Origin of the sequence: Pseudomonas frederiksbergensis (assembly GCF_003732275.1) — a bacterium.
Lineage (GTDB): Bacteria > Pseudomonadota > Gammaproteobacteria > Pseudomonadales > Pseudomonadaceae > Aquipseudomonas > Aquipseudomonas frederiksbergensis_H.
Genome location: NZ_MOBM01000038.1, coordinates 403701 through 461086, shown reverse-complemented (window position 1 = coordinate 461086; position 57386 = coordinate 403701). Strand labels below are relative to the sequence as shown.

The 57386-nt window shown below is 59.8% G+C and carries 53 protein-coding genes and 1 pseudogene (2 of these 54 cut by a window edge); 27 read left to right on the top strand and 27 right to left on the bottom strand.

Annotated features, from left to right (window positions below; translation table 11 throughout):
• On the top strand, positions 1 to 938 hold the 3' portion of the coding sequence (locus tag BK662_RS21370) for a serine/threonine transporter (RefSeq protein ID WP_123359717.1). 343 nt of this gene lie to the left of the window's left edge; the window shows 938 of its 1281 coding nt (coding positions 344-1281); its start codon lies beyond the left edge, outside the window; the stop codon is at positions 936 to 938.
• A gap of 217 nt (positions 939 to 1155) precedes the next feature.
• Here the strand turns inward: BK662_RS21370 and acnB are convergent, their stop codons facing one another.
• Positions 1156 to 3756, bottom strand: coding sequence for a bifunctional aconitate hydratase 2/2-methylisocitrate dehydratase (gene acnB, locus BK662_RS21365; RefSeq protein WP_032835413.1), 2601 nt, complete (start codon positions 3754 to 3756; stop codon positions 1156 to 1158).
• Positions 3757 to 4266: 510 nt separating this feature from the next.
• On the opposite strand from acnB, the gene BK662_RS21360 reads away from it, so the two are divergent.
• On the top strand, positions 4267 to 4737 hold the full coding sequence (locus BK662_RS21360) for a DUF1289 domain-containing protein (RefSeq protein ID WP_030130429.1): 471 nt from the start codon (positions 4267 to 4269) through the stop codon (positions 4735 to 4737).
• 104 nt (positions 4738 to 4841) lie between these two features.
• Here BK662_RS21360 and uspL read toward each other — a convergent pair whose 3' ends face one another.
• A complete protein-coding gene (gene uspL, locus BK662_RS21355) occupies positions 4842 to 5705 on the bottom strand; it encodes a universal stress protein UspL (RefSeq protein ID WP_123359716.1) in 864 nt (287 codons plus the stop codon).
• 161 nt (positions 5706 to 5866) lie between these two features.
• Between uspL and BK662_RS21350 the strand changes: the two genes are divergently transcribed.
• The 3 genes from BK662_RS21350 (at position 5867) to BK662_RS21340 (ending at position 8632) form a co-directional block, all read left to right on the top strand.
• Positions 5867 to 6475: a MiaE family protein gene (locus BK662_RS21350; RefSeq protein WP_123359715.1), complete on the top strand. Its 609-nt coding sequence runs from the start codon at positions 5867 to 5869 to the stop codon at positions 6473 to 6475.
• A gap of 165 nt (positions 6476 to 6640) precedes the next feature.
• Complete coding sequence (locus tag BK662_RS21345; protein WP_123359936.1) at positions 6641 to 7345, top strand: response regulator; 705 nt, start codon at positions 6641 to 6643, stop codon at positions 7343 to 7345.
• Positions 7346 to 8632, top strand: a complete 1287-nt coding sequence (locus tag BK662_RS21340) for an ATP-binding protein (RefSeq protein ID WP_123359714.1) — start codon at positions 7346 to 7348, stop codon at positions 8630 to 8632.
• A gap of 119 nt (positions 8633 to 8751) precedes the next feature.
• On the opposite strand, the gene BK662_RS21335 is transcribed toward BK662_RS21340, so the two are convergent.
• The 5 genes from BK662_RS21335 to BK662_RS21315 all read right to left on the bottom strand — a co-directional run bounded on the left by BK662_RS21335 (position 8752) and on the right by BK662_RS21315 (position 12960).
• Positions 8752 to 9540 carry a MipA/OmpV family protein gene (locus BK662_RS21335; protein WP_123359713.1) on the bottom strand — a complete coding sequence of 263 codons (789 nt, stop codon included), beginning with the start codon at positions 9538 to 9540 and terminating at the stop codon, positions 8752 to 8754.
• Between the two features lie 101 nt (positions 9541 to 9641).
• Positions 9642 to 10130, bottom strand: coding sequence for a GFA family protein (locus tag BK662_RS21330; RefSeq protein ID WP_123359712.1), 489 nt, complete (start codon positions 10128 to 10130; stop codon positions 9642 to 9644).
• 197 nt (positions 10131 to 10327) lie between these two features.
• The gene (locus tag BK662_RS21325) at positions 10328 to 10945 is read right to left on the bottom strand and encodes a DNA-3-methyladenine glycosylase family protein (RefSeq protein WP_123359711.1); all 618 of its coding nucleotides are present in this window, start codon (positions 10943 to 10945) and stop codon (positions 10328 to 10330) included.
• Between the two features lie 74 nt (positions 10946 to 11019).
• Positions 11020 to 11832: an isocitrate lyase/PEP mutase family protein gene (locus tag BK662_RS21320; RefSeq protein WP_123359710.1), complete on the bottom strand. Its 813-nt coding sequence runs from the start codon at positions 11830 to 11832 to the stop codon at positions 11020 to 11022.
• Between the two features lie 45 nt (positions 11833 to 11877).
• Complete coding sequence (locus BK662_RS21315) at positions 11878 to 12960, bottom strand: bifunctional transcriptional activator/DNA repair enzyme AdaA (RefSeq protein ID WP_123359709.1); 1083 nt, start codon at positions 12958 to 12960, stop codon at positions 11878 to 11880.
• A gap of 126 nt (positions 12961 to 13086) precedes the next feature.
• On the opposite strand from BK662_RS21315, the gene BK662_RS21310 reads away from it, so the two are divergent.
• Positions 13087 to 13500: a VOC family protein gene (locus BK662_RS21310; RefSeq protein ID WP_123359708.1), complete on the top strand. Its 414-nt coding sequence runs from the start codon at positions 13087 to 13089 to the stop codon at positions 13498 to 13500.
• 3 nt (positions 13501 to 13503) lie between these two features.
• Here the strand turns inward: BK662_RS21310 and BK662_RS21305 are convergent, their stop codons facing one another.
• From BK662_RS21305 to BK662_RS21290, 4 genes are all read right to left on the bottom strand, one after another.
• Positions 13504 to 14124, bottom strand: a complete 621-nt coding sequence (locus tag BK662_RS21305) for a LysE family translocator (protein ID WP_123359707.1) — start codon at positions 14122 to 14124, stop codon at positions 13504 to 13506.
• A 289-nt stretch (positions 14125 to 14413) separates the two neighbouring features.
• A complete protein-coding gene (locus BK662_RS21300; protein WP_123359706.1) occupies positions 14414 to 14776 on the bottom strand; it encodes a DUF6124 family protein in 363 nt (120 codons plus the stop codon).
• 501 nt (positions 14777 to 15277) lie between these two features.
• Positions 15278 to 15568: a hypothetical protein gene (locus BK662_RS21295; protein ID WP_052964247.1), complete on the bottom strand. Its 291-nt coding sequence runs from the start codon at positions 15566 to 15568 to the stop codon at positions 15278 to 15280.
• 179 nt (positions 15569 to 15747) lie between these two features.
• Complete coding sequence (locus tag BK662_RS21290; RefSeq protein ID WP_123359705.1) at positions 15748 to 16812, bottom strand: alpha/beta fold hydrolase; 1065 nt, start codon at positions 16810 to 16812, stop codon at positions 15748 to 15750.
• Between the two features lie 351 nt (positions 16813 to 17163).
• Between BK662_RS21290 and BK662_RS21285 the strand changes: the two genes are divergently transcribed.
• A complete protein-coding gene (locus BK662_RS21285; RefSeq protein WP_123359704.1) occupies positions 17164 to 17508 on the top strand; it encodes a cupin domain-containing protein in 345 nt (114 codons plus the stop codon).
• A gap of 178 nt (positions 17509 to 17686) precedes the next feature.
• On the opposite strand, the gene BK662_RS21280 is transcribed toward BK662_RS21285, so the two are convergent.
• Complete coding sequence (locus BK662_RS21280; RefSeq protein ID WP_008074349.1) at positions 17687 to 17899, bottom strand: DUF1059 domain-containing protein; 213 nt, start codon at positions 17897 to 17899, stop codon at positions 17687 to 17689.
• Positions 17900 to 18277: 378 nt separating this feature from the next.
• Between BK662_RS21280 and BK662_RS21275 the strand changes: the two genes are divergently transcribed.
• On the top strand, positions 18278 to 18865 hold the full coding sequence (locus BK662_RS21275) for a LysE family translocator (RefSeq protein WP_123359703.1): 588 nt from the start codon (positions 18278 to 18280) through the stop codon (positions 18863 to 18865).
• Positions 18866 to 18931: 66 nt separating this feature from the next.
• Here the strand turns inward: BK662_RS21275 and BK662_RS21270 are convergent, their stop codons facing one another.
• Together BK662_RS21270 and BK662_RS21265 are read right to left on the bottom strand one after the other, a co-directional pair.
• Positions 18932 to 19765, bottom strand: a complete 834-nt coding sequence (locus tag BK662_RS21270; protein ID WP_123359702.1) for an AraC family transcriptional regulator — start codon at positions 19763 to 19765, stop codon at positions 18932 to 18934.
• Positions 19766 to 19799: 34 nt separating this feature from the next.
• Complete coding sequence (locus BK662_RS21265; protein ID WP_123359701.1) at positions 19800 to 20303, bottom strand: VOC family protein; 504 nt, start codon at positions 20301 to 20303, stop codon at positions 19800 to 19802.
• 225 nt (positions 20304 to 20528) lie between these two features.
• Between BK662_RS21265 and BK662_RS21260 the strand changes: the two genes are divergently transcribed.
• The 5 genes and pseudogenes from BK662_RS21260 to BK662_RS21240 form a co-directional block, all read left to right on the top strand.
• Complete coding sequence (locus BK662_RS21260; RefSeq protein WP_123359700.1) at positions 20529 to 20984, top strand: (2Fe-2S)-binding protein; 456 nt, start codon at positions 20529 to 20531, stop codon at positions 20982 to 20984.
• A gap of 24 nt (positions 20985 to 21008) precedes the next feature.
• Positions 21009 to 23177, top strand: a complete 2169-nt coding sequence (locus BK662_RS21255; RefSeq protein ID WP_123359699.1) for a xanthine dehydrogenase family protein molybdopterin-binding subunit — start codon at positions 21009 to 21011, stop codon at positions 23175 to 23177.
• Between the two features lies 1 nt (position 23178).
• Entirely contained in the window at positions 23179 to 23757 is a 579-nt protein-coding gene (locus BK662_RS21250) for a hypothetical protein (RefSeq protein ID WP_123359698.1), read from the top strand.
• Between the two features lie 73 nt (positions 23758 to 23830).
• Entirely contained in the window at positions 23831 to 24454 is a 624-nt protein-coding gene (locus BK662_RS21245) for a GGDEF domain-containing protein (protein WP_123359697.1), read from the top strand.
• Positions 24455 to 24550: 96 nt separating this feature from the next.
• Positions 24551 to 24817 (top strand): annotated as a pseudogene (locus BK662_RS21240) (LysR substrate-binding domain-containing protein); the annotation flags it as partial.
• 179 nt (positions 24818 to 24996) lie between these two features.
• Here the strand turns inward: BK662_RS21240 and fabI are convergent.
• The 8 genes from fabI to gloB all read right to left on the bottom strand — a co-directional run bounded on the left by fabI (position 24997) and on the right by gloB (position 35801).
• A complete protein-coding gene (gene fabI, locus BK662_RS21235) occupies positions 24997 to 25791 on the bottom strand; it encodes an enoyl-ACP reductase FabI (RefSeq protein WP_007906751.1) in 795 nt (264 codons plus the stop codon).
• Between the two features lie 21 nt (positions 25792 to 25812).
• Positions 25813 to 27423 (bottom strand): ABC transporter ATP-binding protein, encoded by a 1611-nt coding sequence (locus tag BK662_RS21230; RefSeq protein WP_123359696.1) that lies wholly within the window; start codon positions 27421 to 27423, stop codon positions 25813 to 25815.
• A 1-nt stretch (position 27424) separates the two neighbouring features.
• Complete coding sequence (locus tag BK662_RS21225) at positions 27425 to 28444, bottom strand: ABC transporter permease (protein WP_123359695.1); 1020 nt, start codon at positions 28442 to 28444, stop codon at positions 27425 to 27427.
• A gap of 1 nt (position 28445) precedes the next feature.
• Complete coding sequence (locus BK662_RS21220) at positions 28446 to 29519, bottom strand: microcin C ABC transporter permease YejB (protein ID WP_008014542.1); 1074 nt, start codon at positions 29517 to 29519, stop codon at positions 28446 to 28448.
• Positions 29520 to 29523: 4 nt separating this feature from the next.
• Entirely contained in the window at positions 29524 to 31365 is a 1842-nt protein-coding gene (locus tag BK662_RS21215; protein WP_123359694.1) for an extracellular solute-binding protein, read from the bottom strand.
• Positions 31362 to 33194 carry an extracellular solute-binding protein gene (locus tag BK662_RS21210; protein WP_123359693.1) on the bottom strand — a complete coding sequence of 611 codons (1833 nt, stop codon included), beginning with the start codon at positions 33192 to 33194 and terminating at the stop codon, positions 31362 to 31364. Before BK662_RS21210 ends, BK662_RS21215 begins: the two co-directional genes overlap by 4 nt.
• A 285-nt stretch (positions 33195 to 33479) precedes the next feature.
• Positions 33480 to 34934, bottom strand: a complete 1455-nt coding sequence (locus BK662_RS21205; RefSeq protein WP_123359692.1) for a transglycosylase SLT domain-containing protein — start codon at positions 34932 to 34934, stop codon at positions 33480 to 33482.
• 99 nt (positions 34935 to 35033) lie between these two features.
• Entirely contained in the window at positions 35034 to 35801 is a 768-nt protein-coding gene (gene gloB, locus BK662_RS21200) for a hydroxyacylglutathione hydrolase (protein ID WP_123359691.1), read from the bottom strand.
• A 65-nt stretch (positions 35802 to 35866) separates the two neighbouring features.
• On the opposite strand from gloB, the gene BK662_RS21195 reads away from it, so the two are divergent.
• From BK662_RS21195 to BK662_RS21175, 5 genes are all read left to right on the top strand, one after another.
• Entirely contained in the window at positions 35867 to 36625 is a 759-nt protein-coding gene (locus BK662_RS21195) for a methyltransferase domain-containing protein (protein ID WP_052964263.1), read from the top strand.
• A 92-nt stretch (positions 36626 to 36717) separates the two neighbouring features.
• On the top strand, positions 36718 to 37170 hold the full coding sequence (gene rnhA, locus BK662_RS21190; RefSeq protein ID WP_003180633.1) for a ribonuclease HI: 453 nt from the start codon (positions 36718 to 36720) through the stop codon (positions 37168 to 37170).
• A gap of 213 nt (positions 37171 to 37383) precedes the next feature.
• Positions 37384 to 38142 (top strand): DNA polymerase III subunit epsilon, encoded by a 759-nt coding sequence (gene dnaQ / locus BK662_RS21185; RefSeq protein ID WP_052964264.1) that lies wholly within the window; start codon positions 37384 to 37386, stop codon positions 38140 to 38142.
• Positions 38143 to 38436: 294 nt separating this feature from the next.
• Positions 38437 to 40692: a lysine-specific pyridoxal 5'-phosphate-dependent carboxylase LdcA gene (locus BK662_RS21180; RefSeq protein WP_123359690.1), complete on the top strand. Its 2256-nt coding sequence runs from the start codon at positions 38437 to 38439 to the stop codon at positions 40690 to 40692.
• Between the two features lie 14 nt (positions 40693 to 40706).
• Complete coding sequence (locus BK662_RS21175) at positions 40707 to 41321, top strand: GNAT family N-acetyltransferase (RefSeq protein WP_123359689.1); 615 nt, start codon at positions 40707 to 40709, stop codon at positions 41319 to 41321.
• On the opposite strand, the gene BK662_RS21170 is transcribed toward BK662_RS21175, so the two are convergent.
• Both BK662_RS21170 and BK662_RS21165 read right to left on the bottom strand, forming a co-directional pair.
• Complete coding sequence (locus BK662_RS21170) at positions 41287 to 42180, bottom strand: LysR family transcriptional regulator (RefSeq protein WP_123359688.1); 894 nt, start codon at positions 42178 to 42180, stop codon at positions 41287 to 41289. The two genes, BK662_RS21175 and BK662_RS21170, sit on opposite strands and share 35 nt — an antisense overlap.
• Positions 42181 to 42268: 88 nt before the next feature.
• Positions 42269 to 42505: a hypothetical protein gene (locus BK662_RS21165; RefSeq protein WP_052964268.1), complete on the bottom strand. Its 237-nt coding sequence runs from the start codon at positions 42503 to 42505 to the stop codon at positions 42269 to 42271.
• A 184-nt stretch (positions 42506 to 42689) separates the two neighbouring features.
• Between BK662_RS21165 and BK662_RS21160 the strand changes: the two genes are divergently transcribed.
• Entirely contained in the window at positions 42690 to 43250 is a 561-nt protein-coding gene (locus BK662_RS21160) for an NADPH-dependent FMN reductase (protein WP_123359687.1), read from the top strand.
• Between the two features lie 203 nt (positions 43251 to 43453).
• Here the strand turns inward: BK662_RS21160 and BK662_RS21155 are convergent, their stop codons facing one another.
• Positions 43454 to 44404 (bottom strand): DUF1853 family protein, encoded by a 951-nt coding sequence (locus tag BK662_RS21155; RefSeq protein ID WP_123359686.1) that lies wholly within the window; start codon positions 44402 to 44404, stop codon positions 43454 to 43456.
• A gap of 104 nt (positions 44405 to 44508) precedes the next feature.
• Here BK662_RS21155 and BK662_RS21150 point away from each other — a divergent pair, with 104 nt between their 5' ends.
• The 8 genes from BK662_RS21150 to BK662_RS21115 all read left to right on the top strand — a co-directional run bounded on the left by BK662_RS21150 (position 44509) and on the right by BK662_RS21115 (position 55807).
• A complete protein-coding gene (locus BK662_RS21150) occupies positions 44509 to 45399 on the top strand; it encodes an NAD(+) kinase (RefSeq protein ID WP_007906781.1) in 891 nt (296 codons plus the stop codon).
• Positions 45396 to 46370: a metallophosphoesterase gene (locus BK662_RS21145; RefSeq protein ID WP_185047189.1), complete on the top strand. Its 975-nt coding sequence runs from the start codon at positions 45396 to 45398 to the stop codon at positions 46368 to 46370. Before BK662_RS21150 ends, BK662_RS21145 begins: the two co-directional genes overlap by 4 nt.
• The gene (locus tag BK662_RS21140; RefSeq protein ID WP_123359684.1) at positions 46367 to 47239 is read left to right on the top strand and encodes a rhomboid family intramembrane serine protease; all 873 of its coding nucleotides are present in this window, start codon (positions 46367 to 46369) and stop codon (positions 47237 to 47239) included. Before BK662_RS21145 ends, BK662_RS21140 begins: the two co-directional genes overlap by 4 nt.
• 30 nt (positions 47240 to 47269) lie before the next feature.
• Entirely contained in the window at positions 47270 to 47530 is a 261-nt protein-coding gene (locus BK662_RS21135) for a YeaC family protein (protein ID WP_038984092.1), read from the top strand.
• Entirely contained in the window at positions 47527 to 48357 is an 831-nt protein-coding gene (locus tag BK662_RS21130) for a DUF2797 domain-containing protein (RefSeq protein ID WP_123359683.1), read from the top strand. The genes BK662_RS21135 and BK662_RS21130 overlap by 4 nt, the downstream gene beginning before the upstream one ends.
• 10 nt (positions 48358 to 48367) lie before the next feature.
• Positions 48368 to 51025, top strand: a complete 2658-nt coding sequence (gene pepN / locus BK662_RS21125) for an aminopeptidase N (RefSeq protein ID WP_123359682.1) — start codon at positions 48368 to 48370, stop codon at positions 51023 to 51025.
• Positions 51026 to 52326: 1301 nt separating this feature from the next.
• Complete coding sequence (locus tag BK662_RS21120; protein WP_123359681.1) at positions 52327 to 53394, top strand: WD40/YVTN/BNR-like repeat-containing protein; 1068 nt, start codon at positions 52327 to 52329, stop codon at positions 53392 to 53394.
• A 28-nt stretch (positions 53395 to 53422) separates the two neighbouring features.
• Positions 53423 to 55807: an efflux RND transporter permease subunit gene (locus BK662_RS21115; RefSeq protein ID WP_008011335.1), complete on the top strand. Its 2385-nt coding sequence runs from the start codon at positions 53423 to 53425 to the stop codon at positions 55805 to 55807.
• Positions 55808 to 55982: 175 nt separating this feature from the next.
• Here the strand turns inward: BK662_RS21115 and BK662_RS21110 are convergent, their stop codons facing one another.
• Together BK662_RS21110 and BK662_RS21105 are read right to left on the bottom strand one after the other, a co-directional pair.
• Positions 55983 to 56702: a FadR/GntR family transcriptional regulator gene (locus BK662_RS21110; RefSeq protein ID WP_032835696.1), complete on the bottom strand. Its 720-nt coding sequence runs from the start codon at positions 56700 to 56702 to the stop codon at positions 55983 to 55985.
• 204 nt (positions 56703 to 56906) lie between these two features.
• Positions 56907 to 57386: the 3' portion of an IlvD/Edd family dehydratase gene (locus BK662_RS21105; protein WP_123359680.1), read on the bottom strand. The gene runs 1257 nt beyond the window's last position; the window shows 480 of its 1737 coding nt (coding positions 1258-1737); its start codon lies beyond the right edge, outside the window; it ends in the stop codon at positions 56907 to 56909.

The following is a 57386-nucleotide window of genomic DNA, read 5'->3' as shown; positions in this document are numbered from 1 at the left end:
CGATCCTGCTGATCTACAGCGTAGCCCTGACCAACACCGTGGGCAGTTTCCTCGAACATCAACTGCACATCATGCCGCCACCTCGCGCCGTGCTGTCGTTCGTGCTGATTCTTGGCCTGTTGGCAGTGGTGCGTTGCGGTGAGCAGGCGATCGTCAAGGCGATGAGCCTGATGGTGTATCCGTTCATCGTCGCGCTAATGTTCCTGGCGGTATTCCTGGTTCCGCACTGGAATGGCGGCATCCTCAGCACTGCGACCACGCTGCCTGAGTCGTCGGCGCTGCTGCACACCCTGTGGCTGGCGATTCCAGTGATGGTGTTCTCGTTCAATCACTCGCCGATCATCTCGGCGTTCGCAGTGGACCAGAAGCGTCGCTACGGCGCGCATGCCGAAGAGCGCAGCTCGCAGATCCTGTCACGCGCCCACATCTTGATGGTGGTGATGGTGCTGTTCTTCGTCTTCAGCTGCGTGCTGACCCTGTCGCCGGCGCAACTGGCGGAAGCCAAGGCGCAAAACCTGTCGATCCTGTCGTACCTGGCCAACCACTTCAGCAACCCGACCATCGCCTTCGCGGCGCCGTTGATTGCCTTCGTGGCCATTTCCAAGTCGTTCCTGGGCCACTATATCGGCGCCAGCGAAGGCTTGAAGGGCCTGATCGTCAAGAGCGGCAAACGCCCGGCACCGAAGACGCTGGACCGCATGACCGCGGCATTCATGCTGGTGGTCTGCTGGATCGTTGCCACGCTGAACCCGAGCATTCTCGGCATGATCGAAACCCTCGGTGGCCCGATCATCGCCGCGATCCTGTTCCTGATGCCGATGTACGCGATCCGCAAGGTTCCGGCCATGGCGCGCTTTCGTGGTCAAGCCTCTAACGTCTTCGTGACGGCGGTGGGCCTGGTAGCAATTTCGGCGTTGATCTACTCGCTGACCGTCTGAATTTGAGTGACCACTGACGTTTCTGCGGGCCTGTGAGTCCGCTATCGCGAGCAGGCTCGCTCCCACAGGTTCTGCACCGTTTCTGTGGGAGCGAGCCTGCTCGCGATGGGGGCGCCTCGTTCTTCAGGTGAGCCAGGCAGTGAGTCCCACATTTCTTCAGGCATAAAAAAACGCCGCTCATCTCACGATGGGCGGCGTTTTTTATGGCGTTGTAACGTTAGGCTTGAACGACCGGGATGTTGGCGTTCGCAGCAGCTTCACGGAACTCGGCGATCTGGTCGAAGGACAGGTAGCGGTAAACATCGGCCGCCATGCTGTCGATCTTGCCAGCGTATTCCATGTACTCCTCGACGGTCGGCAGGCGACCCAGGATGGACGCAACGGACGCCAGCTCGGCCGAAGCCAGGTAGACGTTCGCGCCGTCACCCAGACGGTTCGGGAAGTTACGGGTCGACGTCGACACCACAGTCGAGTTCGGCTCTACACGTGCCTGGTTGCCCATGCACAGCGAGCAGCCTGGCATTTCCATGCGTGCGCCGGCCTTGCCGTAGATGCCGTAGTAGCCTTCTTCGGTCAGCTGGTGAGCGTCCATTTTGGTCGGCGGCGACAGCCACAGACGGGTTGGCAGCTGACCCTTGACCTGTTCCAGCAACTTGCCGGCAGCGCGGAAGTGACCGATGTTGGTCATGCACGAACCGATGAACACTTCGTCGATCTTCTCGCCAGCAACGCTGGACAGCAGACGGGCGTCGTCCGGATCGTTTGGCGCGCAGAGCACAGGCTCTTTGATGTCGGCCAGGTCGATTTCGATGACTTCAGCGTATTCGGCGTCAGCGTCGGCAACCATCAACTCAGGGTTGGCGATCCAGGCTTCCATCGCTTGAGCACGACGTTCCAGGGTACGCACATCACCGTAGCCTTCACCGATCATCCAGCGCAGCAGGGTGATGTTCGATTGCAGGTATTCGGTGATCGACTCTTTCGACAGCTTGATGGTGCAACCGGCAGCCGAACGTTCGGCCGAGGCGTCGGACAGCTCGAAAGCCTGTTCGATGCTCAGGTTGTCCAGGCCTTCGATTTCCAGGATTCGGCCGGAGAAGGCGTTCTTCTTGCCTTTCTTCTCGACGGTCAGCAGGCCAGCCTGAATTGCGAAGTAAGGAATGGCGTGAACCAGGTCACGCAGGGTGACGCCCGGTTGCATCTCGCCTTTGAAACGCACCAGGATCGATTCCGGCATGTCCAGCGGCATCACGCCAGTGGCAGCGGCGAATGCGACCAGACCGGAACCGGCCGGGAACGAAATGCCCATCGGGAAACGGGTGTGCGAGTCACCACCGGTGCCGACGGTGTCCGGCAGCAGCATGCGGTTCAGCCAGCTGTGGATGATGCCGTCGCCCGGACGCAGGGAAACGCCGCCGCGGGTCATGATGAAGTCAGGCAGGGTGTGGTGGGTGGTCACGTCGATCGGCTTTGGATAAGCCGCGGTGTGGCAGAACGACTGCATCACCAGATCAGCGGAGAAGCCCAGGCACGCCAGGTCTTTCAGTTCGTCACGGGTCATTGGACCGGTGGTGTCCTGAGAACCCACGGTGGTCATCTTCGGTTCGCAGTAGGTGCCTGGACGCACACCGGCTACGCCGCACGCCTTGCCGACCATTTTCTGCGCCAGGGTGAAACCCTTGGTGCTTTCGATCGGGGCATCCGGTTTCTTGAACAGGTCGAACGCTGGCAGACCCAGTTCGGCGCGAGCCTTATCGGTCAGGCCACGGCCGATGATCAGCGGAATACGACCGCCGGCACGGACTTCGTCCAACAGCACAGGGGTCTTCATTTCGAAGGTGGTGATGACTTCGTCGGTACCGTGCTTGCAGACTTTGCCAGCGTGCGGGTACAGATCGATCACGTCGCCCATGTTGATGTTGGTTACGTCGAATTCGATTGGCAGTGCGCCGGCATCTTCCATGGTGTTGTAGAAGATCGGAGCGATCTTGCTGCCGAAGCAGAAGCCGCCAGCACGCTTGTTCGGCACGAAAGGCACGTCGTCGCCGAAGAACCACAGCACCGAGTTGGTGGCCGATTTACGCGACGAACCGGTACCGACCACGTCACCGACGTAGGCGATCGGGAAGCCGCTGTTGCGCATTTCTTCGATCTGCTTCATCGGACCGATGGAGCCTTGTACGTCCGGCACGATGCCGTCGCGAGCCATTTTCAGCATGGCCAGGGCGTGCAGCGGGATGTCCGGGCGGGACCAGGCATCAGGAGCAGGGGACAGGTCGTCGGTGTTGGTTTCGCCAGTCACCTTGAACACGCGCAGGCTGATCTTGTCGGCCAGCACAGGGCGGTTCTTGAACCACTCGCCGTCGGCCCAGGATTGCAGAACGCCTTTGGCGTGAACGTTGCCGTTCTTGGCACGTTCAGCCACGTCGTGGAAGGCGTCGAACATCAGCAGGGTGTGCTTGAGCTCTTCGGCGGCTACTGGTGCCAGTTCGGCGTCGTCCAGCAGATTGACCAGCGTCACGATGTTGTAGCCACCCTGCATGGTGCCGAGCAGTTCAACAGCGCGTTTCTTGTCGATCAGAGGGGATTTGGCTTCGCCTTTGGCGAGGGCAGAGAGGAAACCGGCCTTTACATAGGCCGCTTCGTCCACGCCTGGCGGAACGCGATTGGTGATCAGGTCAACGAGGAAGGCTTCTTCGCCAGCCGGGGGATTCTTCAGCAGCTCGACCAGGCCTGCAGTTTGTTCGGCGTTAAGCGGCTGGGGAACGATACCCAGTGCTGCACGCTCTTCGATATGTTTGCGGTAGGCTTCAAGCACAGTTATTACCCTCATCAGTGGTCCCAAATGGGTGTCCGGGACGCTCATCCCGAAATTGCCGTACTCATGCGCTGCGTGGCGTTGTGGGCCGCTTAGCCAGAATTACCGGCAATTCCTTACAGAAGCTGCTTTCAAAGTTTTACGCCTGCAGAACGGGGAGCTGATGAGGGTTGGCGTCAGGTTTTTCACCGCTGAAAAACCCTTCGCCAACACCGCTCTGAAGGAACGACTGTGCTCGTGACGCTTTGAAAACAGCTTCTAACGGACATTGGCGCCTTAAAAGGCTGGCTGATTCTACGGCAAAAAAAAATTAAAGGTAAGTCAGGGTCTATTGGACTTTGGTGGTGAGCTGCGTTGCTGGGCCAACGTGTGCGGGGCAAGGCGCGGGCATCCGTCGCGGCCGTCACCAAAGTCCAACAGACCCTGAGGCCCCAAACTTTGAGGGGTGATGAATGTTAGACAAAGGGCTAACATGCCGACCTGTTCTGCTTTCCCGTGTTTTGCCTACCTATGCCCAATCAGACCATCAAGACCCCCTGCGTCGGCCTCTGCTCCACTGTTTACGGTGATCTGGTGTGCCGTGGCTGCAAGCGTTTCCACCATGAAGTGATTCACTGGAACGGTTACAACGAGGAAGAAAAACGCGCGGTGTGGCTGCGTCTTGAGCAATTGTTGTCGCAGGTGATGGCCAGCAAGATAGAGATTTTCGATCCCGCGTTGCTGCGTCTGCAGCTGGAGCAGCGCAAGATTCGTTTTGTGCCGCATCAGTCGGAATATTGCTGGGCTTATCAGCTGATCGCCCGGGGCGCGCGGGTCATCAATAATCTGGAAGCCTACGGGATGGTGCTGCTGCCGGAGTTCCGCGACTGGAACCTCCCGGAATTGCGCGATGCCATTGATCGGGAATTTTTCCTGCTGTCTGAGGCGCATTACCAGCGCTACATTGCGCCGGGGTTTCTCAAGGATGCGTTCGGCGGTTAAGAGCATCGCGAGCAGGCTCGCTCCCACAGGGGATTTGTGAGCGCCACAGATCCAATGTGGGAGCGAGCCTGCTCGCGATGGCGTCCTGCCGGGCACCGCAGATTTCAATGCTGGGTCACGATCTCTTCCAGATGATCCATGACCGTATCCGGCTTGAGCACCAGCACATCGCTTTCCAGCGCATCCAGCACCACTTCCGCCGTATTACCGATCAACGCCCCGGACAACCCGGTCCGAGCCACGGTGCCGATCACCGTCACCGATGCCCCCAATTTATGGGCCATATACGGAATCAACACATCCGCCGGACCTTCCTCGATGTGCAGATGGTCATCATCAATGTCGAACTCGGCCTGGAACGCCTTGCACTGCTCGCGGTAACTGGCCTCGATGGTTTCTTTTAGCTGAAACGTCGGGTCGGCCGCCGACAGCATCGGCGATGGATGGGCGCTGATCACGTGCAAATGGGCTTTGGCCAGGCTGGAGATATCGTAGCCATGATCAATGATGCTGGCGTGCAAGGTGCGGTGTTCGCCGTCGATGTTGCCGACATCGATAGCCGCCAGGATCACGCCGCCGGTCCAGGGCTTGGCGGTTTTCACCAGCAGCACCGGAGTAGGGCAGTAGCGCAGCAGTTTCCAGTCCGCCGGGGTCAGCAGGGCTTTTTTCAGCGGGCTGTCAGCGAAATGCTGCTTGATCACCAGCCCGCAGCCTTCGGCTTGCTGCACATCGACGATGGTTTCGTGCAGGCTTTCGTTCCAGGCCTGTTCGGTGGTGACGCTGTAACCGTCCTCCAGCAGGGCCGCCTTGAGCACACCCAGCATGCCAGCGTGGTCATGCTTTTTGTCGCAGACCAACAGGTGCAAATGGGCCTGGGTCACGCCGGCGATCAGTTTGGCCCGTTTGAGCGCCAGGCTCTCCGAGTGCTCGGGTTCGATGACCACCAGAATGCTGCGAATGGCTTGCATGATCGGAATCTCCCTGGAAGGTAAAAACACTGCGTTGGACAACTATAGTTGCTGGTCGGCATTCGGCGACTTGATGCATATCAACGGTTGGCGGCTGGTGGTCTGTCGGCAGGCCGGTATAATCGGCGCCCTTCGTTCTGTACCTTTTATCCGTGAGCCCCATGATCCTTCCCGAAATTCACGAATTCCTTGGCTGCCGCACGCCCGCTGGCTGGGTCCAGGCCGCGCTGGCCGATCAGGAAACCCTGCTGATCGACCACAAAAACTGCGAATTCAAGGCGGCCAGCACGGCGTTGAGCCTGATTGCCAAATACCACTCCCACGTCGATCTGATCAACCTGATGTCGCGTCTGGCCCGGGAAGAGCTGGTGCATCACGAGCAGGTCATGCGCCTGATGAAAAAGCGCAAGATCGAGCTGCGTCAGCTGTCCGCCGGGCGTTACGCCTCGGGGCTGCGCAAAGTGGTGCGCAGCCACGAGCCGGTGAAGCTGGTGGATACGCTGGTGGTCGGCGCCTTCATCGAAGCCCGCAGTTGCGAGCGTTTCGAGGCGTTGGTGCCGCATCTGGATGAAGAACTGGGCAAGTTCTACTTCGGTCTGCTGAAAAGCGAGGCGCGGCATTTCCAGGGTTACCTGAAACTGGCCTATCAGTACGGTGACGCCAAGGACATCGCCCAGGTGATCGAGAAGGTTCGTGACGCCGAGCAGGCGTTGATCGAGTCGCCGGATGTGGAGTTTCGCTTTCACAGTGGTGTGCCGGTAGCGGCGTGATAAAGGCTGCGATCTTTGACCCTGTTTGTAAAAAACTCTTAAAAGAATGAAACATCGCCAAAAACCGGCCCCCGTGGCCGGTTTTTGCTGCTTGCGATAACCGTCCCGAACGCGATTGGCGCCATAATGCCGGCCACTTCATTCAAGGGTTGGCAAACGGTCGTTATGGATAACCTGGGTTTTGGCAAAGTACTGCTGGTGGAAGACGACGAAAAGCTTGCCGGGCTGATCGCGCATTTCCTGTCCCAACACGGCTTCGAGGTCCGACAGGTGCATCGCGGTGATCTCGCGTTGGCCGCTTTCCTCGACTTCACACCGAAAATCGTGGTGCTCGACCTGATGCTGCCGGGCCAGAGTGGCCTGCACGTGTGCCGCGAAATCCGCAGCGTATCCGACACGCCGATCGTCATTCTTACCGCCAAGGAAGACGACCTCGATCACATCCTCGGCCTGGAATCCGGTGCCGACGACTACGTGATCAAACCGATCAAACCACCGGTGCTGCTGGCACGTTTGCGCGCCTTGCAACGCCGTCAGATGCCAGACAGCAGCGTGTGCAGTTCGTTGGAATTTGGTCATCTGAGCATCGACCGCAGCTGCCGCGAAGTGCGATTGGCGGGTGAGGGCATTGAACTCACCACCATGGAATTCGAACTGCTATGGTTGCTGGCCAGCGCCGCCGGCAAGACTCTGTCCCGCGACGACATTCTCAACATGCGCGGTATCGCCTTCGACGGCCTAAACCGCAGCGTCGACGTCTACATCAGTAAATTGCGCGGCAAGCTCAAGGACAACCCGCGCGAGCCGGTGTGCATCAAGACAGTCTGGGGCAAGGGTTACCTGTTCAATCCGTTTGCGTGGGAGCTGTAAATGCTGCGGTTGTTTTTGGGGCTGTTTCTGGTGATGACGGTTGGCCTGGTACTGGGCCTGCAAACCGTCGAGCGCACGTTCGATGCGCTTCTCGACGGTCAGATGCAGAGCTACAACCGAGAGGCGGGGCGGGGCCAGGCCTGGTCGCTGGCCGAGCAGTTGCGCGGCCTGGACAGTTCGGCCCGGGAGCGCCAACTGGAAGCCGTGCGCCCCCATTACGGCTTGGGCCTGACTCTGGTCGAGTCCGATCAACTGTCCCTGACCGATGAGGAAAAAGCCGAGTTGGCCCAGGGCCTGCTGGTGATTCGCGACAAGTACACGCAATTCATCTCGCGCATTGACGACGGCTCGCAGCTGCTCAGCATCAAACTGCCGGCCGAGCCGAGCCTGATGTCGTTTTACATTGCCGCGGCCTATCTGATGATCGCGGTGATGATCGGTTTCGTGTTGTTATTCTGGGTGCGCCCGCACTGGCGCGACCTGGAAAAACTGCGCCTGGCCGCCGAGCGATTCGGCGATAACGACCTGTCGTCCCGCATCCAGTTGTCCAAGCGTTCGAACATTCGCGATCTGGCCGAACACTTCAACCTGATGGCAGCACGCATCGAAGGCCTGATCGCCAATCAGCGCGAGCTGACCAACGCGGTGTCCCATGAACTGCGCACGCCGATTGCGCGGTTGTCGTTTGAACTTGATCAGCTCAAGCAACAATCCGATCCGACCCAGAATCTCGAACTGATTGCCGACATGTACGCCGACCTCGGCGAGCTGGAAGAGATGGTTTCCGAGCTTCTGACGTACGCCAGCCTTGAGCGCGGCGCCACGGTGATCACGCGGGAAAATATTCAGGCCAGCAACTGGCTCGACAGCGTAGTTGGCAGCGTGGCGCTGGAGGCTGAGGCTGCCAGGGTGCAGCTGTTGATTGTCGAATGTCAGGTCGACGAAGTTCGTATCGAACCGCGTTTCATGGCCCGCGCGGTGATCAACTTGCTGCGCAATGCCATTCGCTATGCCGAGGAGCGGGTGGAAGTGTCGTTGGTGCGCACCGGTGATCATTACGAAGTGCGGGTCAACGACGACGGGCCGGGCGTGCCGCTGGACGGGCGGGAGAAAATCTTCGAGCCGTTCTCGCGCCTGGACGCCAGCCGCGACCGCCGCACCGGTGGGTTTGGCTTGGGGCTGGCGCTGGTGCGACGGGTGTCGCAATCCCATGGCGGGCAAGTGGAAGTGACGGATTCGCCGTGGGGCGGGGCGTCGTTTCGCATGACCTGGGCGCACCTGGATTAGCTGTGTTGTTCTTGCGTACGCCTTCGCGGGCAAGCCTCGCTCCTACCGCATTCGCGAACGCCGCAAATCCTGTAGGAGCGAGGCTTGCCCGCGAAGAGGCCATCTGCAACACCGCATCATCAAAAGCTGTACACCACCTGCCCAACCAACGACGTCTGCATCCGGCGCTCCACAATCGGGCTGTCCGCCGCATCATTGGCCAGGTACTGAACGGCGAGCACCGTTGAAACACTCCACTGATCATTGATCGGCAGCGACCAGGTCAAATCCGCCCCGCGACTCACCAGCCCACCGTGTGTGTCATAGGCCCGAAACTGACTGCGCGATGCCTGCGCTGCGCTGACGCCATACCAGGTGCGCACGTAGTTGCTGTCGCCGAACTGACTGTTGAGGCTGCCCACGAGCTTGCCATGATCACCGTCATAAAGCGGTGCGCTGATGCTCAGCTTCAGTCGGTTCCAGGCCGAGCCGGTGTCGTGATCGTCATCATCCTTTTCCAGTGCATGTTCGAAAGTGGCGCCGAGGATGATCGGCCCCATCTGGTAGGTTCCGTCCAGCCCCAGTACTGGCCGCGACTTGATCGAGCCCATGCCATTGAGCTCATCCGAGCCTTTGAAACCGGTCTTGCGATCCTTGCGCACATCACTGGCGCCGATGTACACGCTCAAACCGAAGTCGTCTTCGTCAAACGCCCAGCCCAGCCCCTTATCGGTGTCGAGAAACAACCCATAAGGGCTGGTGATTTTTGCCCCCAACAGCGGTGCCACTGCGCGTTCGTCACTGCCGCTGTAACGCGGCACGCTGGCGGCACCGGCTCGCAAGCTGTAGCGCCAGTCTTCGGCGTGCAATGAGTCGGAAGAGATGAGCAGGCAGCATGAAGTCAACGGCAGACACAACGAACGGAACATGGGAGCACCCGAAGGGAGGTTGGATGCGCCCATGCTAAGCGGGTGCCGGCCGGCAATCTTTGAGAGCTTTGTCGGGAAACTGTCAAAGACTGTGAACGGGCTTAGCGGCTCAAACCCAGGCGCTCATGCCATTGGGCGATGGACTCTTCGGGGTAGACGTCGAACTGCTGGTCGCCCGGATGCGCCTCGACTTCCACCCACGGCGCCTTGGAGCCGAGCATCAGGTGCGTATGTTCCGGTGGTACCGGCAACGGAGTGTCGATGGCCGAGGCAAACGGATGAATCAACTCCGGCCATTCAGGGCTGAACAGCCATAATCCCGAGCCGCAAAGAGAGCAGAAATGCCGCTCGGCGGTGCTGCGGCGGGCGCGTTTGTCACCTTCGTCCTTGAGCCGCGCATGGTAAATCGAGATGTGCTTGCGACCATGCACCTTGAGGCTGTCGGCATCGCCGCCCAGGTTGATCGCATAGCCGCCACCGCCCTGGGTCTTGCGACAGATCGAGCAATAGCAGCGCTGATAAGGGTAGGGGTGGGCGCTGGTCAGGCTGAACGACACTGCGCCGCAATGGCAGGAACCTTCGAGCTGCATGGGAACCTCCGACGGGTCTTGGGATGGCTCAAGACAGCCTAGACCGTCAGGGTTTCCGGGCAGTTGAATTTGTGCTGGATGTGCGGGCGCTATCGCGAGCAGGCTCGCTCCCACAGGGAATTTCTGTGAACACATTATGTGTGAACACTGAAGATCAAATGTGGGAGCGAGCCTGCTCGCGATGAAGATAACGCGGTCTATCGGCTAGGCACCCGCCACAAGTACCACGCCGCCACCGTCCGATAGGGGCTCCACGCCAGCCCGATTTCAATCATCTGCTTACGAGTCGGCTGTACCTCTAGCCCCTTCAGCCGCCGATAACCCTCACGCACGCCAAAGTCATCGGCCGGTAAGATGTCCGGCCGCTCCAGGCTGTAGATCAGCAGCATTTCCACCGTCCAGCGACCCACCCCGCGCAAGGTAATCAAGCGCTTGATCAACGCTTCATCGTCCATCGCCAAGGCCGTGGCGTAATCCGGCACCACGCCGTCCAGAGCCGCTTGAGCGATGCCCTGAATGGTCGTGATCTTGCTGGCGGAAAACCCGCAACCGCGCATCTGTTCGAAGTCTGTCGCCAGAATCTGCTCAGGTCTGGGGAAGGTGCTTGCCGGAAACAACGCCAGCAGCCGGCCGACAATCGCATCGCCGGCCTTGGCATGCAGTTGCTGATAGGCAATCGCCCGCACCAGCGACTCATAAGGATCGCGAGCCGCATGGGGCTGATGCAGGCAGGGGCCGATGGCGCTGATGTGGCGTTGCCAGTCGGCATCGAGGGCAGAGAGAAATTCGCTGGCCAGTTGATAGGTGTCGGGCATGGAGCGTCCTGAAGCGCGGGTGACTGCGGGAAGATTAGTCGTCCCCCCGCAGCGCCGCACTCTATTGCTTGCGGTCAAACTTTGCCGGTGGGGGCCAGCAGGGCGTTCACTTGGCCATAAGTGAAGGCCTTGAGGTCACTGCTATCGAGTTTTCCGGTCTCCAGAAAGCTTTTGGCTACCGACGCCATGGCGCCGTAGAGGAATTCGGCGATGCTCGAACCTGCGCTCAAACGGCGCACGCCGAGGGCTTGCAGTTCTTCCGGCGAAGGCAGGCCCGCGAAACCGAGCACGTTCACCGGCAGCGTCGTGCCACGGCATAGCGCTTCGATCTCATACGCCGCCGTGACGCCCGCCGCGAACAGCCCGTCGGCACCGGCGGCTTGATACAACGCGGCACGCTTGAGTGTCTCTGCGACGCGATCTTCGGCAGATACCAAGCCCCTGAGGTACACGTCGGTCCGGGCGTTGATGAACAACTTCACGTCCCGGCGATTGGCGACCTGGCGAGCGATTTCGATCTTGCGCGCCAGCAGCTCGGGCGGCGAAGCACCGTCCTCGATATTGATCCCCACGGCACCGGCAGCGATGACGGCGTCGATCACTTCTGCGACCCGACCCAGGTCATCGGAATAACCGGCCTCAATGTCCACGGTCAACGGCACCGTGATGACTCGGGCGATGGATTCAACGGTGGACACGAGACGTTCAAGCGGCAAGGTGTTGCCATCCGGGTAACCGTGAACCCAAGCCACCGCCGCGCTGCTGGTGGCGACGGCCTTGCTGCCCAGCTGTTCCACCAGTCGCGCCCCGGTGGCGTCGGCGACGTTGGTCAGAATCAGCAGGCCGCTCTGGTGCAGTTGGTGGAATTGTTTGTCGAGTATGTCCATCGAATGTCCTTCCTTATGACTGTCTGAAAAGAAACGGCGGAGTGATCAGAACGCGAGTTGTTGGGTGATTTGCACTGCGGCGTTTTCCAGCCTGAGCAGAAACGCCTTGCGCGGTTGTCCTCCACCATAGCCGGTCAACGAGCCGTCTGCACCGATCACCCGGTGACAGGGCAGGATAATCGCCAGACGGTTTTGTCCGTTAGCCAGGCCCACGGCGCGACTGGCGCCGGGTTTGCCCAGTTGCGCGGCGATCGCGCCATAAGTAGTGGTCTGGCCGTAGGGGATTTTCGTCAGTTCGGCCCACACCTGCCGGGCGAAATCGCTGCCGGGCAAGTGCAGTGGCACGTTGAATTCGGTCCGTTTGCCTGCGAAGTATTGCGCCAGTTCTTCTTCGATCTTCTGCAAATGCCCGTTATGCCCGGGGGCCACGGCGTAGCCATAACGGTTCTGCAGTTCTTCGATTTCCTTGGTCAGTGCCGGTCGATCGAGAAACTCCAGCAGTACCAACCCACGCTGTTCGGCCATGGCGATCATCGGCCCCAGCGGTGTGATCAGTCGAGTGAACAGCAGTGGCTCGCTGTGGGCGGCGCGGCCGGGCGTGATGTGGAACGACTTTTGAAACGCATCGCGAAAACCGCTCAGGGATTCGTAGCCGGAGTCGAACGCGGCGTTGTCGATGGATTCGCCCTGTTTGATGCCACCGAGAGCAATGCCCAGGCGCCGGCTGCGCAGCCAGGCGTGAAAGGTCATGCCGAAATGCTGCTTGAACCAGCGACGCAGTTTCAGCGGCTCGATGCCCTCGGCGAGCAACTGGGCATCGGTCCAGCGCAGGTCGGGGTCGGCGTCCACGGATTTGAGCAGCCGCTGCACCCAGTCCGGCGCGATGGCCGCGGCGTCCAGCGGCTTGCAACGCAGGCAGGCCCGATAGCCCGCCAACATCGCCTCATCGGCATGGGCGAAGAACTCGACGTTTTCCGGCTTCGGTTTACGCGCCGTACAGCCGGGGCGGCAGAAAATGCCAGTGGTTTTGACCGCGGTAAAGAACACCCCCTCGTAGGCGGTGTCGCGTTCGAGCATGGCGCGAACCATCTCGGCGTGGGGCGGAAGCACAGCGTTTTGTAGGTTCATGGGCTGAGCATATGCCGCGTCGCCCGGCGCCTCCACCGGAAAATCGACAGTGAATTTTTGTAGCCCTGAGCTACAGTCATCGGGTCACCGATAATCCTGTAAACGATATTTTCAGGAATCCTTCTAATGCAACCGTTCATGATCAAACACATCGATCACATCGTCCTGCGCGTCAAGGATCTCGAACGAAGCATCACTTTTTACGGCGAGGTATTCGGCGCCGAACTGGTCAAGCGCCGTGACGATTTGGGCCTGGTGCATTTACGTGCGGGCACCTCGATGATCGACCTCGTCGACATCCAGGGTGAACTCGGCCGCAAGGGCGGTGCTGCCGCAGGCAACGAACGGCGCAACGTCGATCACTTCTGCCTGCGCATTGAACCGTTCGACGAGGAAGCGCTGGTCAGTCACTTGCAGTCCTTCGGCCTGACACCCGAGAAAGCCGCAGTGCGTTTCGGCGCCGAAGGCCATGGGCTGTCGATCTATTGCTTCGACCCGGATGGCAATCAGGTTGAACTGAAAGGGCCGTCTCAAGGGTAAAGATCAGGCCCGTTTCGCCATCAACAACACCGAAGCCGCTGCCGACAACAATCCCGCGCAGCAACGGTTGAATATCCGCTTGCCCCGTGGTTCGGCGAACCAGCGGCGCATGTGCAGGCCCATGTAGGCGTAGGCGCTGATGGCGATCCATTCCAGCATCAGGAACAACGCGCCGAGCACGACGAATTGCGCGGCAATCGGTCGAGTCGGGTCGACGAACTGCGGCAGGAACGCGGTGAATAGCAAAATAGCCTTGGGATTACCCGCCGCCACCAGAAATTCCTGCCGCGCCAGAGCGACAATGCCAATTGGCGCACCGTTCACAACCTGCTCGGCCTCGGGGTGGGCGCGCCACAGTTGCCACGCCAGGTACAGCAGATAAGCGGCGCCAATGATTTTGATCGCGTAGAACAGCCATTCCGAGGTTTGCAGCACCACCGACAACCCGGCGGCGGCCAGGGCAATCATTCCGGCAAACGCCAGCAAGCGTCCGACGCCGGCCACGCAGGCGCGACGATAGCCATAACGGGTAGCGTTGCTGACCGACAGCAGATTGTTCGGGCCGGGGGCCATGTTCAGGGCGAAGCAGGCCGGGAGAAACAGGGTGAGGGTGGCGAGGTCCACGACGACGGCTCCAGTAACGTGAGCCGTATTTTTATCATGAGTGACGAGTGGGCCGGCCCATACAGCGGTGAGCGCAAATCGCCGTACACTTGTGCCGGGTTGGTCAAGGCAAATGCCAGTTGGTTAGCGCAATCCCTGTGGGAGCGGGCTTGCTCGCGAAAGCGGTGTGTCAGGCAACATTAATGTTGGCAGATACTCCCCCTTCGCGAGCAAGCCCGCTCCCACAGGTTCTGCGCCTTAACTGACTGGCATTGCCTGGTTAAGGCCGTTTTTTCAACGGACGAAGCGACTAATTCTGCGGATCGATATTGTCCAGCGCCCGGTTCACCGCCAGCTCGCCCAGCATGATGTTCTGCTGAATCCCCAGCATGGTGTTGCGATGCGGGTTTTCCAGAAGGTTTGCAAAATCACTGAGCATGACACTGGCTGATGCGAGTGATTCGCAGGCATGGGCCAGCAAGCTTTCGGTATCCATGTCGGGGGCGACGATGAACATTCTGCTGGGTTTACGGGCAGCAGCGGGTTCTTTGGGGGGCTTGAGGTAATGATCGAGCGCGCGTTCCGCCGCGTCGTGGAGCTTTTTTGAGTCGATGGATTCGTAGGGGGAAACGTCGTCGTCGGTTTCCGGTGGATTCGGTGTGATCTTGAACATTGGCTCTAACCTCTATATGAGTGAGGCTGCAACCAGTTCGCGACTAAACGAATAGGAGGCAGCTGTGCGCAGGTTAGTCGACCGATGAGCCAAGAAATCGGCGCGCCGAAGCGCCCTGCGCACAGCCACCATCAAGTGCAGGGATGGGATACCTGACTGATAGAAGCATGTGCATCTTGACATCAGCGGGCGACTAAACCCGACCACTGATAGGCAGTGGCAGGGAAACGATAGAGGCCAGGGCCAAGGCGCACAAGCCGGCGGATTCTGGCGTAGTCGTAGGCAATGACGCAAGACGCTGTAGCTTTCAGGAAGTAACGCGCAGCCACATTAAACAAGCTCCCCTAAACACCCGAAATCCCCCGTAGGAGCTGCCGAAGGCTGCGATCCTTTGATTTTGATCTTCACCCAGACCACCGAAAATCAAGATCAAAGGATCGCAGCCTTCGGCAGCTCCTACGGGGGATATACTTCGTCATTCAGGTTGGGATAAAAGACGCGCTATTTGATCTGCACAATCACCGGACCTTCCGTCACGATCGGCGGGTTTGCGTGGATATTCGAGGCATTTTTCTGAATCCAGTCGCGCGCGACTTTCAAGCTCGCATCGCTGCCGGCCTTGTCCGTGCAAACAGTCACCGCCGTACCGCCATCACCCGTATTCAGCAGTGTGTAACTTACCAGGCCAGGCACTGTCCGCAGGGTAGCTTCGACGTCGGCCTTGCGCTGTTCTAAAAGATCGAACAGCTGCTTTGCGCCAGCACCCAAGTAGGTTCTTATAACCGCATACATGGTCGTCTCCTTTGGGAGTTACCGTCTTGATGCCAATCAAGATCCGTTGATGGCTGCCACTACTAAAATTTCAGTTCGTCCCGATTTAATCAGCTTAGCCAAACGCCCGGCGGCGAGCGAAATGCAACGACCGCCGGCCACTTTAGAGGGAACGAGCCGTTGTTGTGACGGTGCCGGATTCAAAGGTGATCCGCATCAATCACAGCCTTGGCGAACGCCTGCGGATCTTCCTGCGGCAGGTTGTGGCCAATGCCGCCGTTGATCAGCCGGAACTCGTATTTACTAGTGAAGCGCTTGGCGTAATCCTCGGGGGCAGGGTGCGGCGCGCCGTTGGCATCGCCTTCAAGGGTGATGGTCGGCACGCTAATGGAAGGCGCCATAGCCAGTTTCTGCTCTAGCGCTTCATATTGGCTCTCGCCTTGAACCAGCCCCAGGCGCCAGCGGTAGTTGAATACGGTGATGTCGACATGGTCGGGGTTCTCCAGAGCCTTGGCGCTGCGGTCGAAAGTGGCGTCATCGAACGCCCATTTCGGCGAAGCCAGTTGCCAGATCAACTTGGCGAAGTCGTGGGTATTTTTCTCGTACCCGGAGCGACCGCGATCGGTGGCGAAGTAAAACTGATACCACCACTGCAATTCGGCCTTGGGTGGCAGCGGGTTCTTGCCGGCCGCCTGGTTACCGATCAGATAGCCGCTGACCGAGACCAACGCCTTGACCCGCTCTGGCCACAGCGCCGAGACGATGTCGGCCGAACGCGCGCCCCAGTCATAGCCACCGAGCACGGCCTGTTTGATCTTCAGCGCATCCATAAAGTCGATGACGTCACTTGCCAGCGCGGCCGGTTGACCATTGCGAACAGTTTTCTCGGACAGAAAATGCGTATCGCCGTAGCCACGCGCATACGGCATCAGCACTCGATAGCCCTTTGCTGCAAGCAATGGCGCGACCTCGTCATAGCTGTGAATGTCGTACGGCCAGCCGTGCAGAAGAATCACTACCGGCCCATCGGCCGGGCCTGTTTCGGCGTACGCCACGTTCAACAGTCCGGCGCTGACATGCTTCAGCGGGCCGAAAGGAGAGGGTGCCGCATGAGTGGCGCCGGCACTGATCGCGTCTGCCTGCACGGCTGCGGCTGTTTGTGCGTGGGCCGCACCGAGAACGCTGAACAGGGTGAGCGCGAGGATCGATGAGCCGACCAGACGGCGGCGAGTTGTGCCGGTTTTTTTCTGCAGTGCCATCTTCATGGTGATGTCTCCGTTGCAAGCCGTTGGCCAGGGGTTCTGGGTGATCCCCTTCAAACCTGGCTTGCATTTGAACGCGGCGACGTATCTGGCCTGTGTCGAATCGCAGGCCAGGTGAAAACCCATGTATCAAGAGGCTAGCCAGACACACTGTGATACACAGCGGAGCATTCGTATGAAACGGGTCATCCGGGTAGGCTGCTTCCCTTGTGACGACGGCGCAAGGCTCCTGCTTCGACGTTCATACCGCCGTTTGCGTGAATCAGGAGTTTCTGCCTTCTGCCCAACGAGCTTTCCCGGCTTTTAGGGTGTTTACTTCTAGTCAGGCCCTGTATGCACAGAGAGGAGAGCACCATGAGCAACGAACAGGTGGCACCTGAGACAAAAGGTGTTGCGGTGAAGTTACTTGCAACGATTGACCTTGGCCCTGAGATCGAGGGCATGGCAGGGCGCCAACTCAGAATGCGTATGGTGACCATTGAGCCTGGAGGCGTCTTCGGGCCGATTCATAATCATAAGGACAGACCCGGCACCGTCTACATATTGCAAGGAACGATCACTGACCATCGAAATGGAGTCGCCACGGACTATGGGCCGGGAGTGGGCTGGCCCGAGGACAGGAACACCACTCACTGGCTTGAGAACAGAGGAACGGTTCCGGCGGTGGAGATCTCGGTCGATATTGTCAGGCAAGAGTAAGCTCAGGCCCGACATCTGACACAGTCTGGCCCAGTGCCATCTAGTGAATCTAAATAGCTGCGGTGGGCAAGCGTAACGAGGCTCTATCGAGGGTTTTCCAGAGATTGCGCATCGTCGGATTTTGGGCAATTCCCTCTGCAGGAGCAGCCTGCGGCAGCTCCTGCAGAGGGGCTCCCTATCAAGCGGGACGCGGTGCTTCAACAGGCGGGGTGCCGTCGTGAAACATTGTCTTCAGTTGAGCACGCAGTTCCGGTGAGTCGGTGTGCTTGTGAACGCTGACCGCATGCTGTGCGGCGGCCTCGAGCAGTTCGTTTTCAGAGTCTGCGGACAGCGCGACCGAGCATTTGGAATCGCTTGGAAACTCGCGGCAGTCGATGTATTTACGCGCCATGATCTTCTCCTCCCTACGATGAAGGCAGGCCGTGGCCTGCGTGAACGATCACTCGACGCGATCCCCCGTACATCAAACACGATTGCATGTCGCTTCGAGTGTGCCGACCCTTGAAGTATAGGCCCGCCACAAGGCACATCGTGGCGGGTTTGCAATGACTTAGGGAAAGCAGGGGACAGTCCACGATTGCTCAGCTTTTACCTGAAATCGTGGCCTGTCCCTTTTATGCGCTGACGAACTCAGGCCAGGCCGCTGAGCGCACTTTCTACAGGCTTGGGCAACGGGTTGAAGCGTTTGGCAAGAGCAATTTTCTTCAATACCCCGAGCAATGCTCTGGTTACCGTGGACCTGTATTCCTTGATTTGAAGCAGGTGTGCGATGAGTCTGATTCTTTCCATGGCCGCGTTTGCGCTGGTCGCCTCTATAACGCCGGGGCCGGTGAATATTGTGGCGTTGAGCTCGGGGGCGCAGTTCGGTTTCCGCGCGAGCCAGCGGCATGTGGCCGGGGCGACCTTGGGGTTTGTTCTGCTGTTGGTGCTGATGGGGTTGGGTTTGCATGAGGTGTTACAGCGTTGGCCGGCGCTGACACGGGTGGTGCAATGGGCGGGGGTGGCGTTTCTGTTGTTCATGGCTTTCAAATTGGCCACTGATAACGGTCAGCTCGATGCCAGGGAGTCCGGTCGGGCGCCGTCGATGCTGTATGGCGCGGTGATGCAATGGCTCAACCCGAAAGCCTGGCTGGCCTGTGTGGCGGGGATGGGCGCGTTTGTCGCCGATGGCGAAGCGCGGTTGGTGTGGCAGTTTGCGGCGGTGTATCTGGTGATCTGTTACTTGTCGGTGGGTTGCTGGGTGTATGTCGGGACGTTTTTGCGCGGCTACCTGAGCAATCCTGCGGGGATACGGCTGTTCAATCGGGTCATGGCGTTGCTGCTGGCGGTGAGTGCGGCGTATTTGCTGTTGCCGTAGATCTGGAGGGTGTTTCCCTTAATGTGGGAGCTCCACCCATCAAGACTTGTGGCGAGGGAGGTTGAGTTAGCCGCGGTACTGCCCCGGTGTCGCCGCCAGATGCTGTTTGAACGCGCGTTGAAAATGCGCCTGATCGGCAAACCCGGCTTCCAGCGCCACATCGGCGATCAGCTTGCCGCTGCGCAGTCGATCCCGGGCGAACTGGATGCGCCGGTTGACCAGGAACGCATGGGGCGTCATGCCGTAATGCTGCTTGAACGCGCGGATCAGGTACGACGGCGATAGTTGCGCCACCTCGCAAATGTCTTCGAGTTTGAGCATCTGTGTGCAGTTGTCGCGGATAAAGTCGGCGGCCCGTTCCAGCTTGAAATTGGGTTCGCGCAGCGGTTGATCGACGGGGTTGAGCCGCTGTTGCACCTCGGTGAAAAACTCCAGCGCCGCGCTGTGCTTGCACAGCACCTCTTGCTGCGGGTCGACCAACACCTCGTACAAATTCTTCAGGCCGGTAAACAGCTCGACATCACGATTGTGGGTGATGGAAAACCGGCGAAACGCCAAGTCCTGGCTGAAGCCGAGCTGATGCTGCAAATCGGTCAGCCAAGGCGTCTCGACGTACAGCATCAGGTACGACCACGGCTGGTCGTCGATCGGATTGCAGGCATGCACATCGCCCGGATTCATCAGCACCACGGTGCCGGCACTGACCTGATATTCCGATTGCTCGTGGATATAGGTACTGCGCCCGGCGGTGATCGCCCCGATAGAAAAATGCGCGTGGGAATGCCGGCTGTAGCAGACCTCGCGACCGTCGGCGATGGAGCGGGCTTCGATGAAGGGCAGGGCGTCGTCACGCCAGAAGCGCGGGGCTTTGTCTGCATCTTTGGCGACGGTGTGCTTCATCTCGATTTCCTCGGCAGGCCAGCGCTCGAGTGTATTAGCTCTCGTTGTCAAAGGCTCGTTGCAGCGTGGCAATGTCGAGTTTTTTCATTTGCAGCATCGCTGCCATGGCACGCTGGGATTTGCCTGTATCGGGGTCTTTCATCATGTCCATCAACGCCACGGGCACAATTTGCCACGACACGCCGAATTTATCCTTGAGCCAGCCGCATTGCTGGGCTTCAACGGGACCGCCCGCAGAAAGGCGTCCCCAGAAGTGGTCGACTTCTTCCTGAGTGTGGCAATTGACCTGGAATGAGATCGCCTCATTGAACTTGAAAACCGGGCCGCCGTTAAGGTTGGTGAAGCTCTGCCCATCGAGTTCGAAACTGACGGTCATCACCGAACCTTCCGGCCGGCCATGGATTTCCTGACCGGCCTTGCCGTAATGGGTGATGCCGGCGATTTTGGAATGATCGAAGATCGCGCAGTAAAACTTCGCGGCATCCTCGGCCTGATCGTCGAACCACAGGCAGGGCGTGAGTTTTTGAACGCGGTGCATGGCGGTGCTCCTCTGCGGGTTAATCACTCTGGATTATCAGCGTAGTCAGCCTGCGGTGGTCCGGTTGTGCCATAGATCGACAAATCGTGAGAATTCCCCCAACCCGTTTGGAGCGAATGGAGGGCGACCGGTGGTCGATGAACATGGCTAGTGGGTCAAATTGCGCTTAGCTGTATGGATAACCCAAGGCGCGCGTAACGCCCCCTGAGTCTGAGGAAATTCGCAATGCTGACCCTTAATATCAATGGCAAAGACCAGGAACTGGATGTCCCCGCAGACATGCCGTTGCTCTGGGTACTGCGCGATGTCGCGCACCTGACGGGCACCAAATTCGGTTGCGGCATGGCCCAGTGTGGCGCTTGCACCGTACACGTCGACGGCGCGCCGCTGCGCTCCTGCATCACGCCCGCCACGGCGGTGGCCAACGGGCAGAAAATTCTCACCATCGAAGGCTTGTCCGCCGACGGCTCGCACCCGGTCCAGCAAGCCTGGGCCGAGCTCGATGTCGTCCAGTGCGGTTATTGTCAATCGGGGCAGATCATGTCGGCGGCCGCGTTGCTGGCGAAGATCCCCAAGCCCACCGACAGTGACATCGACCAGGCGCTGTCCGGCAACATTTGCCGCTGCGGCACCTACCCAAGAATCCGCGCCGCGGTCAAACGTGCCGCCGAGATCGGTTGATACCACGTCTAAGGAAGCTGACCCATGAACAGAATCAACCCTGTCTCGCGTCGCGGTTTTCTCAAGGGCAGCGCAGTGCTGGGCGGCGGTCTGGTGGTGGCATTTGTCATCCCGGGTGCCAATCGCTTTGCCCTCGGGGCCGAGAATCAAGGAAACGTCTTCGCACCCAATGCCTTTTTACGCGTTGGCAACGACAACAGCATCACCGTGCTGCTCGGCCATTCGGAAATGGGCCAGGGCATCTGGACCGGCCTGACCATGTTGATCGCCGAAGAGCTGGACGCCGACTGGTCGAAAATCCATGTCGAACATGCGCCGGCCTCGGCCGCCGATTATGGCCTGCCGGCGTTTGGCGGAATGCAGATTACCGGCGGTTCGACGTCGACCTGGATGGAGTTCAATCGCTATCGCCAGGCCGGAGCGGCGGCGCGCTTGATGCTGATCGAGGCGGCCGCCAAGCGATTCGACGTGGCACCTTCGCAGATCCGCACCGAGTCGGGCGTGGTCATTGCCGGCGACAAACGCGCCACTTACGGCGAACTGGCGGATGACGCCGCCAAGTTGCCGGTGCCGGATCCGGCCTCGATCAAGTTCAAGGAAGCCAAAGACTGGAAGGTCATCGGCAAACCCACCAAGCGCCTCGACACCCCGGAGAAAATCACCGGGCGAGCCAAGTTTGGCATAGACGTGCAATTCGACGGGCTCATGACGGCGCTGGTCGCTCGTCCACCGGTGTTCGGTGGCAGCGTCAAATCCTTCGAAGGCGCCGAGGCGCTGGCGGTGCCGGGCGTACACAAAGTGGTGCAGGTGCCCACGGGTGTCGCGGTGATTGCCGATCATTATTGGGCGGCGAAGCTGGGGCGTGATGCGCTTAAGGTCGAATGGGACCTGGGGCCGAACGCCGGGCTCGACAGCCAACAACTGCTGGAGAGCTTTCGTAAACTCGCCGCCACCCCTGGCACTTCCGCCAGTCAGGCCGGGGATGCAACGGCGACGCTGGGCAAAGCGGTGAAAACGATTGAGGCTGAATACAGCGTGCCGTACCTGGCTCATGCGCCGATGGAACCGCTCAATTGCACGGTGAAAATCTCCAAGGACAAATGCGAAATATGGACCGGCACGCAGTTTCAAACGCTGGATCAGATGATCGCGGGGAAGATCACTGGGCTCAAACCCGAACAGGTAGAGATCCACACCCAATTCCTCGGCGGCGGTTTCGGGCGACGGGCCAATCCGACCTCGGATTTTGTCAGCGAAGCCGTGTACGTCGCCAAGGCAGCGGGCGGGCCGGTGAAAACCGTCTGGGCCCGAGAGGATGACATTCGCGGCGGTTACTACCGCTCGGCGTTCTTGCATCAGGCGCGCATCGGGCTGGGTGCCGACGGCATGCCAATGGCTTGGAAGCATGTGCTGGTCGGCCAGTCAATTCTGACGGGCACGTCGTTCGCGGCGACCATGGTCAAGGATGGCGTCGACAAAACCTCCGTCGAAGGCGTGGCCGACAGCCCTTACCTTGAGGGGCTGGCCAACCATCAGGTGGATCTGCATTCACCGCAAACCGGCATCAGCGTGCTGTGGTTGCGTTCGGTGGGGCACACCCACACTGCATTCGTCATGGAGTCGTTGATCGATGAACTGGCAGACGCCGCCGGCAAGGATCCGGTGGAATATCGACGAGCCTTGCTCAAGGCGCATCCACGGCATTTGGGCGTGCTGAATCTGGCGGTGGAAAAAGCCGACTGGAAAGCACCCTTGCCGGACGGTCACGCATTGGGCGTGGCGGTGCATGAGTCCTTCGGCAGTTACGTCGCCCAGGTGGCCGAGGTATCCCAGGACAACCTGGCGATTCGCGTGCATCGGGTGGTGTGTGCGGTGGATTGCGGCATTGCGGTCAACCCGCAGGGCATCGCGGCGCAGATGGAATCGGGCATCACCTTCGGTCTCGGATTTACCTTGCACAGCAAACTGACGTTCAAGAACGGTCAGGTTGAGCAGTCCAATTATCACGACTATCAGGTCCTGCGCCTGAACGAGATGCCGGTGGTCGAGGTGCATATCGTCCCCAGCAGCGACAAGCCCGGCGGCATCGGCGAGGTCGGTGTGCCTCCGGTGGCGCCGGCAGTGGCGAACGCGGTGTTTGCCCTGACCGGGCAGCGTCTGCGGGAACTGCCGTTGCAACTGTCGGGGGTGTGAGATGAGACGACATATATTTTGGGGTGCGGTGATGTTGATTGGCCTGGGTAGCTATACCTCGGACCTGTTCGCTGACGATAAAGAGGCGGTGAAGGCGTTCGACACGGTGCAGAAAGTGTTCCAGAGCCCGCGTTGTCAGAATTGTCATATCCCCGGCGATTCGCCGTTGCAGTTCGACGCCGGTATTGCTCACGCAATGAATGTGGTTCGCGGCCTTGATGGCAAGGGAGCGGCCGGTTTGCCGTGTGCCAGTTGTCATGCCGAAAGCAATCCGCCGGCCAGTTATGGCCCTCACGCGCCGCCCGGAGCGCCGCATTGGAGCCTGCCGCCGGCCGCGCACAAGATGGCCTGGATCGGCCTGCCGGCCGACAAGTTGTGCGCGATGATCAAGGACCGTTCCAGTAATGGCGACCGTGATTTTGCGGCGCTGATCAAGCACGTCAGCGACGATAAGCTGGTGCTTTGGGGTTGGAATCCGGGTGAGGGGCGGGCGCCGGTACCGGTGCCCCACGACATCTTTGTCACCCAGTTCAAGCTCTGGGCGGATGCTGGAGGGCCGTGTCCGGTGGCAGGAAGCTGACCAGCGGCGCGTTTATAGGGAGTCATATCGGGTGTGAACGACTCTAACGTTCATACCCATCAAGGAGTGAGTGATGTTAACCCCAGGCAAACCGGTTAAACGCGGCGCTGGCGCAGACACTTTGCGTGCGCCGAACGTCCTCGACAGTGCAGTGCAGGATCGCGATGTACTGCGCGATCTGGCCCGCAAGGCCGAGCAAGCGCTGATGGGCGTGCAGATGGCGAGCATGGATGAACTGACGCTGCTCTCCAATCGTCATGGGTTTGAGGCCTTGGCTCAATTGGGGCTGGAGGCCTGTCAGCAGTTGGGCAAACCCGCGACCCTGCTGTTTTTCGACCTTGATGACTTCAAGCGCATCAATCAGCTGTACGGTCGCGCCGAGGGCGACAATGCCCTGAAAACCTTCGCCGATGTGCTACGCATCGCCTTTCGTGAAAGCGATGTGATCGGCCGGCTCGGCAGCGATGAGTTTGCTGCCTTGTTGACCGGCGCCGACGCCGTGGAAATCGCCGCGATCAGAGCGCGCCTCGAAGAAATACTCGATGAACGCAATGCCACGGCGCATCGTGGCTATGACATTCGCTTCAGTGTCGGGCAGATCGAGTTTGATTCTCGGCTGCACCAGACGGCGGAAGACTTGCTGGCCTTGGCCGATAAAGCGCTGTACGCCCGGGAATTTGATGCTCGTCATTGTTGAATGGTGGAGCTGGCGTCAACGGTCGGGCGGATCATTTGGCGAACAACTGATCGATATTCCTGAACGCCTTGAACTCCAGAGCGTTGCCGCAAGGGGCGGGAGCCATTTGTGCTGATCGTGCCGGCAGGTCTTGAGGGTGACGACCCGCTGCAGCTGCTCGCCAACCATCCGCACGTACGCTACGACCGCAATTCGTTCGGTGGGCGCCTGGTGGCTCGCTTTTTACGCGAGCAGCAGATCGATGTGCCGGTGGCTCTGGAGCTGGATGAGCTGGAAGCTATCGTCAAAATGGTCGAATGCGGGCTGGGTGTTTCGCTATTCCAGCAGTTGTTTGCGCGGTGTTTGACGAAAATCGACGACTGACCACCATCCCCTGTGGGAGCGAGCCTGCTCGCGATGACAATGTCAGACGCACTGCATGTATCGACTGACGAACCGCTATCGCGAGCAGGCTCGCTCCCACAGGGGAATTGCATCGATTTTGAAATGGCAGGCATAAAAAAACCCGCCAATCGGCGGGTTTCTTCATGGCTAACCGAAGATCACTCTTCGATGTTGCCCATGGCGGTGGTGTTGAAGCCGCCGTCTACGTACATGATTTCGCCGCTGATGCCGGACGCCAGGTCCGAGCACAGGAAGGCGCCGGCGTTGCCGACTTCGTCGATGGTGACGTTACGACGCAGCGGGGTTTGCGCTTCGTTGGCGGCCAGCATTTTGCGGAAGTTCTTGATGCCGGAAGCGGCGAGGGTGCGGATCGGGCCAGCCGATACGCAGTTCACGCGGGTGCCATCCGGGCCCAGGGAGCCGGCCAGGTAACGCACGCCCGCTTCCAGAGAAGCCTTGGCCATGCCCATTACGTTGTAGTTCGGCATGGTGCGCTCGGCGCCCAGGTACGACAGGGTCAGCAGGCTGCCATTGCGGCCTTTCATCATTTCGCGGCCAGCCTTGGCCAGGGCCACGAAGCTGTAGGCGCTGATGTCGTGAGCGATGCGGAAACCTTCACGGGTGGTGGCTTCGGTGAAGTCGCCGTCCAGTTGGTCGCCCGGGGCGAAGCCGACGGAATGCACGATGCAATCCAGGCCGTCCCACTTCTTGCTCAGTGCTTCGAAGACCTTGGCGATTTCTTCATCGCTGGCCACGTCGCACGGGAAGCACAGCTCAGGGCTCGAGCCCCAGCCTTGTGCGAATTCTTCGACACGACCCTTGAGTTTGTCGTTCTGATAAGTGAAGGCAAGCTCAGCGCCCTCGCGATGCATGGCGGCAGCGATGCCGGATGCGATGGACAGCTTGCTGGCGACACCGACGATCAGTACGCGCTTACCGGCGAGAAAACCCATGTGTTGCTCCTCTTTTCAGGTTTATTGCGCAGTGGCTGGTGCCAGAAAAGCGGCTTCCAGCAACTGCTGTGTATACGGATGTTTGGGGGCGGCAAAGATACTTTGCGCGTCTCCCTGTTCGACCACTTGGCCATGCTTGACCACCATCAGCTGGTGGCTCAGCGCTTTGACGACAGCCAGGTCATGGCTGATAAACAAATACGTCAGGTTGTACTTGGTTTGCAGTGAACGTAGCAGCTCCACCACTTGGCGTTGCACGGTGCGGTCGAGGGCCGAAGTCGGCTCGTCCAGCAGAATCAACGCCGGTTTTAGCACTAATGCCCGGGCAATGGCGATTCTTTGCCGTTGCCCACCGGAAAATTCGTGGGGGTAGCGGTGCCGGGTTTCCGGGTCCAGACCTACCTCCTTGAGTGCCGCAATAATCGCTTGTTCCTGTCCTGCCTCGGTGCCCATCTTGTGGATCCGCAGGCCTTCGCCGACGATCTGGCTCACGCACATCCGTGGGCTCAGGCTGCCGAACGGGTCCTGGAACACCACCTGCATCTCCCGCCGCAGAGGTCGAATCTGTTGCTGCGTCAGGCAGTCTAGCTGCTTGCCTTCAAAACGGATGGCGCCTTTGCTACCGATCAGCCGCAATATTGCCAGGCCGAGCGTCGACTTGCCGGAACCGCTTTCTCCCACAATCCCCAGAGTCTGGCCCTGGGGCAGGCTGAAATTGATACCGTCCACCGCTTTGATATGGTCCACGGTCTTTTTCAGAAAGCCTTTCTTGATCGGGAACCAGACTTTCAGGTCCTCGACCTGCAGCAACGGCGGGCCAATCACATTGGTCGCAGGCGTCCCGCTGGGCTCCGCTGCCAGCAGTTCCCGCGTGTACGGATGCTGCGGCGCGCGGAACAATTCTTCGCACGATGCCTGTTCGACGATGCAACCGCGCTGCATGACACATACGCGATGCGCAATTCTTCGTACAAGGTTCAAATCATGACTGATCAGTAACAACGCCATGCCCAGACGGGCCTGCAATTCCTTGAGCAGTTCGAGAATTTTCAGTTGAACGGTCACGTCCAGCGCCGTGGTCGGTTCGTCGGCGATCAGCAATTCCGGCTCATTGGCCAGGGCCATCGCGATCATTACCCGCTGGCGCTGGCCGCCGGACAATTCGTGGGGCAGGGCCTTGAGACGCTTCTCGGGCTCGGGGATGCCCACCATTTCCAACAGTTCCAGCGTGCGCTTGGTCGCGACTTTGCCGGTCAGGCCTTTGTGGATGCCCAACACCTCGTTGATCTGCTTCTCGATCGAGTGCAGCGGATTGAGCGAGGTCATCGGCTCTTGAAAGATCATCGCAATCCGGTTGCCGCGGATGTGGCGGATGGTTTTCTCTTTCAGGTCCAGCAGATTCCGGTCGGAATAAGTGATGGTGCCGGACGGATGCCGGGCCAGCGGGTAGGGCAGCAGCCGCAGGATCGAGTGGGCGGTCACCGATTTGCCGGAGCCGCTTTCACCCACCAGCGCCAGGGTTTCGCCGCGCTTGATGTCGAAGCTCACGCCCTCGACCACCCGCTGAACACGCTCGCCGACGATAAATTCGACGGCCAGATCGCGCACTTCGATCAGATTGTCCTGATTCATTTCACTTCCTCGGGTCGAAGGCATCGCGAGCGGACTCGCCGATGAACACCAGCAGACTCAACATCAGCGCCAGCACCGCAAACGCGCTCATACCGAGCCACGGCGCCTGCAGGTTGGATTTGCCCTGGGCCACCAGTTCACCCAGGGACGGCGCGCCCGGCGGCAAGCCGAAGCCGAGGAAATCCAGGGCGGTCAGGGTGCCGATGGCGCCGGTCAGGATGAACGGCATGAACGTCATGGTCGAGACCATCGCGTTGGGCAGAATGTGGCGGAACATGATCGCACCATTCTGCATGCCCAGCGCCCGCGCCGCGCGCACGTATTCCAGGTTCCGCCCGCGCAGGAACTCGGCGCGCACCACATCCACCAGGCTCATCCACGAAAACAACAGCATGATCCCCAGCAGCCACCAGAAATTAGGCTGCACGAAACTGGCCAGGATGATCAACAGGTACAGCACCGGCAACCCGGACCAGATCTCCAGAAAACGCTGCCCGGCCAAGTCGACCCAGCCACCATAAAAACCCTGCAAGGCCCCGGCGATCACGCCGATGGTCGAGCTGAGAATGGTCAGCGTCAACGCGAACAATACCGAAATCCGGAAGCCGTAAATCACCCGGGCCAGCACGTCACGGCCCTGATCGTCGGTGCCTAATAGGTTGTCGGCGGACGGCGGCGCGGGGGCCGGGACTTTCAGGTCGTAGTTGATGCTTTGGTAGCTGTAGGGAATCGGCGCCCACAAGACCCAGGCCTCCTTGGCCTTGAGCAGTTCGCGGATGTACGGGCTCTTGTAGTTGGCTTCCAGCGGGAATTCGCCGCCGAACGCGGTTTCCGGGTAGCGCTTGAGTGCCGGGAAGTACCAGGCGTTGTCGTAATGCACCACCAGCGGTTTATCGTTGGCGATCAGTTCGGCACCGAGGCTTGCGCCGAACAGAATCAGGAACAGCCACAACGACCACCAGCCACGCTTGTTGGCCTTGAACAGTTCGAAACGTCGGCGATTGAGAGGGGACAGGTTCATCTCAATGCTCCCGGCTTTCGAAGTCGATGCGCGGATCGACAAAGGTGTAAGTGAGGTCGCCGATCAGCTTCACCACCAACCCCAGCAGGGTGAAGATGAACAGCGTGCCGAAGACTATCGGGTAGTCGCGGTTGATCGCTGCTTCAAAACTCATCAGGCCGAGGCCGTCGAGGGAGAAAATCACTTCCACCAGCAACGAGCCGGTGAAGAAGATCCCGATGAATGCCGAAGGGAAACCGGCGATCACCAACAGCATGGCGTTGCGAAACACATGGCCGTACAGCACGCGATGGCGGGTCAGGCCCTTGGCCTTGGCGGTCACCACGTACTGCTTGTTGATTTCATCGAGGAAGCTGTTCTTGGTCAGCAGCGTCATGGTCGCGAAGTTGCCGATTACCAGTGCGGTCACCGGCAGTGCCAGGTGCCAGAAATAATCGAGGATCTTGCCGCCGGTGCTGAGCTCATCGAAATTGTTCGAGGTCAGGCCCCGTAGCGGGAACCAGTCGAAATAGCTGCCGCCAGCGAACACCACAATCAGCAGGATGGCGAACAGGAATGCCGGAATCGCGTAACCGACGATGATCGCCGAACTGGTCCAGACGTCGAAGTGGCTGCCGTGTCGCGTCGCCTTGGCGATCCCCAACGGAATCGACACCAGGTACATGATCAGCGTGCTCCACAGCCCGAGGGAGATCGACACCGGCATCTTTTCCTTGATCAGGTCGATGACCTTGGCGTCGCGGAAGAAGCTGTCGCCGAAATCCAGGGTGGCGTAGTTCTTGATCATGATCCACAAACGTTCCGGCGCCGATTTGTCGAAGCCGTACATGTGCTCGATTTCCTTGACCAGCGCCGGGTCCAGGCCCTGGGCGCCGCGATAGGCGGAACCGGCCACCGACACCTCGGCACCGCCGCCGGCGATACGGCTGGTGGCGCCTTCGAAGCCTTCGAGCTTGGCGATCATCTGTTCCACCGGCCCGCCGGGGGCGGCCTGGATGATCACGAAGTTGATCAGCAAAATGCCGAGCAGGGTCGGGATGATCAGCAGCAGTCGCCGAAAAATATACGCCAGCATCTGATTACTCCGTGCCCGCAGGGTCGGCTAGCAGTTTGGTTTCGACTTCTATCGGCAATGTCGCGTTGGGCTTGACCCACCAGGTATTGATGCCGATGTCATATTTGGGCGAAACCTTGGGGTGGCCGATGTGGTTCCAGTACGCCACGCGCCAGGTCTTGATGTGCCAGTTGGGGATCACGTAATAGCCCCATTGCAGCACCCGGTCCAGCGCCCGGGCATGGGCCACCAGGCTTTGGCGCGAATCGGCGTTGATCAGTTGCTCGACCAGGTGGTCCACCACCGGGTCTTTCAAGCCCATGGAGTTACGACTGCCGGGTTTGTCGGCAGCGGCGCTCATCCAGTACTCACGTTGTTCGTTACCCGGCGAGTTGGATTGAGGGAAGCTGCCGACGATCATGTCGAAGTCCCGAGAACGCACGCGGTTGATGTATTGCGAGACGTCGACCCGGCGAATCACCAGGTCGATGCCCAAGTCGCTGAGGTTGCGCTTGAACGGCAGCAGCACCCGTTCGAACTCGGTCTGGGCCAGCAGGAACTCGATGCTCACCGGTTTGCCGGTGGCGTCGACCATCTTGTCGTCGACAATCCGCCAGCCGGCCTCTTGCAGCAGTTGATAGGCCTTGCGCTGCTGGCTACGGATCATGCCGCTGGCGTCGGTCACCGGGTTCTGGAACGCCTCGCTGAACACTTGCTCGGGAAGCTTGCCGCGGAACGGGTCGAGGATCGCCAGTTGATCGGCGTCCGGCAGGCCAGTAGCGGCCATTTCCGAGTTTTCAAAGTAACTGCGGGTGCGCGCGTAGGCGCCGTTGAACAGCTGCTTGTTGGTCCATTCGAAGTCCAGCAACAGGGTCAGTGCCTGACGCACGCGCACGTCCTGGAACACCGGACGGCGCAGGTTGAATATAAAACCCTGCATACCGGTGGGGTTGCCGTTCGGGATCTGTTCCTTGATCAACCGACCTTCGGTCACCGCCGGAATGTTGTAGGCATTGGCCCAGTTTTTCGCGGCCATTTCCAGCCAGTAGTCGAACTGACCGGCCTTGAGTGCTTCCAGCGCGACGGTGTTGTCGCGATAGTAGTCGGTGGTCAGCACGTCGAAGTTGTAGAAGCCGCGATTGACCGGCAGGTCCTTGCCCCAGTAATCCTTGACCCGCTCATAGCGCACCGAGCGTCCGGCCTTCACTTCGCTGACTTTGTACGGACCGCTGCCCAGCGGCAGTTCAAGATTGCCCTTGTTGAAGTCGCGGGTCACCCACCAATGTTTGGGTAGCACCGGCAACTGGCAGAGGATCATTGGCAGTTCGCGGTTATTGTTGTGCTTGAACTTGAACAGCACTTTGAGCGGGTCTTCGGCGATCGCTTCCTCCACGTCGCTGTAATAGCCGCGGTAGAGCGGGGCACCGTCCTTGATCAGGGTCTGGAAGCTGAACACGACGTCTTCGGCACGCACGGGGTGGCCATCGTGGAAACGTGCTTCGGGGCGCAGGTAGAAGCGCACCCAGCTGTTGTCCGGGGCTTTTTCGATTTTGCCGGCGATCAAGCCATATTGAGTGAACGGCTCATCGAGACCCTGTTTGGCCAGGGTGTCATAGATCATGCTGATGTCGTCGGCCGGCACGCCTTTGTTGATGAACGGGTTGAGGCTGTCGAAGCCACCGAACCCGGCCTGGCGAAAGATTCCGCCCTTGGGCGCGTCAGGGTTTACGTAATCGAAATATTTGAAATCGGCCGGGTATTTCGGCGGCTCGTTGTACAGGGTCAGGGCATGTTGCGGGGCGGCGCAGGCCAGCCCGGCGAACAACAGACCGCTGGCCTGCAAGAGCAGGGCGCGTAGGGGTTTCATCGATCTTTCTCCGAAGATTTCAGCCACCACGCGCTCAGGCCCAGGGTGTAGGGCGGCGTGGTGACGAAGGCGAACCGGTTGCGGTAGGCCAGGCGGTGATAATTGAGGTACCAGTTGGGAATGATGTAGTGCTGCCACAGCAGCACCCGGTCGAGTGCCTTGCCGGCGGCGACTTGTGCATCACGGGTCTGGGCGGCGAGCAGTTGTTCGAGCAAATGGTCGACCACCGGGTTGGCGATACCTGCGTAATTCTTGCTGCCCTTGACCCCGACCTGGCTGGAGTGAAAGTACTGCCATTGTTCCAGTCCCGGGCTGAGGGTCTGGTTGAGGGTCATCAGGATCATGTCGAAATCGAACTGATCGAGGCGTTGTTTGTACTGGGCGCGATCGACCGTGCGCAGCCGTGCGTCGATGCCGATGCTGGCGAGGTTCTCGACGTAAGGCTGAAGGATCCGTTCCAGGTTCGGATTGACCAGCAGGATCTCGAAACGCAACGGTTGGCCGATGGTGTTCTGTAGCCGCTGACCGTTGAGCTTCCAGCCGGCCTGGGCGAGTAGCTCCAGGGCTTTGCGCATGGTTTCCCGTGGAATGCCGCGACCTTCGGTCTGCGGCAGGCTGAACGGCTCGGTGAGCAGCTTGGCGGGCAACTGATCGCGATAGGGCTTGAGCAGCAGCCACTCATGACCGACCGGTAGCCCGGTGGCGGAGAACTCGCTGTTGGGGTAATAACTCATGGCGCGCTTGTAGGCGCCGCTGAACAGCGTGCGGTTGGTCCACTCGAAGTCGAACATCAGCCCCAGCGCTTCGCGGACCTTGGTCTCGGCGAAGGTTGGTCGCCGGGTGTTCATGAACAGGCCCTGGCTCTGGGTCGGGATCTGGTGCGCGATTTGCGCCTTGATCACATCGCCACGGCGCACGGCGGGGAAGTTGTAACCGTTGGCCCAGTTCTTCGCCTGGTGCTCGATGTAGATGTCGAACTCACCGGCCTTGAACGCTTCGAAAGCCACGTCGCTGTCACGGTAGAACTCGACTTCCATGCGATCGACGTTGTACTTGCCGCGATTGACCGGCAGGTCTTTGCCCCAGTAATCCTTGACCCGTTCGAAGACGATCTGCCGCCCGGGCGTTACCGAGGTGATGCGATACGGTCCACTGCCCAATGGCGGCTCGAAGGTGGTGGCCTTGAAATCACGACCTTCCCAGTAATGCTGGGGCAATACCGGCAACTCGCCCAGGCGCAGGATCAGCAGCGGATTGCCGGCGCGTTTGAAGACGAAGCGGATGCGCTGTGGGTTGAGGATATCCACCCGCGACACTTCCTGAAGGTTGGTGCGGTATTGCGGGTGACCATCCTTGAGCAGCAATCGGTAAGAGAACGCCACGTCGTAAGCGGTGATCGGCGTGCCATCGTGGAAGCGCGCTTCGGGGCGCAGGTTGAACACCACCCAGCTGCGGTCCTCGCTGTATTCCACCGATTGGGCGATCAGGCCATAACTGGAGGTCGGCTCATCGCCGGACGGCGCGTATTGGCCGGTGCCGACCATCAATGGTTCATTGAGTTCGTTGATGCCGTACTGCAGGAAATTGGCGGTGGAAACCGGGCTCGAGCCTTTGAATGTGTAAGGGTTGAGCGTATCGAAGGTGCCAAACGCCATCACCCGCAACGTACCGCCCTTGGGCGCTTGCGGGTTGACCCAGTCGAAGTGGGTAAATCTGGCCGGGTACTTGAGCGTGCCGAACTGCGCATAACCATGGCTTTCGCTGATCGTCGCGCTTGCGGGGGAGCTCAAGGCCAGGCTGATCAGGAGCAGGAGGAGGGGACGCTTCAAGTCAGAGATCCGATCCAGGCGGCTTGGGCTTTGTGGGCCGTACAGTAACAGCTTGTATCGACAGGAAAAAGATGGGGGGGTAATGCGTGGTTAATTGTGCCGGTGAAGGTTCGGCGGATCGCAGAACCTGTGGCGAGGGAGCTTGCTCCCGCTCGGCTGCGAAGCAGTCGTAAACCGAAATACGCGGTGTGTCAGAAATCACCGGGTTTCAGGTTTTGGGGCTGCTTCGCAACCCGACGGGAGCAAGCTCCCTCGCCACAAAATCCCCTCGACAGGGCGTGTTGTTTAATTCGGCGAAGCAACCGTCAGCATCTGCCCCGGCTTCAGCGCCTGGCCAACCCGAGGGTTCCAGCGCTTGAGGTGCTGCATTTCAACGTTGAAGCGTTTGGCGACCATATACAGCGAATCGCCTTGCTTGACCTTGTACTGGGTCTGTTGCGTCTTGTTGGTTACTTTGCCGTTCGCCTTGCTGTTCGCCGCCACCACCGTGTTGACGCGCCCGGGTTTGCGCTTGGTGGTGTCCTGCATGACCAGGGTCTGGCCGACCTTGAGGTCCTTGCCCGTCAGTTTGTTCCAGCGTTGCAGGTCCTTGATGTCGACCTTGTTGGCCTTGGCGATGGTGCCCAGGTTGTCGCCACGTTTGACCCGATAGGCGCGCTTGAGGCTGGCGATTTCGCTGTCGTCTGCCCCTTCGAACACCGGCTTGAGCGATCGCTGACTGATCAGCTCGTCAGGGCGCATGGTCGACAGGCTGGCGGTCAGCAGTTGCGCCTTGGACGTTGGCACCAGCAGATGCTGGGGGCCGTCGATGGTGGTGCGCTGCTTGAAGGCCGGGTTGAGCTGGAACAGTTCGTCTTCGTCGATATTGGCCACCGCGGCAACCTTGGACAGGTCCATGCGCTGGTTGATTTCGACGACCTGGAAGTACGGTTCGTTGGCGATCGGGTTGAGGTTCACGCCATAGGCTTCGGGCGCCAATACCACTTGCGACAAGGCCAGCAGCTTAGGCACATAGGCCTGGGTTTCCGCTGGCAGCGGCAGGTTCCAGTAGTCGGTCGGCAGGCCGAGTCGTTCGTTGCGCTCGATGGCCCGGCTGACCGTACCTTCGCCGGCGTTGTAGGCCGCCAGGGCCAGCAACCAGTCGCCGTTGAACATGTCGTGCAGGCGGGTCAGGTAATCCATGGCCGCGGTGGTCGAGGCGGTGATATCGCGACGGCCATCATAAAAGCGGGTCTGACGCAGGTTGAAGTAACGCCCGGTGGAAGGAATGAATTGCCAAAGACCCACCGCGTCGGCCCGGGAATAGGCCATCGGGTTGTAGGCGCTTTCAATCACCGGCAACAGCGCCAGTTCCAGCGGCATGTTGCGTTCTTCAAGGCGTTCGACGATGTAGTGAATGTAGAGGCTGCCGCGTTCGCCGGCATTTTCGAGGAAGGACGGGTTACTGGCGAACCACAAGCGCTGTTGCTCGATGCGCGGGTTGACGCCCAGGTTGTCCTGCAACTGGAAGCCCTGGCGCATGCGCTCCCAGACGTCCTGTGGAATTTGCGGTGTTGGTTTTTCGCTGAGCCAGATGGGTTTCTGCTTGGCTCGAGCGGCAATATTCGGAGTGTGTGTCGCTTCGGTCTGCGGCACATGGCTGGAACAGCCCGCCAAAGTGGCGGACACAGCCACCGCAATGGCTTGAGCCAAGCGGGTCAATGCGTCTGAATTGATGGCTTTACGAATAGGTGACGACATTGGCTGGAAGTAAGTTCCGGGCAAAAATGTCGGGCGATTCTAGAAAGCGCACCCCCTGCGGTCAACCATTCAGAATTTTTGTATCATCAAGCAGCCTCCCTAGAACGTATCTTTCCAAGCGCGAAGAGCAGCAAAAACCGCACTCGGCGCCCGGTTATCGGGTCCGTTCCGTTCGTCCACTTTTTCTTTAACGGATGTTTCGCCGGTACGCAAAAACGGATTGGTGAGCTTTTCCAGTGCCAGCGTCGAAGGCAGCGTCATGATGCCGGCTTCGCGTTGCCGGGCGACTGTGGCCAGTCGTTCGAGGGTATCGGGGTTGCCCGGTTCGACTGCTGCGGCGAACTTCAGATTGCTCAGGGTGTACTCGTGGGTGCAGTAGACCAGCGTGTCTTCGGGCAGCGCAGCGAGGCGGCTCAGCGAGTGATGCATTTGCTCCGGCGTGCCTTCGAACAGGCGTCCGCAACCGGCGGCGAACAGGGTGTCGCCGCAAAACAAATGGCCCTGGTGATAAAAGGCGATGTGCCCCAGGGTATGGCCCGGCACCTGGATGACGTCGAAGTCCCAGCCCAGCACGCTGATGCGGTCATTGTCCTTGAGGGCCACGTCCCGCGCCGGGATGCTTTCGCTGGCCGGGCCGTAGACTGTCGCGTCTGTCGCTTTTTTCAGCCGCTCGACGCCGCCGACGTGGTCATGATGGTGATGAGTGATCAAAATATCGCTTAACACCCAACCCGGGTGCGCCGCGAGCCAGGCTTGTACTGGCGCGGCATCGCCCGGATCGACCACCGCGCAGCGCTGGGTGCTGTGGTCTTGTAACAACCAGATGTAGTTGTCGGTGAAGGCGGGCAGGGCACTGATCTGTATCATCGTCGGATTCGCCAAGCGGAAAACATTGGCGCATCTTAGAACTTCCTGGCGCGTTGGAGAATGCAATGACCGATAAAGCGTTCGCTCAGGCCGATCCTGAGTGGCTGACGTTGATCAGCGCGGCCCGTGAATGGTTGTCCGGGCCCATCGGGCAATTTCTGCTGGACGAAGAACGACGCATGCTCGAAGACGAGTTGGGGCGCTTCTTCGGCGGCTACCTGGTGCATTACGGCCCCTCGGCGCAAACGCCGCCGTCGGCGCCGCAGGTCCAGCGCAATGTGCGACTGGGTGCGCCGTTGCCGGGGGTCGAGATCGTTTGCGAAGAGCAGGCCTGGCCTTTGAGCGAGCACGCCGCCGATGTGGTGGTGTTGCAGCACGGGCTGGATTTCTGCCTGTCGCCTCACGGTTTGCTGCGCGAAGCGGCGAGCAGTGTTCGGCCTGGCGGGCATCTGCTGATCGTCGGAATCAACCCCTGGAGCAGTTGGGGCCTGCGTCATGTGTTCGCCCATGACGCCTTGCGCAAGGCCCGTTGCATTTCGCCATCGCGGGTTGGTGACTGGCTGAACCTGCTGGGCTTCGCGCTGGAGAAACGCCGCTTCGGGTGCTATCGTCCGCCGCTTGCGTCGCCTGCCTGGCAAGCCCGTCTGGCCGGTTGGGAACGCAAGGCCGGTGACTGGCAATTGTCGGGTGGTGGCTTCTATTTATTGGTCGCGCGCAAGATCGTGGTGGGCCTGCGGCCGGTGCGTCAGGAACGGCGCGAACCGATGGGCAAGCTGATTCCGTTGCCGATGGCCAAGGTCAACCGTCGTCACCTCGAACCGTAATACACTTTTTATTTTCCCGGTCGGGTTCGCCCCGGCCTCGGGCATCGTCGGTCACCGATCGGCGAGCCACCGCATTTTCTGGATAGATTGGCATGAGCGATAGCGTAGAACTCTTCACCGATGGCGCCTGTAAGGGCAACCCTGGTCCGGGCGGCTGGGGTGCATTGCTGGTGTGCAAGGGCGTTGAAAAAGAACTCTGGGGCGGCGAAGCCAACACCACCAACAACCGCATGGAGTTGATGGGCGCGATTCGCGGCCTGGAAGAGCTCAAGCGCTCCTGCGACGTGCTGCTGGTGACCGACTCCCAGTACGTGATGAAAGGCATCAACGAGTGGATGGCCAACTGGAAGAAACGCGGCTGGAAAACCGCGGCCAAGGAACCGGTGAAAAACGCCGACTTGTGGAAACTGCTCGACGAGCAGGTCAACCGCCACAACGTCACCTGGAAATGGGTGCGAGGGCACATTGGCCATCACGGCAACGAACGAGCCGACCAACTGGCCAATCGTGGCGTTGATGAAGTGCGTGGGTACAAGCAGGCTTGATTCCGGTTCTATCGATGCACCGCGTCGTGGCCAATCGCGAGCAGGCTCGCTCCCACATTTGATCTTCGTTGAGCACAAATTCTGTGAACCCCCGAATTCAATGTGGGAGCGAGCCTGCTCGCGATGGGTGCCACACGGTGTACCTGAAAGACCCCAGCGAGCGTGTTAACATCGCCGCTTTTGCACGATTGACCCGTTGAGAGCTGAGCACTGATGGCCACCAGATCCGTTGTACTCGATACCGAAACCACCGGCATGCCGGTGACCGACGGCCACCGGATTATCGAAATCGGTTGTGTCGAGTTGATCGGTCGGCGCCTGACCGGCCGGCACTTCCACGTTTACCTGCAACCGGATCGCGAGAGTGACGAAGGCGCCATCGGCGTCCACGGCATCACTAACGAATTTCTGGTGGGCAAGCCGCGTTTCACCGAAGTGGCCGATGAATTCTTCGAGTTCATCAAGGGCGCGCAGCTGATCATCCATAACGCGGCGTTCGACGTTGGCTTCATCAACAACGAATTCGCCCTGATGGGCCACCACGACCGCGCGGACATCACGCAACACTGCTCGATCCTCGACACCCTGATGATGGCCCGGGAACGTCACCCGGGGCAGCGCAACAGCCTCGACGCTTTGTGCAAACGCTATGGCGTCGACAACTCCGGCCGTGAACTGCACGGCGCCTTGCTCGACTCCGAGATTCTCGCCGACGTTTACCTGACCATGACCGGCGGCCAGACCAGCCTGTCGCTGGCCGGTAATGCGTCTGATGGCAATGGTTCCGGTGAAGGCGCGGACAACTCCGCCACAGAAATCCGTCGTCTGCCGGCCGATCGTCAGCCGATCCGGATCATCCGTGCCAGTGAAGAAGATCTGGCCCAGCACATTGCGCGCCTTGAAGCCATCGCCAAATCCGCCGGCGCTCCGTCGCTGTGGCAGCAATTGGCGGAGGCCAAGGCTCAGGCCTGAGCCCCTTCGAGCGGAAGGGCTTTTGTGGCGAGGGAGCTTGCTCCCGCTCGGCTGCGCAGCAGTCGCAAATCCTGCCAGCACGGTGTATCTGAGCGAATGCAGGGGGCCGCTTCGCAGCCCAACGGGAGCAAGCTCCCTCGCCACAGATAAGCTTTCTGAACAATGGGTTTGCTGGCCACATGCTGGTGCGCCCGCCGACCCACTTCAGGGCATCCCGCTCGCCACATGCGCTCCAACCCTCTACCCTGAGGTTATTGGCAGGCCACGGTCTGCCGCCTCAGGACACCGAGCACCATGTATAAAGATTTGAAATTCCCGGTCCTGATCGTCCACCGCGACATCAAAGCCGACACCGTTGCCGGTGATCGTGTGCGTGGCATCGCCCGGGAGCTGGAGCAGGAAGGCTTCAGCATCGTTTCGGCAGTCGATTACAACGAAGGGCGTCTGGTCGCCTCGACTCATCACGGCCTCTCTTGCATGTTGATTGCCGCCGAAGACGCCAGCACCCATGCTCATCTTCTGCATAACATGGCCGAGCTGATCCGCCTGGCACGGGTTCGGGCGCCGGACCTGCCGATCTTTGCCCTGGGCGAGCAGGTCACCCTGGAAAACGCCCCGGCCAATGCCATGGCCGAGCTCAATCAGCTGCGCGGCATTCTTTATCTGTTCGAAGACACCGTGCCCTTCCTTGCCCGGCAAGTCGCCCGCGCGGCGCGTAAATATCTGGACGGTCTGTTGCCGCCGTTCTTCAAGGCGCTGGTGCAGCACACCGCCGACTCCAATTATTCCTGGCACACCCCTGGCCATGGCGGCGGCGTGGCGTATCACAAGAGCCCGGTGGGGCAGGCGTTTCATCAGTTCTTCGGGGAAAACACACTGCGCTCGGATTTGTCGGTGTCGGTACCGGAACTCGGTTCGCTGCTCGATCACACGGGCCCACTGGCCGAGGCAGAAGCGAGAGCTGCGCGTAATTTCGGCGCCGATCACACCTTTTTCGTGATCAATGGCACCTCGACCGCCAACAAGATCGTCTGGCATTCCATGGTGGCCCGCGATGACCTGGTGCTGGTAGATCGCAACTGTCACAAGTCGGTGCTGCACTCGATCATCATGACCGGTGCGATTCCGCTGTACCTGTGCCCGGAGCGCAATGAGCTGGGGATTATCGGGCCGATTCCGTTGAGCGAATTCAGCCGCGAATCGATCCAGGCCAAGATTGACGCCAGCCCACTGACCAAGGGCCGCGAGCCCAAGGTCAAGTTGGCGGTGGTGACCAACTCGACTTACGACGGCCTCTGTTACAACGCCGAGCTGATCAAGCAGAGCCTGGGCAATAGCGTCGAGGTGCTGCATTTCGATGAGGCCTGGTACGCCTACGCGGCGTTCCACGAGTTTTTCGCCGGTCGTTACGGCATGGGCACCTCTCGCAGCGAAGACAGCCCGCTGGTGTTCACTACGCACTCCACGCACAAATTGCTGGCGGCGTTCAGTCAGGCGTCGATGATTCACGTTCAGGACGGCGGGGCGCGGCAACTGGATCGCGACCGTTTCAACGAAGCGTTCATGATGCACATCTCGACCTCGCCGCAGTACAGCATCATCGCCTCGCTGGACGTGGCCTCGGCGATGATGGAAGGGCCGGCCGGACGTTCGCTGTTACAGGAAATGTTCGACGAGGCCCTGAGTTTTCGCCGGGCCCTGGCTAATCTGCGCCAGCACATCGCCGCCGATGACTGGTGGTTTTCCATCTGGCAACCACCCTCGGCCGAAGGTATCGAACAGGTGGTCACCGAAGACTGGTTGCTGCAACCCGACGCCGATTGGCACGGCTTTGGCGGCGTGACCGACGACTACGTGCTGCTCGATCCGATCAAGGTCACGCTGGTGATGCCGGGTTTGACGGCGGGCGGTGCCCTGAGTGCGCGGGGGATTCCGGCGGCGGTGGTCAGCAAATTTCTCTGGGAACGTGGGCTGGTCGTGGAAAAGACCGGGCTGTATTCGTTCCTGGTGCTGTTCTCCATGGGCATCACCAAGGGCAAATGGAGCACGTTGCTGACCGAGTTGCTGGAGTTCAAGCGCAGTTACGACGCCAATGTCAACCTGGCCACCTGCCTGCCGTGCGTGGCGCAACACAATATTGCCCGTTATCAAGGCATGGGTTTGCGCGATCTGTGTGATCAATTGCACGCCTGTTATCGCAGCAACGCCACGGCCAAACACCTCAAACGCATGTACACAGTGCTGCCGGAAGTCGCCATGAAGCCGGCTGACGCCTATGATCAATTGGTACGCGGGGAGGTTGAGGCTGTTTCGATCGATGCTCTGGATGGGCGGATCGCGGCGGTAATGCTGGTGCCATACCCGCCGGGGATCCCGTTGATCATGCCCGGCGAGCGTTTCACCGAGTCGACCCGTTCGATCATCGATTACCTGAAGTTTGCCCGTACGTTCGACAGCAGTTTCCCCGGATTTGTCGCCGATGTGCATGGCTTGCAACACGAAGACGAGGGCAATGGACGGCACTACACCGTCGATTGCATCAAGGAATGAGGACCTTTCCGAGTATGCAACCAGTCATGAATCCCAAACACCCAGGCCTCTCGGTGCGTGTCGCCGATGAGGGGTTTGCGGCTTATATCTGGGGCAGTGATTTCAGTTTTGAAGTCGCCGCCTATGGTGCCGCGCAAATCGGTAAGCCGGTGGCGCAGTGGCCGGTGACGCCAATCACCCCGTATCGCAAGTGTTATGGCATCGATCCCGAGGAATTCAGCAGTTTTCACGATGCCACTGACAGCGCGATTTTCATGGCCTATCTGGATGACGAGCCGGTGGGTCATTTGGTGGTCAGCACCAACTGGAACGGCTTCGCCCATATCGACGAATTGGCGGTGCATGCTCCGGCGCGCCGTCATGGCGTGGCCAAGTCGCTGCTGGACGTGGCGCAGTTCTGGAGTCGCAAGAAAAAACTGCCTGGCATCATGCTGGAAACCCAGAACAACAACCTGGGCGCCTGTCGGCTTTATGAGCGCTGTGGCTATGTGGTCGGCGGGATCGATCATCTGCGCTACCGCGGGATCGATCCGAACACCGCTGAGGTGGCGCTGTTCTGGTATCGCCTGTTCGATAATCCGCTGGAAAACCCGCTCAGCTCGCCAACATCGCCACGGCTTGTTCCGTGACGATGTCCAGCAGCGCCTGAACCGCCGAAGAGGGCTCGGCGGTCTTGAGGCTCAAGGCATACACGCTGATCGGCACGGCAGGCGCCAATGGGCAGGCATCGAGCCCGGCCGATTTGGCGCCGAGGGCGGTAAACGGGTCGACGATCGCCAGGCCTTCGCCGGCCTCGACCATGCTGCGCATCATTTGATGAGTCTGTACCCGGGTCTGGATGACCGGGGCAGGGCGCAGCGCATGCAGTTTGTTGTCCAGCGCCGGGCTTAACGGATCGTGACCTTCCAGACCAACCATCGACTGGCCGGCCAGGTCCTGCAGCGAGATGTACTTCTGTTTCGGTTGCAGCCAGCCATGGGGCGCCAGCAGCTGGAGCTTGCCTTGAGCGATGACCTGGCAATGGATATCGGCGTGGTCCGGGTCATGCAGGCTCAGGCCCAGATCGCTTTCACGCAGCAGCAGGCTTCTGACAATTTCGCGGGTCGGCTGGCTCAGGAGGGTGCATGGTGCGTCTGGGAGGCGTCGGCGCAGAGCCGCGATGCTGTGTGGCAACAATTGCTGCGCCAAAGGCGGGGTGCAGATAATTCGCAGGGGTGGGGCCAAATATTGCTTGAGGCTGCTGGCCAGTCGCTGAACCGGCTCGAGGGCTTCGTAGACGTGGGCGATCTCGGCCTGCAACTCCCGCGCCTCGCGCGTGGCTTGCAGGCGACCACGCACGCTGGCAAACAGCATGAAACCCAATTGATCCTCGGCATCACGCAGGGTGCGTTCAACCTCGGCCACCGGCAACTGCAGCCATTCGGCGGCGGTGCCCAGGTGACCGGTCTGCAGGAGCGCCTGGATTACTTCGATATGACGTAAACGCATGCGTGAAGTCCATGTTCAGCAGGTGAGGGAGTCAGTCACTGAATCCTAACTCAAGTGCGTGCATATGACTTCTGCTCATAACAGCGGGTTATGAGGCCACGTTCGTTTCAGGTTCGCGAGTGAGGGTGACGCCTGATTGCACCAGCACAAATTCGTTGTCGTCGAGTTTGTTGAGCCGGTCGCCAATGGCCAGCTTATAGGTGGTGACAGGCACCGAGCCGGCGAGGCCGTCGTGCGACGGAGTGGATTCCTGGAACTCATGCACGGAATAAACGCGGCCTTCCGCGTCTCTTGCATGGAACTGACCGACGAGTACTGCTGCCATCTGCTTAGAACCTCTGGAGATAAATCACTCAATTTGCGGTTCTGTAGACCGTGGTTGGGCGAGGTAAGTTTTCCTACAGGAAAAAAATAGTCAGGGGCGGCGTTTTTCCGTCGCCCACTGGTTGAATCGTCATTTGATCATCTATAACTAGAAGCTCTTCCCATCGGACAGTCGAGAATCTTCCATGAGCAACGTCTACGAGATCGCCGTTCTGGTCGGCAGCCTGAGAAAAGCATCGATCAACCGCAAGGTCGCGCTGGCGCTGGCCGAGCTGGCGCCTGCCAATCTGAAGCTGAATATCGTCGAAATCGGCGATTTGCCGCTCTATAACGAAGACATCGATGGCGAATCACCGCCGGCAGCCTACAGCACTTTCCGACAACAAGTGAGTTCATCCGACGCGGTGCTGTTCGTGACCCCGGAATATAACCGTTCGGTGCCGGCGCCGTTGAAGAATGCGATCGACGTGGGGTCGCGCCCTTATGGCAAGAGCGCCTGGAACGGCAAGCCGGGTGCGGTGATCAGCGCTTCACCGGGCGCCGTCGGCGGATTTGGGGCCAACCACAATGTGCGCCAGTCCATGGTGTTTCTCAATGTGCCGTGCATGCAGCAGCCGGAAGCCTACCTGGGCGGCGCCGGTTCAGCGTTCGACGAGGCAGGCAAGTTGTCGGAGTCGGTCAGGCCGTTCTTGCAGAAATTCATCGATGCGTATGCGCTGTGGGTTGAGCAGCATAAAAAGCAATGACCTTTCCCTTGCAGCAGCTGCCGAGCCTGCAGGTCGAGACTGTGTTGGCGGTGATGTTGGCGGCGTTGGCGTTGCGGTTGTCTATCTGAACCGTATCGGCCCTATCGCGAGCAGGCTCGCTCCCACAAGGATCTTCACCATAAGGAGATCCAATATGGGAGCGAGCCTGCTCGCGATAGGGCCCGTCCATTCACCACATAAACTCAACCATTACCCGGCACATTCGGCCAAAGATCGGACACCAGAAACAGCCGCTCGGCTTCCTCCCAATCGCCTTCGCCGTTCTCTGTAAGCCGCACCATCAATTGCGCCGGTGCCAGCGGGTCCAGATCGCTCAGCCACGCATTCAGCTGTTCAGCGTTCCAGGTCTGCTCTTCGGGATAGTGTGCCGGCGCCAGCCAGGCATGGCGGGGCAGGGGTTGCCAGCGACCGGATGGGCGCTGCACGACAAAGTCCGCCCAGTCTTTCTGATGCAGCCAGCTACCGCGCAAATGCTGAGGGTGCGCGCCGCTGGGTGATTCGGCCTGCCCCGGCCACGGATAGAGCAGATAACCGCCCAGCCACAGATGCGCACTGAACTGCTGGATATCCAGCGACGCCAGCACTGCACGGCTCTCCACCCGCGCGGAAATCGGTAATTGATGCTGGCTCAGGTGCTTCAGTTTACGGTCCAGCCGATCATGACAACCCGGTCCGAGCCACTGCGCGGAGTCATGGCCGTCACCGTTCTGTGGTCCAAGGTAGAGCTTGATCGCCAGTTCCAGGTGATGCACGCCGTCGCGATCACGCAGCAGCATGTCCAGCTCACCCAAGGTGTGGCCTTCACGGCGGATCGGCATGTTGGCGGCAATCAGTTCGATGCCCGGCGCGTGCCGCACGGCGTATTGCCATAGCCGCTCGTAGTACAGACCCAGGCGCCGGGTCCTGGCCTGGGCCAGCCAGTGCAGCAAATCGTAGCTGTCGCGATCCAGTTGCCTGAGCCAGTGTTCCAGGCGCTCCGGTGCCTGCACCCAGTCGCTGCCCGCCAGCGGATGACGCTGCGGCCACGGGGTGACGCTGAGCATCGGCGGTGCGAGGATGACCCAAGCCAGGTCGCGCACTTCAGGGTGGCGCAACTGGTGAGGTAACTGGAGCAAATCTGGAAATAGGATCATCTTGCGAGCATAGCCTCTTCACTCGTGGCTGAAAGGGTTTTGTCTACGCCGCGCTTTCGCCCATAATCGTGTTTTTCGCCGCCGCAGACCCTCGCAGGAGCCCCATGGAGCAATTTCGTAATATCGGCATCATCGGTCGCCTGGGCAGTTCTCAGGTGCTGGATACCGTCCGCCGACTGAAACGGTTTCTGCTCGATCGTCATCTACATGTGATCCTCGAAGACACCATCGCCGAAGTCCTGCCGGGTCATGGCCTGCAAACTTCGTCGCGCAAGATGCTCGGTGAAGTGTGTGACATGGTGATTGTGGTCGGTGGTGACGGCAGCCTGCTGGGCGCCGCCCGGGCGCTGGCCCGACACAATATTCCAGTGCTCGGCATCAACCGGGGCAGCCTGGGGTTCCTGACCGATATTCGTCCCGATGAGCTGGAAGTCAAAGTCGCCGAAGTGCTCGACGGCCACTATCTGGTGGAAAACCGCTTTCTGCTGCAAGCCGAAGTCCGTCGCCACGCCGAGGCCATTGGCCAGGGCGATGCGCTGAACGATGTGGTGCTGCACCCCGGCAAATCGACGCGGATGATCGAGTTCGAGTTGTACATCGATGGCCAGTTCGTCTGCAGCCAGAAGGCTGACGGCCTGATCGTCGCCACGCCGACCGGTTCGACCGCTTACGCGCTGTCGGCGGGCGGCCCGATCATGCATCCCAAGCTCGACGCTATTGTGATTGTGCCGATGTACCCCCATACCTTGTCAGGTAGACCGATCGTGGTCGATGGCAATAGTGAGCTGAAAATCGTCGTGTCCAAAGATATGCAGATTTACCCGCAAGTCTCCTGTGACGGGCAGAATCACTTCACCTGCGCGCCCGGTGACACCATTACCATCAGCAAGAAAGCGCAGAAGCTGCGGCTGATTCATCCGCTCGATCACAACTATTATGAAGTCTGCCGGACCAAGCTCGGCTGGGGCAGCAAGTTGGGTGGTGGAGGCGACTGATGCTCGATCCCGCGCGTAGCTACGACCTGATCGGTGACGTGCACGGTTGCGCTCTGACCCTTGAGCACTTGCTTGACCGGCTCGGTTACCACAAACAGGCGGGTGTCTGGCGGCATCCGTCGCGCATGGCGGTGTTCCTCGGCGACATCATCGACCGCGGCCCGCGGATTCGCGAGGCGCTGCATATCGTCCACGACATGGTCGAGGCCGGCCAGGCGCTGTGCATCATGGGCAACCATGAATTCAACGCCCTCGGCTGGAGCACGCCGGCGTTGCCGGGCAGTGGCCAGCAGTTCGTGCGTGAACATACGCCACGCCACGCGCGCCTGCTCAAGGAAACCCTGACCCAGTTCGAAGATCATCCCGAAGATTGGCATGACTTCCTGCAATGGTTCTATGAACTGCCATTGTTCGTCGATGCCGGACGCTTTCGCGTCGTGCATGCCTGCTGGGATGCCGGCCTGATCGAGCCGTTGCGCGGGTTGTTTCCCGACGGCTGCATCGATGAGCACTTCCTCCAGGCCTCCGCGGTGCCAGGCAGTTTTGCCTGCACCGTGTTCGATCGCCTGTTGCGCGGCACCGACATGCGCTTGCCCCACGGGTTGACCATGACCAGCGGCGACGGCCTGACGCGCTCGTTTTTCCGCACCAAGTTCTGGGAAGACGACCCGCAAACCTACGGAGACATCGTGTTCCAGCCTGACGCCTTGCCTGAACCGGTGGCCCGCACGCCACTATCGTCCAGCGAAAAAGACAACTTGCTGCGCTACGGCGTCGATGAGCCGTTGTTGTTCGTCGGCCACTACTGGCGCAGCGGCAAACCGGCGCCGATCCGCCCGAACCTGGCGTGCCTGGATTACAGCGCGGTGCTCTACGGCAAACTGGTCGCTTATCGTCTGGATCAGGAAACCCGTCTCGACCCGCATAAGTTCGTCTGGGTCGATGTCGAGCGGCCGGAGGTGCTGCAATGACGGCGGTGGCGGTATTGCGTCTGCCTCTGGCGGTGGATTTGAGCGGATTCGTCAAACTGCTGCAGCGCATGCAAGTGCCCCATCGGGTCAGCGAAGAGGCGGGCGAGCAGGTGCTGTGGGTCCCGGCCAACATCAGCGAAGACGTACGCTCATTGTACGAACGCTTTCCCGCAGGCGACCCTGATCAGCAACTGGATATCCCGATCGCGCAGACGCGGTCGCGTCCGGGCTTCGTCGAGCAATTGCGCTACAGCAAGGCTACGGCGCTGGTGCTGTTGCTGAGCCTGATCGTCGGCGTGGTGACGCTGCTGGGCGAAAACCTCGAGACGATACGCTGGCTGACCTTCCTCGATTTCCGTGTGGTCGGCGAGTACATCCATTTCACACCATTGGCTGACAGCCTGGCGGCGGGGCAGTGGTGGCGTCTGGTGACGCCGATGCTGATCCACTTCGGCATCCTGCACCTGGCCATGAACGGCATGTGGTACTGGGAGCTGGGGCGGCGTATCGAGTCGCGTCAGGGCAGCATCAACCTGATCGGCCTGACGTTGCTGTTCAGCCTGGTGTCCAACTATACCCAATACCTTTTCAGCGGCCCGAGCCTGTTTGGCGGGTTGTCCGGGGTGCTGTACGGCCTGCTCGGGCATTGCTGGATCTTCCAGGTTCTGTCGCCGAACCCGGCGTATCGCCTGCCCCGAGGGGTGTTGGTGATGATGCTGGTGTGGTTGCTGGTGTGCCTGTCCGGGCTGGTTTCGATGATCGGCTTCGGCCAGATTGCCAACGCGGCCCACGTCAGCGGGTTACTCATCGGATGCTTCACCGGTTTGTTGGGCGGTTTGTACAACCGCCGTAAACTGACTTCCAAATAAGCTATGTGATTAAAGAGCGCGGAGCCCTTGATGTCCTCTTTTAACGAAATGATCAAAAACATCACCCCGGATATCTACCAGAGCCTGAAACTGGCGGTGGAAATCGGCAAATGGTCCGACGGTGGCAAACTCACCGCCGAGCAGCGCGAACTGTCCCTGCAAGCGATGATCGCCTGGGAAATCCAGAACCTGCCCGAGGAAGAGCGCACCGGCTACATGGGCCCGCAGGAATGCGAGTCGAAGTCGATTGAAGTGCCAAACATTCTGTTCAAATCGGATGCCATCCATTGATCGAGATTGGCCGCGGTGCAATCAGCAAAATGTCGGCGCGCCTTGACGGGCCGAACGTTCAGTACGCTTTTCGTCTGGGCGACGCCGAGGTACCGGTCAATCCGTTGATCGGCACCACGGTGCGCCTGGAATACCTGGGGGCGATCCACTGCACCCATTGCGGACGCAAGACCAAAACCAGTTTCAGCCAGGGTTACTGCTACCCGTGCATGACCAAACTGGCGCAGTGCGACATCTGCATCATGAGCCCGGAACGTTGCCACTACGACGCTGGCACCTGCCGCGATCCGGAGTGGGGCGAAAAATTCTGCATGACCGATCATGTGGTGTATCTGGCCAATTCGTCGGGGATCAAGGTCGGCATAACCCGTGCTACGCAGCTGCCCACTCGTTGGCTCGATCAGGGCGCCAGCCAGGCCTTGCCGATCATGCGCGTCGCGACCCGCCAGCAATCGGGTTTCGTCGAAGACCTGTTCCGCAGTCAGGTAGCCGACAAGACCAACTGGCGTGCTTTACTCAAGGGCGACGCCGTATCTGTGGACCTGGCGCAGGTGCGCGATCAGCTGTTTGAAAGTTGTGCGGAAGGTTTGCAAGGTTTGCAGGAACGATTTGGCCTACAAGCAATCCAGACCATTACCGATGTCGAACCGCTTGAAATCCGCTATCCGGTCGAGCAATACCCGGCCAAGATTGTCAGCTTCAACCTGGACAAGAACCCGATTGCCGAAGGCACGCTGCTGGGGATCAAGGGCCAGTACCTGATTTTCGACACCGGCGTGATCAATATTCGTAAATACACGGCCTACCAGCTCGCCGTGCATCAGTAAGGATTCCAGTATGCGCACCGAACAACCGAAGATGATCTACCTGAAGGACTATCAGGCGCCTGAGTACCTGATCGACGAGACGCACCTGACCTTCGAGTTGTTCGAGGACCACAGCCTGGTCCATGCGCAACTGGTGATGCGCCGCAATCCTGAACGTGGCCCGGGCCTGCCGCCGCTGGTGCTGGACGGTCAGCAACTCGAGCTGCTGTCGGTGACTTTGGCCGACCGTGAGCTGAGCGCTTCCGACTACCAACTGACCGAGAATCACCTGACCCTGCAACCGACCGATATAAGCTTCACGGTCGACACCAGCGTCAAGATCCACCCGGAAACCAACACCGCCCTGGAAGGCCTGTACAAATCCGGCACCATGTTCTGCACCCAGTGTGAAGCCGAAGGTTTCCGCAAGATCACCTATTACCTCGACCGCCCGGACGTGATGAGCACGTTCACCACCACGGTGGTCGCCGAGCAGCACAGCTATCCGGTGCTGCTGTCCAATGGCAACCCGATTGCCTCAGGTCCGGGCGAAGACGGCCGGCACTGGGCGACCTGGGAAGACCCGTTCAAGAAACCGGCGTACCTGTTTGCGCTGGTGGCCGGTGACCTGTGGTGCGTCGAAGACACCTTCACCACCATGACCGAGCGCTCCGTGGCGCTGCGCATCTACGTCGAGCCGGAAAACATCGACAAGTGCCAGCACGCCATGAACAGCCTGAAGAAGTCCATGCGCTGGGACGAAGAGGTTTACGGTCGCGAGTACGACCTGGACATCTTCATGATCGTCGCGGTCAACGACTTCAACATGGGCGCCATGGAGAACAAGGGCCTCAACATCTTCAACTCCAGCGCCGTACTGGCCCGCGCCGAAACCGCTACCGACGCCGCGCACCAGCGTGTGGAGGCGATCGTCGCCCACGAATACTTTCACAACTGGTCGGGCAACCGCGTGACCTGCCGCGACTGGTTCCAGTTGTCGCTCAAGGAAGGCTTCACCGTATTCCGCGATTCCGGCTTCTCCGCCGACATGAACTCGGCCACGGTCAAACGCATCCAGGACGTGGCTTACCTGCGTACCCACCAGTTCGCCGAAGACGCCGGCCCGATGGCCCACGCCGTGCGCCCGGACAGCTTCATCGAGATTTCCAATTTCTACACCCTGACCGTGTACGAAAAGGGTTCGGAAGTGGTCGGCATGATCCACACCTTGCTGGGTGCCGAAGGCTTCCGCAAAGGCAGCGACCTGTACTTCGAACGCCATGACGGCCAGGCCGTGACCTGCGACGACTTCATCAAGGCCATGGAAGACGCCAACGGCGTTGACCTGACTCAATTCAAACGCTGGTACAGCCAGGCCGGCACACCACGTTTGGCGGTGAGCGAGTCCTACGACGCCGCAGCGAAAACCTACAGCCTGACTTTCCGCCAGAGCTGCCCGGAAACCCCGGACAAGGTGGAAAAATTACCGTTCGTGATTCCAGTGGAACTGGGCCTGCTGGACAGCAAGGGCGGCGAAATTGCCCTGCGTCTTGTCGGTGAAGCCAGTGCTCAAGGCACTTCGCGGGTTATTTCGGTGACTGAAGCCGAGCAGACTTTCACTTTCGTCGACATTGCTGAAAAACCGCTGCCTTCGTTGCTGCGTGGCTTCTCGGCGCCAGTGAAACTGAGCTTCCCGTACGACCGCGATCAGCTGATGTTCCTGATGCAGCACGACAGCGACGGTTTCAACCGCTGGGATGCCGGTCAGCAATTGTCGGTGCAGGTGCTGCAAGAGTTGATCGAACATCAACAGAAGGGCGAAGCGCTGGTGCTGGATCAGCGTTTGGTTTCAGCACTGCGTACCGTGCTGTCCGACGACACACTGGATCAGGCGATGGTCGCCGAGATGCTTTCGCTGCCGGGCGAGGCGTATCTGACCGAGATCAGTGAAGTGGCTGACGTAGACGCCATTCACACGGCTCGCGAGTTTGCCCGTAAGCAATTGGCTGAAGGCTTGTTCGAGGCATTGTGGCTGCGTTATCAGGCCAATCGCGATCTCTCGAAGAAAACGCCGTATGTGGCCGAGGCCGAGCATTTCGCCCGCCGCGCGCTGCAAAACATTGCGCTGTCGTACCTGATGCTCAGCGGCAAGCCGGAAGTGTTGGCGGCGACCCTTGAGCAGTTCGACACCAGCGACAACATGACCGAGCGTCTGACGGCGTTGGCGGTGGTGGTGAATTCGCCGTTCGAGGAGCAGAAAGCCACGGCGTTGGCGAGCTTTGCCGAGCACTTCAAGGACAATCCGCTGGTCATGGATCAGTGGTTCAGCGTTCAGGCAGGCAGCACGTTGCCGGGTGGTCTGGAACGGGTCAAAGCCTTGATGCAACACCCCGCGTTCACGATCAAGAACCCGAACAAGGTGCGGGCACTGATCGGCGCGTTTGCCGGGCAGAATCTGATCAACTTCCATGCGGCCGATGGTTCCGGGTATCGGTTCCTGGCGGATCTGGTGATCGAGTTGAACGGGTTTAACCCGCAGATCGCCTCTCGCCAACTGGCGCCGCTGACTCGCTGGCGCAAATACGACGACGCCCGTCAGGCGTTGATGAAAGGTGAGCTGGAGCGGATTCGCGCTTCGGGGCAACTGTCCAGCGATGTGTTTGAAGTGGTCAGCAAAAGCCTGGCCTGAGTTTGGCCTTGCTCCCTCGGGGTCACTCGGACCCTGTGGGAGTGGGCTTGCTCGCGAAGGCGGCCTGATAGCCGACCTCTTGCAGATGTACACCGATCAAATTGTGGGAGCTGGCTTGCCTGCGAAGGCGGCCTGATAGCCGACCGGGATTTTTGATGGTGTACATATCCATTTCTGCGGTTATGGCGGCCTATGGTTTCGCTCTTACAGCGAGTCACTTTCGAAAAGCGCGAAAGTAACCAAAGCGCTTTTGCCCCGCCATTCGGTGCCTCGCCCAGGCTCGGCATGCCCTCACTCCGGCATTGCTCCGGGGGCCCGCCGCCATCGGCCATCCATGGCCGGGGGCGGCTACCGCGGCATCCTTGCCGCGGTGCCCCCTGCGCAATACCTGCGTTCGGCCTCTGGGAAAGGGGCAGGCAGATCAAGATCAAAAGCCACAGCAACAGCAACAGCAACAGCAACGGCAACAGCAACATCAACAGCTTCGCGAGCAAGCTCGCTCCCACAGTTGGACGGGGTACATCCGGGGAAGATTGGTCGGCTGACAGGCCGCCATCGCCGCGATGCGGCGACCCGACAAGCCCGCTCCCACAAAAAATCAAAGCGCATCAAAAATCAGAGCACATCCGCTCTGCTTTTCACCACTCAACAGGCCGAGCGTTAGCTCGCCTGCAGCTTTTGATGTTGACGCACCGCCCCCTCGAGAGGCCGAGTGGAGGTTCTGCGCAGTGGGCAACCCGGCATGGATGCCGGGTTAGCCGCGCACGGCCATGGATGGCCGATGGCGGCGGGCCCACGGAGCAGGACCGGAGCGAGGGCATGCCGAGCCTTAGCGAGGCACCGAACGAAAGGGGCAGAAGCGCTTTGGTTGCTTTCGCGCTTTTCGAAAGTGACTCGCTGTAAAAGCGAAACCGCCAGCGGCCGTGACCGCAGAAATGGATATGTACACGATCAAAGACCCCAATTGGCTATCAGGCCGCCTTCGCGGGCAAGCCTCGCTCCTACAAGGGCAATAACCGTCAGCCGGCACTACCGCAGAAACGGATATGTACCCCAAACCCCAATCACCCCACCTGATACCCAATCATTCACCCCCACCCCATACCCCTCAGGTTAACAAAACATAACGTGGCGTCGATTGTCAGACCTTTCCAAACCCCGATAGGATAAGCCAGCTTCCGAAGGGGCTCTGGATTGCGGGTTTCAGGACTATGCTCCTGAACAGGTCAATCCCGATGCGCATCCCTTACGGCGCCCTGAAGGGTTGAACGACCTAACAATAATAATGTGGGGGAAGGTCTATGAGTGAGCCTGTCATGGGTGTGAGTATTGGCCGCCCGCCGGCGTTACGCAGGTTCGCGTTGCTGGCTACAGCGCTCTCGCTGTTGGGCTGTACCGTGCTGTCGGCGCCTGCGCTGGCCGCTGCCGCGTCGGCCACCAATGTGGTTTATTCCGTTGAATCCGCCAAGGCCAGCAAAGGCCTGATGCTCGATGTCGTACACGCCGGCAAGCGCCTGGTGGCGGTCGGCGATCGCGGGCACATTCTGTATTCCGATGACCAGGGCGCGACCTGGACCCAGGCCAAGGTGCCGACCCGGCAACTGCTGACGGCAGTGTTTTTTGTCGATGACAAACACGGCTGGGCCGTTGGCCATGACGCACAGATCCTCGCCAGCGAAGACGGCGGCACCACCTGGACCAAACAATTCGAAGACCTGAAACGCGAATCGCCGCTGCTCGACGTCTGGTTCAAGGACGTTAACAGCGGCTTTGCCGTGGGCGCTTACGGTGCCTTGCTGGAAACCACCGACGGCGGAAAAAACTGGGAAGACGTCAGCGATCGCCTGGACAACGAAGACCAGTACCACCTCAACGCTATTGCCGCGGTCAAGGATTCCGGCATTTTCATCGTCGGCGAGCAGGGCAGCATGTTCCGCTCCGCCGATGAGGGGCAAACCTGGGAAAAGCTTGAGGGCCCCTACGAAGGCTCGCTGTTCGGTGTGATCGGCACTGCGCAACCGGCTACGCTGCTGGCCTATGGGTTGCGGGGCAATCTCTACCGTTCCACGGATTTTGGCAGCACCTGGGAGCAGGTCGAACTCAAGGCTGCACGTGGCGCACTGGAGTTCGGTCTGTCCGGCGCGACATTGCTCGATGACGGCTCCATCGTGATCGTCGGCAACGGCGGCAGCATTATTCGCAGCACCGACGACGGCGAAACCTTCAGCGTGTTCAACCGCCCGGATCGCATTTCTGTTTCGGCGGTGACTGCGGCAGGCAACGGCAATCTGATTCTGGCAGGACAGGGTGGCGTTCGCGTCACTTCGCCTACCGGCGCAGAGAATGGAAAAAACGGGTCGTCCAAATGAGCCGGGCAAATAATAAGAAGGCGGGTCTATGACATCCTTAAGCACTCCTCATCAGGACAAGGCGACGTTTCTTGAACGCCTGATTTTCAATAACCGCCCGGCAGTCATCGTCATCTGCCTGCTGGTCAGTGTTTTCCTGTTCTGGCAGGCAACGCTGATCCGGCCGTCCACCAGTTTCGAAAAAATGATCCCGCTTGAGCATCCGTTCATTGAAAAAATGATGGAGCACCGCAACGATCTGGCGAACCTGGGCAACACGGTGCGGATTTCCGTGGAAGCCACCGATGGCGACATCTTCTCCAAGGAATACATGGAGACCCTGCGTCAGATCAACGACGAGGTGTTCTACATTTCCGGCGTCGACCGTTCCGGCCTCAAGTCGCTGTGGAGCCCGAGCGTGCGCTGGACCGAGGTGACGGAGGAGGGCTTCGCCGGCGGTGAAGTAATTCCACAGAGCTATAACGGCTCTCAGCAGAGCCTCGACCTGCTGCGCAATAACGTGCTCAAGTCCGGGCAAGTCGGGCGGCTGGTGGCCAACGACTTCAAGTCGAGCATTGTCGACATCCCGCTGCTGGAGTCCTACCCGGACCCGCAGGACCAGGGCAAGTTGCTGGCGCTGGACTACCGCAAGTTCTCTCACGAACTCGAAGACAAGATCCGCAACAAGTTCGAAGCCCAGAACCCCAACGTGAAGATCCACATTGTCGGGTTCGCCAAGAAAGTCGGCGACCTGATCGATGGGCTGGTCATGGTGGTGATGTTCTTCGGCGTCGCCTTCGTCATTACCCTGATCCTGCTGTACTGGTTCACTAACTGCATGCGCAGCACCGTGGCGGTGTTGAGCACCACACTGGTGGCGGTGGTCTGGCAGCTGGGCCTGATGCACTTCTTCGGCTTCGGGCTTGATCCGTATTCGATGCTGGTGCCGTTTCTGATCTTCGCCATCGGGATTTCCCACGGCGTGCAGAAAATCAACGGTATCGCCTTGCAGTCCAGCGAGGCGGAGAACGCGCTGACCGCGGCACGCCGCACATTCCGTCAGCTGTTTCTGCCGGGGATGATCGCGATCCTCGCGGATGCGGTGGGCTTTATCACGCTGTTGATCATCGACATTGGCGTGATTCGTGAACTGGCCATTGGCGCCTCCATCGGCGTGGCGGTGATCGTGTTCACCAACCTGATCCTGCTGCCGGTGGCGATTTCCTACGTCGGTATCAGCAAACGCGCCGTCGAACGCAGCAAGAAAGATGCGCATCGCGAGCATCCGTTCTGGCGCCTGCTGTCGAACTTTGCCAGCCCCAAAGTCGCCCCGATTTCCATTGCCCTGGCGCTGATCGCTTTCGGTGGTGGCCTCTGGTACAGCCAGAACCTGAAAATCGGCGACCTCGACCAAGGCGCGCCGGAACTGCGTCCGGACTCGCGTTACAACAAGGACAACAGCTTCATCATCAATAACTACTCCACCAGTTCCGACGTGCTGGTGGTGATGGTCAAGACCAAGTCCGAAGGTTGCTCGCGCTACGAAGCCATGGCGCCGATCGACGAGCTGATGTGGAAGATGCAAAACACCGAGGGCGTGCAGTCGGCGATCTCACTGGTGACCGTGTCCAAGCAGATGATCAAGGGCATGAACGAGGGCAACCTGAAATGGGAAACCCTGTCGCGCAACCCGGACGTACTGAACAACTCCATCGCCCGTGCCGATGGCCTGTACAACAACAATTGCTCCCTGGCGCCGGTGCTGGTGTTCCTCAACGACCACAAGGCCGAAACGCTGGACCGCGCGGTGCATGCGGTGCAGGACTTCGCCAAAGACAACAACAAGGAAGGCCTGGAATTCATCCTCGCCGCCGGTAATGCCGGGATCGAAGCGGCCACCAACGAGGTGATCAAACGCTCCGAACTGACCATTCTGGTCCTGGTGTACATCTGCGTCGCGACCATGTGCATGATCACCTTCCGTTCCTGGGCGGCGACCTTGTGCATCGTGCTGCCGCTGGTGCTGACCTCGGTACTCGGCAACGCGTTGATGGCGTTCATGGGCATCGGCGTGAAAGTGGCGACCTTGCCGGTGGTGGCGCTCGGGGTGGGGATTGGCGTGGACTACGGGATCTACATCTACAGCCGTCTGGAAAGCTTCCTGCGTGCCGGCCTGCCGCTGCAAGAGGCGTACTACCAGACGCTGAAGTCCACCGGTAAAGCCGTGCTGTTCACCGGTCTGTGCCTGGCGATTGGCGTATGCACCTGGATCTTCTCGGCGATCAAGTTCCAGGCCGACATGGGTCTGATGCTGACCTTCATGCTGCTCTGGAACATGTTCGGCGCATTGTGGCTGCTGCCAGCGCTGGCACGGTTCCTGATCAAACCGGAGAAATTGGCAGGGCAGAAGGGCAACTCGCTGTTTGCTCACTGACCGGTCGCTGAAACAACAAAGCCGCAACCAAGGTTGCGGCTTTTTTATACCTCAAGTTCGACACAGATCCCCTGTGGGAGCGGGCTTGCTCGCGAATGCGTGTACATTCAGCATTGATGTCGACTGATACTCCGTCTTCGCGAGCAAGCCCGCTCCCACATTGGATTTGTGGTGGTTATGAGGGATCGGTTCCCAGCACCACATTCAGCGCACTACGCGCATCATCCAGCTGCACCAGCGTCGCATGCCGTGCGCCCAACGCATCGCGATTCTCGATAGCGGTGAGGATCGCCTTGTGCCGTGGCATCGCCAATTCATGCAGATTCGGTCGTTGGTTTGAATGCTTCAAGGCTTCGGCAATTGCCACCGACAGCATGTTGCACAGGTTCGCCAGCAAGTCGTTATGAGTCGCGTCGGCGATGCGGCTGTGGAAATCGAGGTCCGGTTGCAACAACGCTTCCGGGGTCGGTGCAGCTTCCATGCGTTGGTAGGCTTCACCGATGGAGGCGATGTCTTCATCCGTGGCGAACTGCGCGGCCAACGCGGCGGCGGCCGGTTCGATGATGCTGCGCACGCTGGTCAGCAGATCAAAGAATTCATTTTGCGGGCTGCTTTGCATCAACCAGTGCAGCACGTCCGGGTCGAGCATGTGCCATTCCTTGCGCTGCTTGACCACCGTGCCGACCCGTGGACGGGAATACACCAGGCCCTTGGCGACCAATACGCGAGTGGCTTCGCGCAGCACCGGCCGGCTGACCGCGTATTCCTCGCACAGCAGGGCTTCGGCGGGCAGTTTGTCGTCCGGTTTGAAACGTCCCGAGACGATCTGCATGCCCAGTTCCTGGACGATGCGCGAGTGCATGCTTTTGCGGTCGGAGGGTTTGCGGTAATCCATGGGGAACGGCGCGATCCTGTGCGATGGGGTGCCGCGCATGATAGCAGGCGCGGCGAGTGAAGGTCGCTAGCGCAAGATTCTGATGCAGACGCAGAACCATTGTGGGAGCGAGCCTGCTCGCGATAGCGGTTGAGCATTCAACATTTAAGTTGGCTGTCAGTCCGTCATCGCGAGCAGGCTCGCTCCCACAGGGGATAGATGGTGTCAGTGAGAATGACGCGGCACTTCGGCCCCTCGGCATCCGACGAGGAAGTCGAAGTCGCAACCCTGATCCGCCTGCAGCACATGATCGATGTACAGCTGACGATAACCGCCCACGATCAATTGCTGTGGCGGCTGCAGATCCGCCATGCGCGCCGCCAGCTCTGCATCCGGAATGTCCAGGTGCAAACGCCCGTTGGCGCAATCAAGCTCGATCCAGTCGCCTTCCTTCACTGTCGCCAAAGGCCCGCCAGCCGCCGCTTCCGGTGCCACATGCAAGACCACCGTGCCGTAAGCGGTGCCGCTCATGCGTGCGTCGGAAATCCGCACCATGTCGGTCACGCCCTGGGCCAGCAGCTTGGCTGGCAACCCCATGTTGCCGACTTCGGCCATGCCCGGATAACCCTTCGGCCCGCAGTTTTTCATCACCAGAATCGAATTGGCATCTACATCCAGTTCCGGATCGTTGATCCGCGCCTTGTA

Coding starts and splice junctions, on each gene's coding strand:
- BK662_RS21220 (WP_008014542.1), bottom strand. CDS start 29,519: ATGCTGGCGTATATTTTTCGGCGACTGCTGCTGATCATCCCGACCCTG.
- BK662_RS21215 (WP_123359694.1), bottom strand. CDS start 31,365: ATGAAACCCCTACGCGCCCTGCTCTTGCAGGCCAGCGGTCTGTTGTTC.
- dnaQ (WP_052964264.1), top strand. CDS start 37,384: ATGGCCACCAGATCCGTTGTACTCGATACCGAAACCACCGGCATGCCG.
- BK662_RS21335 (WP_123359713.1), bottom strand. CDS start 9,540: ATGTTCCGTTCGTTGTGTCTGCCGTTGACTTCATGCTGCCTGCTCATC.
- BK662_RS21295 (WP_052964247.1), bottom strand. CDS start 15,568: ATGTATGCGGTTATAAGAACCTACTTGGGTGCTGGCGCAAAGCAGCTG.
- BK662_RS21245 (WP_123359697.1), top strand. CDS start 23,831: ATGTTAACCCCAGGCAAACCGGTTAAACGCGGCGCTGGCGCAGACACT.
- BK662_RS21175 (WP_123359689.1), top strand. CDS start 40,707: ATGCAACCAGTCATGAATCCCAAACACCCAGGCCTCTCGGTGCGTGTC.
- BK662_RS21120 (WP_123359681.1), top strand. CDS start 52,327: ATGAGTGAGCCTGTCATGGGTGTGAGTATTGGCCGCCCGCCGGCGTTA.
- BK662_RS21260 (WP_123359700.1), top strand. CDS start 20,529: ATGCTGACCCTTAATATCAATGGCAAAGACCAGGAACTGGATGTCCCC.
- BK662_RS21135 (WP_038984092.1), top strand. CDS start 47,270: ATGTCCTCTTTTAACGAAATGATCAAAAACATCACCCCGGATATCTAC.
- BK662_RS21285 (WP_123359704.1), top strand. CDS start 17,164: ATGAGCAACGAACAGGTGGCACCTGAGACAAAAGGTGTTGCGGTGAAG.
- BK662_RS21330 (WP_123359712.1), bottom strand. CDS start 10,130: ATGCAGCTCGAAGGTTCCTGCCATTGCGGCGCAGTGTCGTTCAGCCTG.
- pepN (WP_123359682.1), top strand. CDS start 48,368: ATGCGCACCGAACAACCGAAGATGATCTACCTGAAGGACTATCAGGCG.
- fabI (WP_007906751.1), bottom strand. CDS start 25,791: ATGGGTTTTCTCGCCGGTAAGCGCGTACTGATCGTCGGTGTCGCCAGC.
- uspL (WP_123359716.1), bottom strand. CDS start 5,705: ATGCAAGCCATTCGCAGCATTCTGGTGGTCATCGAACCCGAGCACTCG.
- BK662_RS21180 (WP_123359690.1), top strand. CDS start 38,437: ATGTATAAAGATTTGAAATTCCCGGTCCTGATCGTCCACCGCGACATC.
- BK662_RS21345 (WP_123359936.1), top strand. CDS start 6,641: ATGGATAACCTGGGTTTTGGCAAAGTACTGCTGGTGGAAGACGACGAA.
- BK662_RS21290 (WP_123359705.1), bottom strand. CDS start 16,812: ATGAAGATGGCACTGCAGAAAAAAACCGGCACAACTCGCCGCCGTCTG.
- BK662_RS21225 (WP_123359695.1), bottom strand. CDS start 28,444: ATGAACCTGTCCCCTCTCAATCGCCGACGTTTCGAACTGTTCAAGGCC.
- BK662_RS21300 (WP_123359706.1), bottom strand. CDS start 14,776: ATGTTCAAGATCACACCGAATCCACCGGAAACCGACGACGACGTTTCC.
- BK662_RS21165 (WP_052964268.1), bottom strand. CDS start 42,505: ATGGCAGCAGTACTCGTCGGTCAGTTCCATGCAAGAGACGCGGAAGGC.
- BK662_RS21140 (WP_123359684.1), top strand. CDS start 46,367: ATGACGGCGGTGGCGGTATTGCGTCTGCCTCTGGCGGTGGATTTGAGC.
- BK662_RS21265 (WP_123359701.1), bottom strand. CDS start 20,303: ATGCACCGCGTTCAAAAACTCACGCCCTGCCTGTGGTTCGACGATCAG.
- BK662_RS21360 (WP_030130429.1), top strand. CDS start 4,267: ATGCCCAATCAGACCATCAAGACCCCCTGCGTCGGCCTCTGCTCCACT.
- rnhA (WP_003180633.1), top strand. CDS start 36,718: ATGAGCGATAGCGTAGAACTCTTCACCGATGGCGCCTGTAAGGGCAAC.
- BK662_RS21325 (WP_123359711.1), bottom strand. CDS start 10,945: ATGCCCGACACCTATCAACTGGCCAGCGAATTTCTCTCTGCCCTCGAT.
- BK662_RS21110 (WP_032835696.1), bottom strand. CDS start 56,702: ATGGATTACCGCAAACCCTCCGACCGCAAAAGCATGCACTCGCGCATC.
- gloB (WP_123359691.1), bottom strand. CDS start 35,801: ATGATACAGATCAGTGCCCTGCCCGCCTTCACCGACAACTACATCTGG.
- BK662_RS21310 (WP_123359708.1), top strand. CDS start 13,087: ATGCAACCGTTCATGATCAAACACATCGATCACATCGTCCTGCGCGTC.
- BK662_RS21230 (WP_123359696.1), bottom strand. CDS start 27,423: ATGAATCAGGACAATCTGATCGAAGTGCGCGATCTGGCCGTCGAATTT.
- BK662_RS21315 (WP_123359709.1), bottom strand. CDS start 12,960: ATGAACCTACAAAACGCTGTGCTTCCGCCCCACGCCGAGATGGTTCGC.
- BK662_RS21170 (WP_123359688.1), bottom strand. CDS start 42,180: ATGCGTTTACGTCATATCGAAGTAATCCAGGCGCTCCTGCAGACCGGT.
- BK662_RS21255 (WP_123359699.1), top strand. CDS start 21,009: ATGAACAGAATCAACCCTGTCTCGCGTCGCGGTTTTCTCAAGGGCAGC.
- BK662_RS21115 (WP_008011335.1), top strand. CDS start 53,423: ATGACATCCTTAAGCACTCCTCATCAGGACAAGGCGACGTTTCTTGAA.
- BK662_RS21195 (WP_052964263.1), top strand. CDS start 35,867: ATGACCGATAAAGCGTTCGCTCAGGCCGATCCTGAGTGGCTGACGTTG.
- BK662_RS21205 (WP_123359692.1), bottom strand. CDS start 34,934: ATGTCGTCACCTATTCGTAAAGCCATCAATTCAGACGCATTGACCCGC.
- BK662_RS21250 (WP_123359698.1), top strand. CDS start 23,179: ATGAGACGACATATATTTTGGGGTGCGGTGATGTTGATTGGCCTGGGT.
- BK662_RS21275 (WP_123359703.1), top strand. CDS start 18,278: ATGAGTCTGATTCTTTCCATGGCCGCGTTTGCGCTGGTCGCCTCTATA.
- BK662_RS21340 (WP_123359714.1), top strand. CDS start 7,346: ATGCTGCGGTTGTTTTTGGGGCTGTTTCTGGTGATGACGGTTGGCCTG.
- BK662_RS21280 (WP_008074349.1), bottom strand. CDS start 17,899: ATGGCGCGTAAATACATCGACTGCCGCGAGTTTCCAAGCGATTCCAAA.
- BK662_RS21270 (WP_123359702.1), bottom strand. CDS start 19,765: ATGAAGCACACCGTCGCCAAAGATGCAGACAAAGCCCCGCGCTTCTGG.
- BK662_RS21155 (WP_123359686.1), bottom strand. CDS start 44,404: ATGATCCTATTTCCAGATTTGCTCCAGTTACCTCACCAGTTGCGCCAC.
- BK662_RS21350 (WP_123359715.1), top strand. CDS start 5,867: ATGATCCTTCCCGAAATTCACGAATTCCTTGGCTGCCGCACGCCCGCT.
- BK662_RS21150 (WP_007906781.1), top strand. CDS start 44,509: ATGGAGCAATTTCGTAATATCGGCATCATCGGTCGCCTGGGCAGTTCT.
- BK662_RS21320 (WP_123359710.1), bottom strand. CDS start 11,832: ATGGACATACTCGACAAACAATTCCACCAACTGCACCAGAGCGGCCTG.
- BK662_RS21160 (WP_123359687.1), top strand. CDS start 42,690: ATGAGCAACGTCTACGAGATCGCCGTTCTGGTCGGCAGCCTGAGAAAA.